Source organism: Pseudomonas sp. FW305-20 (assembly GCF_058788075.1).
Window position 1 is genome coordinate 27,330 of the sequence record NZ_JBYTAJ010000029.1, and the last position, 46,218, is coordinate 73,547.

The following is a 46,218-nucleotide window of genomic DNA, read 5'->3' on the forward strand; positions in this document are numbered from 1 at the left end:
GTCCCCTAGGGGACTCGAACCCCTGTTACCGCCGTGAAAGGGCGGTGTCCTAGGCCACTAGACGAAGGGGACGCAAAACCTTCTATACAACTGATCAGTGCTGAGAGCTGATCGATTCAAGGCCGGTGTGGCCAGACCTTGAACTGTAAAATTGGTGGAGCTAAGCGGGATCGAACCGCTGACCTCCTGCATGCCATGCAGGCGCTCTCCCAGCTGAGCTATAGCCCCGGATTTTTCGCCTCGCGGCGGAGCGACATCTTGCAACATCGCTTCTGTAAAACTGGCGTCCCCTAGGGGACTCGAACCCCTGTTACCGCCGTGAAAGGGCGGTGTCCTAGGCCACTAGACGAAGGGGACGCAAACCCTTCTATACAACAGATCACCGCTGAGTGGTGATCGCTTCAAGGCCGGTGTGGCCAGACCTTGAAGTGTAAATTGGTGGAGCTAGACGGGATCGAACCGTCGACCTCTTGCATGCCATGCAAGCGCTCTCCCAGCTGAGCTATAGCCCCTCATCGCTGAGGACGGGGCGAATCTTAATGGCGCATCGGAAGGCTGTCAAACTTATTTTTAAAATATTTCAAAGTTTTTTGCCGACATAACAATCACTTACCGCCCTCCCCCGTAAATCCGGGGGTGTTTCCATCCGTGTAGCGGCTGCCGCAGGCTGCGTTCGAGAGCGTAGCGCTCGCAATCCGGGTGCCCCGCCCTTCCGGGAAGATTGCGCGGCGGCCATTGGGGCCGCTACGCAGCCCAACGCAGCCTTCGGCAGCTGCTACGCGGGAACGGAGTGGATCAGGCGATGTTGCCCAAGAGTTTTTCCCACTCCTTGTTTTCCTTCTTCGACACGCCGCCCAGCAAGTCGATCGCCTGGCGCAGACGGAAACGGGTCAGGTCCGGACCCAAGATCTCCATCGCATCGAGCACCGACACCGAACTGGCCTGGCCAGTGATCGAGGCAAACATCAGCGGCATGGCGTCACGCAATTTCAGTTCCAGGGATTCGACCACCGCCTGAATCGTTGCGGTGATGCTGTCCTTCTCCCACTGACGCAGGCTTTCCAGCTTCCACAAAATCAACTGCATCAACTGACGAACCTGATCGCCCGACAGCTTCTTGGATTCGAACAGCTTGGCGTCCGGGTTCACGCCACCGGCGAAGAAGAAACCGGCCAGCGGTGCAACCTGGCTGAAGGTTTCGACGCGGCCCTGCACGTGCGGCGCGATCTTCATCATGTATTCCGGGTTCAGCGCCCATTTTTGCAGGCGCGAAGCGAACTCTTCCACCGGCAGGTCGCGCAGCCACTGACCGTTGAGCCACGACAGTTTCTCGATGTCGAAAATCGGCCCGCCGAGGGAGACGCGGCTCAGGTCGAAGTGATCGACCATTTCCTGCAGCGAGAACTTCTCGCGCTCGTCCGGCATCGACCAGCCCATGCGACCGAGGTAGTTGAGCATCGCTTCCGGCATGAAGCCCATGCGCTCGTAGAACGTCACCGAGGTCGGGTTCTTGCGTTTGGACAGCTTGCTCTTGTCCGGGTTACGCAACAGCGGCATGTAGCACAGCTCGGGTTGTTCCCAGCCGAAGTACTCGTACAACAGAATCAGTTTCGGTGCCGAGGGCAGCCATTCTTCGCCGCGCAGGACGTGGGTGATGCCCATCAGGTGGTCATCGACGACGTTGGCCAGGAAGTACGTTGGCAGACCGTCGGTCTTCATCAGCACTTGCATGTCCATGCGATCCCACGGGATCTCGACGTCGCCACGCAGCATGTCCGGCACCACGCAAACGCCTTCGCTCGGCACTTTCATGCGGATCACGTGCGGCTCGCCAGCGGCCAGGCGACGCGCGACTTCTTCCTTGGACAGCAACAACGCACGGCCGTCGTAACGCGGGGTTTCGCCGCGGGCCATTTGTTCGGCGCGCATCTGGTCGAGTTCTTCAGCGGTGCAGAAGCACGGGAAAGCGTGGCCCATTTCGACCAACTGCTGGCAGTACTTCTGATAGATGTCGCCACGCTCGCTCTGACGGTAAGGACCGTGCGGGCCGCCAACATCCGGGCCTTCGCTCCAGTCGATACCCAACCAGCGCAAGGCGTCGAAAATCTGTTGTTCGGACTCGCGAGTCGAACGCAATTGGTCGGTGTCTTCGATCCGCAGGATGAACTCACCGCCGTGCTGCTTGGCAAAGCAGTAGTTGAACAAAGCGATGTAAGCGGTTCCTACGTGGGGGTCCCCGGTAGGCGATGGCGCGATGCGAGTGCGGACGGTGGTCATGGCAAGTCTCGAAATGAAGATAAAACAAAGGGCGAATGGTAACAGGCGTTGCCCGCCCGGCTCCAGTGAGCAGGGCATTTAAGCCAAGGTTTGCACCATTGACCCTGTGGAGCTTGCCCGCGAAGAGGCCAGTACGAGCGCAGCAAATCAGACGGTGATCAACCGCTCACGCAACTTGCCAATTTCATCGCGCATCTGCGCTGCCGCTTCGAATTCAAGATCCCGCGCCAATGCGTACATCTTCTCTTCCAAGGCTTTGATGCGCTTGGCGACTTCCCCCGGAGAACGCAATTCGGCTTCGTACTTGGCGCTTTCCTCGGCGGCTTTGGCCATGCCTTTGCGCTTCTTGCTGCGCGAACCCGGCACGGTGGCGCCTTCCATGATGTCGGCAACGTCCTTGAACACGCCCTTGGGCGTGATGCCATTGGCCAGGTTGAAGGCAATCTGCTTGTCGCGACGACGCTCGGTCTCGCCGATCGCCCGCTCCATGGAACCGGTGATGCGATCCGCATAAAGAATCGCCCGACCATTGAGGTTGCGCGCCGCCCGGCCAATGGTCTGGATCAGCGAGCGCTCGGAACGCAGGAAGCCTTCCTTGTCCGCATCAAGGATCGCCACCAGCGACACTTCCGGCATGTCCAGGCCTTCACGCAGCAGGTTGATCCCCACCAGCACATCGAAGGTGCCCAGACGCAAGTCGCGGATGATTTCGACCCGCTCCACCGTGTCGATGTCCGAGTGCAGATAACGCACCCGCACGCCGTGGTCGGCCAGGTAATCGGTCAAGTCTTCAGACATGCGCTTGGTCAACGTGGTGACCAGCACCCGCTCTTCCAGCGCCACGCGCTTGCCGATTTCCGAAAGCAAATCGTCGACCTGGGTCAACGCCGGACGGATTTCGATTTGCGGGTCCACCAGGCCAGTCGGGCGGACCAGTTGCTCGACCACGCGACCGGCGTGCTCTGCCTCGTAATTGCCCGGCGTGGCCGAAACAAAGATCGTCTGCGGGCTGATGCTTTCGAACTCATCGAAGCGCATCGGCCGGTTATCCAGCGCGGACGGCAGGCGGAAACCGTATTCCACCAGCGTCTCTTTACGCGAACGGTCGCCCTTATACATGGCGCCAACCTGCGGCACGCTGACATGGGATTCGTCGATCACCAGCAAGGCATCGGCCGGCAGATAGTCAAACAAAGTGGGCGGCGCCTGGCCGGATTCGCGACCGGACAGGTAGCGCGAGTAGTTTTCGATGCCGTTGCAGTAACCCAGCTCGAGGATCATCTCCAGGTCGAAACGGGTGCGCTGCTCGAGGCGCTGGGCCTCAACGAGTTTATTGTTGGAGCGCAAGTATTCCAGGCGCTCCTGCAACTCGACCTTGATCCCTTCGACGGCATCCAGCAGGGTTTCTCGCGGGGTGACGTAGTGGCTTTTCGGATAGAACGTGAACCGCGGCAGCTTGCGGATCACTTCACCGGTCAGCGGATCGAAGGCGGACAGGCTCTCGACTTCGTCATCGAACAGCTCGATGCGGATCGCTTCGAAATCGGATTCCGCCGGGTGGATATCGATCACATCGCCGCGGACCCGGAAGGTCGCACGGGCAAACTCCATGTCGTTGCGGGTGTATTGCAGGTCTGCCAGGCGACGCAGCAACGCACGCTGATCGAGTTTGTCGCCGCGATCCACGTGCAGCACCATCTTCAGATAGGTTTCCGGACTGCCCAGACCGTAGATGCACGACACCGTGGTGACGATGATCGCGTCTTTGCGCTCCAGCAACGCCTTGGTCGCGGACAATCGCATCTGTTCGATGTGATCGTTGATCGAGGCGTCTTTCTCGATGAACGTATCCGATGACGGCACGTAGGCTTCGGGCTGGTAGTAGTCGTAGTACGAAACGAAGTATTCGACGGCATTGTTCGGGAAGAATGCCTTGAACTCACCGTACAACTGCGCGGCCAGGGTCTTGTTCGGCGCCAGGACCAGGGTCGGACGCTGAATCTGGGCGATCACATTGGCGATGCTGAAGGTCTTGCCCGAGCCGGTCACACCGAGCAACGTCTGGTGCGCCAGCCCGGCTTCGATGCCCTCGACCATCAGGCGGATGGCTTCCGGCTGATCGCCGGCGGGCTCGAAACGGGTGACTAGCTGGAATTCAGACATGAAAAACCTCTGGGTTCGCGCCTGTCCGGGTGAGCCGGGCAGCAACGGAAAGACCGCAAACGACCGATGTCGCCCGAGGAAAAAACTGGATTGTGCTCAATGTGGAGCCGATTGCCCTCGCTTTCAAGGCAATCGTCCTACATCAGGTAAAACCTTTGACGGTGCCAATCGACTAACGGTCGAGAAATAATCGGAAAAACTTACCGCAAAAGCCGAATCGTCTGTCGCCATCAATCGCAGATGGCCTCTATACTAGCTCCCCGTTTGTGCACCGCTCTAGTGCATTCGGCTGGAGCGCGACACGTCCCTCCATTTTCCATTCAGAGCCGCCGCAAAATGAGCCTGTTCTCCGCTGTCGAAATGGCACCACGCGATCCAATCCTGGGCCTCAACGAAGCATTCAACGCCGATACCCGCACCAACAAGGTCAACCTGGGGGTCGGTGTTTACTGCAACGAGGAGGGGCGAATTCCACTCCTGCGCGCCGTTGTCGAAGCCGAGACGATTCGCGTCGCTCAACACGCATCCCGTGGCTACCTGCCAATCGACGGTATTGCCGCCTATGACCAGGCCGTGCAAAAACTGCTGTTCGGCAATGACTCGCCGCTGATCGCCGCTGGCCGCGTCATCACCACCCAGGCCGTTGGCGGTACTGGCGCCCTGAAAATTGGTGCCGACTTCCTCAAGCAACTGCTGCCGAACGCCGTCGTGGCGATCAGCGACCCGAGCTGGGAAAACCACCGCGCGCTGTTCGAAACGGCCGGTTTCCCGGTGCAGAACTATCGCTACTACGACGCCGCGACCCACGACGTGAACCGTGCTGGCTTGCTGGAAGACTTGAACGCCCTGCCGTCCGGCTCCATCGTCGTCCTGCATGCTTGCTGCCATAACCCGACCGGTGTGGACCTGAGCCCGGCGGACTGGAAAAACGTGCTGGAAGTCGTCAAAGCGAAAGGTCACGTACCGTTCCTCGACATGGCCTACCAGGGCTTTGGCGATGGCATCGACGAAGACGCCGCTGCCGTGCGCCTGTTCGCTGAATCGGGTCTGACCTTCTTCGTCTCCAGCTCGTTCTCCAAATCGTTCTCGCTGTACGGCGAGCGCGTGGGCGCCCTGTCGATCGTCAGCGAATCGAAAGAAGAAAGCGCGCGCGTGCTGTCGCAAGTCAAACGCGTGATCCGCACCAACTACTCCAACCCGCCGACCCACGGTGCAAGCATCGTCGCCGCTGTACTGAACAGCCCGGAACTGCGTGCCCAGTGGGAAGAAGAACTGGCTGAGATGCGTCTACGGATTCGCGGCATGCGCATCCAGATGGTCGACCTGCTGGCGAAAAACGCGCCACACCGCGACTTCAGCTTCGTCGGCCGTCAGCGCGGCATGTTCTCCTACTCCGGCCTGACGGTTGAGCAAGTGACCCGCCTGCGCAGCGAGTTCGGCATCTACGCCCTGGACACCGGTCGCATCTGCGTGGCTGCACTGAACCAGAGCAACATCGACGTCGTGACCAAGGCCATCGTTGCGGTGATCTGAATCGCCCGGTGATACGAAAAACGGGAAGCCAAAATGGCTTCCCGTTTTTATTGGCCGCAGATAAATCTCAAAGCGGCAGCTGCGCCCTTTAAACTCCACACAAATTAAATGTGGGAGTGAGCCTGCTCGCGATAGCGGTCTTTCTGTCATATAGATACAAGATGTGCCGCCGCCATCGCGAGCAGGCTCGCCCCCACAGGTTTTATGTACACCCGAGAATTCTTGAGAACCCACATGAAAAACGATGACCTACGCGCCGACCGCGATGAGCTGGACCACTTTGTGCCCCGCACCCCGGCCAAACGCGGTAATAACCTGGTGATGCAAGTCGCTGCCGGCGTGTTTCTCGGCGGCCTGGCCTTGTGGCTGGTGCAGCTGGCCGCAACGATGCTATACGCCAAACTGGCGCTCGCTACAGTGACTTTCGGCGGTTAAGCCAGTTCGGTTGCCCGCTGGCTGGCTGCGTCGTCATAGGCGACGTAGAGCGACTCGGCGACCTGGCTTTTGATGGCCTTGGTGCTTTCCAGGCCCAGGACAAACCCTTCGGCCTTGCCACCGGCACGATTCAATTCATCAGCGGTGCTGGCCTGAGTGATTGCGTCGAACAGTTTTTCGGCGTGCGGGCCGACGCCTTTGGGCAGGCTGATCTGAGCGATGCTCATGCGAACACCCCGTTGTGGCGAGGTGTGGTGGTTGGGTGATTCATGGCGCGTACCTTTTCGGCGAATGGCCGGCAGCGCGTGTAACCACTTCCGGGCCGCCATGGTAGACCTCTGAAGCGGTTCTGGTAACCGCCCGCGGTCGATAAACCACCGCCCGTCCCCATGAACCCGTCAAATTGCCAACAGGTGCTTGACTTCTCTTTTTGAATCAGTAACATACACGCCATTCCGCGATAGCTCAGTTGGTAGAGCAAGTGACTGTTAATCACTGGGTCCCTGGTTCGAGTCCAGGTCGTGGAGCCAGACAGCAAAATCAAAAAGCCCCTGAATCGAAAGGTTCGGGGGCTTTTTTGTGTCTGACGGAAAAGCAAAAAAACCGATCTGTCTCTTCAACAGATCGGCCTTTTTCAGCGAGTGCCGGCGTCAGACATGCTCACTGCTTTTCGCATGCATCGTCCGCGGCTCTGCATGCTCATGCTCCGCCTCCACCACCGGAATCTCATTCCCGTCGCAGTCACGCAGCTTGCCGTCGCTGAAATAATCCCCTTCGCGCAACGCTGCCAGATCCTGATAACGCAGGACGCGCTCAGTGCCCGCCGCGAACACCGACTGCTGATCGGAGTTACCGGCAGTGAGGTGGTTGAAGGTCAGGTTCAGCACGATGGCCATGATCGCCGACGAGCTGATGCCCGAGTGGAAGATCGTGGCGAACCAGCTTGGGAAGTGGTCGTAGAAAGTCGGTGCAGCGATGGGGATCATGCCAAAGCCGATGGAGGTGGCAACGATGATCAGGTTGACGTTGTTGCGGTAGTCGACCTTGGACAGCGTACGAATACCGCTGGCGGCCACGGTGCCGAACAGCACGATACCGGCGCCGCCAAGGACAGAAGTCGGTACAGCGGCGATGACGCGGCCCATAAACGGCAGCAAGCCGAGGATCACCAGAAACAAACCGCCGGTAGCCACCACGAAGCGGCTCTTGATCCCGGTCACTGCCACCAGTCCGACGTTCTGGGCGAAGGCACTTTGAGTGAAGGAACCGAAGATCGGCGCGAACATGCTCGACAGCATGTCGGCACGCAGACCGTTGCCCAGGCGTTTGGAGTCGACTTTGGTGCCGATGATTTCACCCACCGCCAGAATGTCGGCCGAGGTTTCCACCAGCGTCACCATCACCACGATGCACATCGACAGGATCGCGGCGAAGTGGAAGGTCGGCATGCCAAAGTGGAACGGCGTCGGGAAGCCAAACATCGGGCCTTGAGTGACGGACGAGAAGTCAGCCATGCCAAGGAACACCGCAATCACCGTACCGATGACCATCGCCAGCAGGATCGACAAGCGGGAGATGGTCGCGCTGCCGATCTTGCTCAACAGCAGCACCAGCACCAGCGTCACCGCTGCCAGACCGATGTTCGCCATGCTGCCGAAGTCCGGGGCATGGCTGTTGCCACCCATGGCCCAGCGTGCGGCCACCGGCATCAGCGTCAGGCCGATGGTGGTGATCACAATGCCGGTGACCAGCGGTGGGAAAAACTTGGTGATTCGCGAGAACACCGGCGTGATCAGCAAGCCGATCAACGACGCGGCAATCACCGCCCCGAGAATCGATTGAAACCCGCCCTCCCCGCCACTGCTGACAATTGCCACCATCGTCGCGACACCAGAGAACGACACGCCCTGTACCAGCGGCAATTGGCAACCGAAAAACGGTAAACCCAGCGTTTGCAGTAATGTCGCCAAGCCCCCCGCAAACAGTGAAGCAGCAATCAACAAACCGATGTCCGCCGGCGAGAGCCCGGCTGCCTGGCCGATGATCAAAGGCACCGCGACGATGCCGCCGTACATGGTCAGAACGTGTTGCAGGCCGTAAGCCATATTCGCGCCGATCCCGAGATTTTCGTCCTCGGGCCGTTGGTGTGAAACATGGGGCGTTTTCATGGTTGGGGGGTTTCCTGGTTTTTGTTATGCGCACACTGTATGCAAGACTCAGGACAAATGTCTATAGAGTTGTATACAACTAATCAGTCAGATTATGGACACATGGCCATTCCATACCAGAGACTTGCCCTGCCACTCCCCCGATAAACCCTGCCGTTGCGCAGCCCTGGCGAACAATTACGGACATGGAAGCCGCCACCTGGAAGCCAAAACCTCCCGACAACATGACGCAAGGCAAGACGTGCACTACCTTGATAGGGGTACGCTCTTTTTGAGACCACGATAGGAAATCGATATGAGCAAGGCTGACCAACTCGCCGCGAAACTGAAGCAAACGCAGCACTCCAGCGACGACGCGACACATTGCGCCGACCAGCAGATCGACAGCTGGCCTGCACAGGTTTACGAGCTGTACCACCTCGTCGAAGCCTGGCTGGCACCGCTCAGCGAAGCCGGCCTGAACATTCGGCGAGTGCCCACGCACGTCTTCGAGCGTCATCCCGACGGTGAGACCTATGACTACGCGATCGACCAGTTACTGATTGAAGGCAATCACCACAGCATCACTTTCGACCCTGTCGCTCGTTTCACCGAGGATGGTGCCGGGCGGATCGAGATCCACACTCAAGGAAAAGCGCTCTCGATGCTGCGAACCGTGAACGAACACGGCGAGACACAGTGGTGGCTGCAGGCGATCGATCAATCCGGGCAACAACCGGATGCGATCGCCATGACCGAAGACACCCTGCTGTCGGTGATGCAGGAGGGGCTTGAGCTGTGAGGATCAGGGTTGTTGAATCAGCCTCTCAATAACCCGACGCAACGTCACCTCCCGCGGTACCCGAATGTCGAATTCGTTGCGCAACAAATCCATCAATTCGTCCACATCAGCCACCTGCCGCCGCTCAGTCTCACGGCCGATCCGATGAATTGCAAAACTGCCGTTGTTCAGCGTGCGGCGCCACCCTTCGCCGGTGCGCGCCACCATCAGCTGCCTGGCGAACGGCGATTCCGGATGGGTCGAGACATACCAGTTGCCAACGGCGTAATCGATGTCTTCCTGGCGCTGCAAATCGAAAATGTACATCGCCCGCCATTCTCCGGCGACGTTGGCGCGCAGGGTGTAGCCATCCTCATGCTGCTCGATGCGATACGGTTCGTGAGGTGTGAACTGTTCAACCGGGGTATCGAGCATCAGCGGTGCGGTGGGCACCATGCCGCCGAAGCCGACGTCGGTGATGTATCGCACGCCGTCCAGCGTCACCAGGCTCAAGCGATGTGTGCGGGCGGTCCATGCGCCTTCGGGTTGGCCCATGACCACTCGGCCGGAGATGCCGCGAGCATCGAAGCCCAACGTCTGGAGCAAGGCCAGGAACAGATTGTTGAGTTCGTAGCAGTACCCGCTACGACCATCGTGCAGGACCTTTTGCTCGATGGACGGCAGGTCGATGAGCACCGGTTGCCCCGACAACGTGTTGAGGTTTTCGAACGGGAACGCGCCGGTGTGGCGCAGTTGAAGCTGGCACAGGGTTTCCAGGGTCGGCGCGGGAGGCGCGTCGAAGCCCAGGCGCTGGAGGTACAACGCAAGATTGCCCAGATGTGGCTCACTCATTGCTCAGTCCTTATCCTTATGCAGGGGGGCCGGATCTCTCCGCTGACAGGCGCCATGTATAAGGGAAAAAGCGGTTCGACCGACAATTGATTTAGCCAATCGCCACACACTTCAAACTCAACGCCGCTTACGCGGACTCAGTCGAATCCACGCCGGTGCGTGATCACTCGCGTGGGGCTCGTTGCGAACCCAGGCATCCACTCCGCCCTCCTGCAAATAAGGGCTCAGCACCGGATTAAGCAACAGATGATCGATGCGCAGCCCCGAGTTCTTTTGCCAGTGCTGGCGAAAATAATCCCAGAAGGTATAGAGCCGATCCTGCGGATACAGATGGCGCAAGGAATCGGTCCAGCCCTGGGCCAGCAGGCGCTGATAACACTCGCGGCTTTCAGGTTGCAGCAACGCATCCTTCAGCCAGGATCGCGGGTTGTAAATGTCGAGGTCGGTGGGCACCACGTTGTAGTCACCGGCCAGGACCACAGGATGCTCGCTGGCCTGAAGCGTCTGCGCGTAGTGGATCAGCCGTTCGAACCACGCCAGCTTGTAATCGAACTTCGGCCCCGGCTGCGGGTTGCCATTGGGCAGGTACAGGCAGCCCACCAGAACCCCATGCACGGCGGCCTCCAGATACCGACTATGGGTGTCGCTATCATCGCCCGGCAGGCCTCGACGACTCTCCAGCGGCTGCGCGTCCCGCGCCAGAATCGCCACGCCGTTCCACGACGACTGTCCTTGCCAGAGCGCGCCGTAACCCGCGGCCTCAAGCTCGGCGGCGGGGAACGCACTGTCGACTGATTTGAGCTCTTGCAAACAGGCGATGTCTGGCTGCTCTCGCTCAAGCCAGGCCAGCAAGTTCGGCAGTCGGGCGCGCATGCCGTTGACGTTGAATGTCGCGATTTTCAGGTTTTTCATGGGCCAACGCTCACAACGCAGGGTCGATATCCAGTTGTGACCGAAGGTGCGTGCTGGCAGTTGCCTCTACGGGCGAGTCAGGCGACTAAAGGCGCGGCCCTACACGGGAAACTCGTCATGCGATGCCTTCAGCAATGGCAGCAACGCCTGCTTTTCCATAGGTCGACTCAAATAGAAGCCCTGCACCTCATGGCACTGGTCCGAGATCAGGAAGTCCAGTTGCTCGAGGGTCTCGACGCCTTCTGCGGTCACGGTCAGGCCCATGGCTTTGCCCAGGTTGATGATCGCCTGCACCACGGCGCGGTCATTGCCGCCGCCGCTCATGGACGAGATGAAACGCTTGTCGATCTTGATCCCGTCGAACGGGTACGTGCGCAGGTAACCCAGGGACGAATAGCCGGTACCGAAATCGTCCATGTTCAACCGCACGCCCAGCTCCTTGAGCGCATTCATGGTCGTCAACGCGCCCTCCACATCGATGAGCATCACGTTTTCGGTGATCTCCAGCTCCAGACGACTGGCCGGTAAACGGCTCTGGATCAAGGCCTCCCTGACGTCCTCCACCACATCGCTGCGGGCAAATTGAACAGGCGACAAATTGACCGACACCATCAACGCACCAGGCCAGGTCAGGGCCGTTTCACAGGCTTCGCGCAACACCCAGCGCCCCAAAGGCACGATCAGGTCAGTCTGCTCGGCCAAAGGAATAAACTCGTCGGGGCTCAGCAGCCCCTGCTCCGGATGCTGCCAGCGCAGCAACGCTTCCACCGAGACCACCTGCTTGCCGTCCATGTTGTAGCGCGGCTGGTAGTGCATCAGGAACTCGTTGTTCTTGATCGCCCGGCGCAGGTCGTTTTCCAGTTGCCGACGGTGCTGGATCTGATCGTTCATGTGCGGCGCAAAGTAGCACCAGGTCCTCTTGCCGTCGGATTTAGCCTGATACAGCGCAATGTCGGCACACCGGATCAGTTCATTGGGAATGTGCCCCTGACGCCGACTCAAGGCCACACCGATGCTCGCGCCGATGTGCAGCGTGTGATGCTCGTAATGAATCGGCTGCTGCAGGCTTTCGAGCAAACGCTCGCAGAACCGGTCGATTTCAGCGTGGCTGTCCATGCCGTTGAGCACCAGCACAAACTCATCACCACCGAGCCGCGCGACCAGATCGATGTCCCGCGTGCACTCGCGCAATCGGGTGGCCACTTCCAGCAATACCGCGTCGCCTGCCGGGTGACCGAGGGAATCGTTGATCGGCTTGAAGTTATCCAGATCGATCATCAACAGCACCAGCGCTGCCGAATGCTCTTTAAGCGCCAGGGCCTCGTCGAGGAAACGCGCCAGTTTGTTGCGATTCGGCAGCCCCGTCAGGGCATCGTGCAACGACAGATGCTGGATCTGGGCATGGGCGGCGACTTCATCGGTGATGTCGCTGGCCGTCCCGCGATAGCCCACTACCGCGCCCTTGCGATGGATCGGTCGTGCCGAAACCCGGCAGATACGCTGTTGCCCCGACTGATCGCGATAGGAGCAGCGCAGATGGCTGACGGGCTGTTCTTCATTGAGCTTATGCAGCCACCGCGACAAGGGCAGCGTGTCGCAATTGAGCAGTTGCCCGATGTCCCGCCCTATCCATTGCCGATCGGAAAAACCGGTGACGGTGGCGAAACGTCCTGACAGATAAGAGATGCAATGTTTGTCATCGATTTCCCAGATCCAGTCGGAAGCAGCCTCAGCCACTGCACGAAAACGTTCTTCACTGGCCTCCAGCGCCTGGTTCGATAAATCGAGGCTGGTGTAGCTCGCATCCACGTGCCCGGACGTGCGCAAGACATACCGGAAGAAATAAGCCGTTAACAACGCCAGCACCAACAGCGCGCTGCCCAATGGCGGCAGCAACGACCAGAGCAACTGATGACCCGGTTGCTCAAGTCGGGAAACCAGGCTGTAGCCAGTGTCCGCCAGCGCCACGGCCGGGCTGCCGGGCGCGATGGCGTTATCCGGCGTCAGGTTTAAATCATGCAAACCGTAATCGGTGCTCAGGGTGCTGAGCTTGTCAGGGCTTAGTTGGTCGACAAACACCAGCACCGAGGTGCTTTGCGGATCGACCGCCGGCCTATCGTCATTGGGAACGATTGCAGCAGCCGTCAGCAATGCCGGCTTGCCCTCGAACAGCGTGAACTGGCTGATCGGGTCAATGAGGCTTTCCTGACGCTGGACTGCTTCTATCAGTGTCGCCATGGATGCCGAAAGATAGGTGGTCGCCGCCTCCTGGACTTGAAGCCCGCGCACCAAGGCGTATTTGGTTTGCTGACGATCGACCACGAAGACACCATCGTAGTGATCGATGCTGAACAGGGTTTTGCCCAGGTTCTGCTCGACGTAAGCCCATTGCACATCAACCTTGCCGTCCAAATGGTCGTAGGCGCTCGTCCAGTTTGCATAACTGGCGATGTAGTTTTTCGAGGCGGTGATGCGATTTTCCAGCGCACGCTGGGTGTAGAAAGTGGTCTTGGCCAGGTCCTGGGCGTCCAGCCGTCCGGCAATGTTGAACAAGGCCAACAAAGCGATCAGCACCCCCAGAACAAACAGCAGGCCGACGACAAACACCAGGTTACGGGTTATCGGCGTATGACGGGGAGCGGTGACGGGGGTTACGGCGGTCATATCCATGCACTGGGTCCTGTGAATCGATTGCCTGATCGGGATGCGACGCTCGCAATGCTTTTTTACCAACGCACTCGCCGAACGTTCACTGAACATAGCAGCCATGCTGGGCCCTGGCGCCTGGATAACGCAACCCATTGCAGCAATTGAAGAACCGTTGACACAACCATCGCCAATCGACGGCTGCTGCCCTGTAATTGCACACCAGCCACTCGTCAACCAGCCGGCACCCACCGCCCTGCCCTTCATACCATCATCAGGTAACGACTCATCTTTGGAGGCGCATCCTGATGACCATCAAAATGACTTCGCTGTTACTGGCTGGAGTGCTGTGCGCCCTGTCCGTCGGTATTTTTGCTGCCCCAGGCGATGGCGCTGATGCGAAGGGTAGCCAATCGGGCTCATTCGGCGGCTCGACCATGGCGCCCAACAATAACCCTGGCCAACCCTCGAACGATCAAAACACTAATCGCGGCAATAGCGGATCGGGCTCGTCGGATAGCGGAAACGGTGGCAATGCCGGGAACAGCGGTTCTGGCGCGGGAGGTGGCACGGGCGCGGCAGGCGGTGGAACAGGCGGTGCCGGCGGTGGGACGGGCAGCTGGACGCGTAAAAACAGCCGATGATCGTCGGCTGCTTTTAGGCCTGAAACGCGCAACTAGGTTGGCTTGACCGGTGGCGGATTCCACTTGCCGTTCAAAACCTCGGGCTTGGGCCCATACAAACGCATGGTCAGGTTGAAACCGCCCTTCGGTGCCGGCAGCCAATTGGCTTCAAGGTCCTTGCCGGGGTTTTCGTGCTGGAGGTAGATGTCCAGCGAACCGTCGGCATTAGTCTTGAACGGCATCCAGCTACTGACTGCAAAGCGGTTGAGCGCATTGCCGACCTGGAAACCCTCGGGGTCGTACAAGGTGATCGACCAAAAAGCGTTTACCGGTGGCGTTTCACCCTTTTCGAAATGCAGCACGTATTTGTTCGAGCCATCGAGTGGCTTGCCTTCGACATCGCCGATGTTCAGCGGATAAATCGCATCCTCGGGCAAGTTGGCACCGAGCCCGATCTGCGCAACGATCGCGCGCTTGAGGTAGTAGTTGCCATAGACGCCCATGGTGTCGGTGTTCATCGACCAGCCGTTGACCACACGAGCGAGGGTTGGAACCTTCCACGTCATCAGCGCCTGCGCGTCCTTGGGCACGGTCTGCAACGCTGCTTGGATTTCAGGGTCCAGCGCCTTCATGTCGAAGGATTTTCCGGGCTCGATACCGATACGCTTCATCTGCGCCAGGATCGGTTGATCGCTGATGTGCGCAGGATGCACCTTGAGCAATTCGGCGGCGTAGGCGAAGTAGTCCGCCGCCGACATTGAGTCGACCTGGATCTTGGGCGGGGTCTTCATATCCACGGCCGGGTCAATGTTCACGCTGACCGGCTCGGCGCTTTTACCCAGCCGGGACAACGGTGTCACCGTATAGCCAGCCTGAATTTTGTGTACCGCCGCGTAGTCCGCGGCGCCGTCGGTCTTGGTGCGGCCAATGACCCAGACAATGGGCGTGGGCGCCGGCAGATGGTTCAGTCCGGCTGGCACCGTCCCGGTCCAGCCCGGCGGTGTCACCAGGAACTGCCCCGCCTGGGTGCCCGTGGTGCGCCAGCCCGGTGAGGCGAACACATCGGTCCACATGTCGAGCATCGGCAGCAAGTAAAAACGTCCGGCCGTATCGGGCGCTGCGATCACCAGCGGCTCTTCGGTCAAATCCAGCCAGGCAATGGAATACAAGGTGTCGAAGTTCGAACGCACCACCCCTTTGAAATCCGCAGGCGGATACTGCGGAACGCTGACAAACATATTCATCGGACCTTTGCCGAATTCCTTGCCAGGTTCGATATTGGTGAATTGCTTGCGGGTAATGTCCATGGTCAACAGCGGGTACAAATAAAGGTAGGCATCCACGCCGATGGCGTGTGCTTCTTCGGCTGTGACTTTCGATTGAGCCTGGCTGGCGAGCGGAAAGACGACGCTGGCTGCTACGGTTAGAGCAACGGCTGTCAATGCTTGAGTAATCAACATTCTGAGATCATCCGTGCGGTGGGAAGACCTGCCGGGATCGACAGGGTTACCGCAACTCTAGACGATCAATCGAAGGGGATCTGACAGGCAGACAGCCGGCTGGCCGCGGTGTTGCGCGGGTGAAACACCCTCGATAGACAGCTCAACGATCCGAACGCAGCAGTGCCTCGACACCGCCCTCCATCGACAGCACCGCCGAGCGGTTTCGCCCCGAATGCTTGGCTTGATACAGCGCTGCGTCCGCGCGTTCGATAAACACTTCCATGCTGTCCCGCCCCGTCGGCACAAACGAGTAACAACCCAGGCTGACCGTCACGAAGCCCGAGGGCGAACCGCTGTGGAGGATGTTCTTGTCCATGACGCTGCGGCGGATCTGCTCGGCAATCACCATCGCGCCGTGAATGTCGGTGTCGGGCAGCAATACCGCAAACTCTTCACCGCCATAGCGCACGGCCAAATCGGCCTTTCGATGGCAGCAGCCTTTCACCGCCCGCGCCACTTCAGCCAGGCAATGGTCTCCCGCCACGTGGCCATAAGTGTCGTTGTAGCGCTTGAAGTAATCGATATCGAGCATGATCAGGCTTAGCGAACTCGACTGCCGGGCACCTCGGCTGAATTCGATGTCCAGCGCGCCCTCGAACAGCCGGCGATTGCCCAGGCCGGTCAGGCTGTCGTGGGTCGCGATCAGCTTCAGCGCTTCCTTTGCCTTGCGCAAATCCGCCTCGACCTGTTCGCCGACACGCACCTGATAAAGGAACATCCAACCGAACAGCCCTACGCCCACCACCACCAGGGCAACGATGACTGTGGAGCGAAATGCCGTGTCGTACCAATCCTTGAGAATCGCCTCCCTGGACGAGGCGGCAGACACGACCAACGGATAAGCGTCGAGCTCACGGTAGCCATGCAACCGCACAACACCATCGAGCAGCGAGCTGAACATCGCGTTCCCGGCAGGCGCGTTGGGCAGCAACTTCTCGAAGATCTCGCCCTTGGCCAGTGATGTGCCAATCAGCGACTCCACAAACGGTCGGCGCGCCAGCAGCGTTCCGTCGGTCAATGCCAAAAACATCGAACCGTTGCCATCAATGCTGAAGCTTTTGAAGAACTGATCGAAGTACGCCATCTTGATGCCGGCCAACAAGACGCCCTGGAAATTGCCATTCCTGTCGTTCACCCGTTTTGATACCGGAATGATCCATTCGCCGTTTCCTCGACTGCGAATCGCCGGCCCGATGTGCGCCAGGGAGGAGACGTTCTGCTGGTGGAACTTGAAATAATCGCGATCCCCCACACCGGCTCCGCGTGGCAGCTCGTCGAAAGAGGTAACGATCCACTGTCCCTTTTGGTCGAACAGAAATATCCCGTGCAATTGATGCAGTGCCTGCACTCGCCGGGCGAATGTTTTCTGCAAGCGTGCCTTTTGCGGCGCACCGAAACCGTCAACCTGAATCCAGTCGGCCAGACTGGTCAGCACCAGTTCGGCTTGCATGAAGGTGTCTTCAGCTTGTTGCGCCATGGCCCGTGTCAGGTTTGTAGACGCCACTTGCGCCAAGGCCAGGTCATGCCGGCGCGACTGCTCCAGTTGCAGGTACAGCAAACCGCACAGGCTCAGGCACACGACTGCGATAAACAGTACCGCTGCTTTGCGCAAAGGTAACCGTTTCAGCGTGACGCCAGTGGCGTTGTGCGGATCGTGAAGAGGGATAGACAAAAGCTCGTCCTGTAAGGGTAAGGCATGGGTATCACCCCAAAACCCTTATTTTTTGTGAGCTTAGTCTACGAGGGGATGGCGGGCAAATGCCGTTTGGCTAGCCGTTGCATCGCACTGCGCAAATGCGCCCGAGCTGGCGCATTTGCCGGTATGCCCGCGGGGCAACCTCCCAGACATAATCACCCAACAAAAAAACAGGCGCCTCGCGGGCGCCCATTAAGTACGAATTACCTTCAGATCAACTTGTCGATCTCATCCAGCGTCACTCGGGGAATGAGTTCGCCGGGAATCCGTGAGGAACTGGACAGGTTGTAGACCCGAAAATCTTCACTCACGACGTACTTCGACAAGATCTCGAACGACGGCAGGATTCGCGTATAAAAATGCTGATCGAGCAGGCATGGCGAGGCGACCGTGTCGGCCCCTTCATAAAACCGGCTTACAGACTGATTCAAATCGACGCCTACCAGAAACACCTTGGTAAACCCCACGTGATAGGCAATCTGTAACGCCAGATAAGCCACCGTACGAGCATCAAAAAAACCGCGTTTAAGGTTCTTGCTGAAACCAAGGGTTCTGTTACGGCCATTTCCAAGTTTGCGACTTCTGACGAGTTCTTTATCGGCCCTGAAAACCAGGTCCGTCCAGGAGAGCTTGGGGGCTCGGCCGAGTAAATACAGTTCGCCTTCAGGCGGGACCGTCGTATGCCAGATGTGCTCTTGCCACAGCGCCACCCGCTGGCTGATGCGCATGGCCTCTGAAAACAGTTCGGGTTGTTGCCTGGAAAAGCCTTGATCCGTACAGGCATAAAAGAAAGGCTTGATACCTGTCCCGGAGAACATGGAAATGGCGCCGTTCATTGTGATCATCGGAACGTTCGCAAACTTTTCCAGCGGAAAATCCTTGGCGGACGCCCCCGAAGCAATGATAAACACGGCACCTTTCTGGATGTTGCGGCACTCATCGAGGTCATGCCCATTAAGCATGCCTGTATTGAGTGACGGTTTTTTTTGCGCAACATCCATCTTCAATTCCCTATCCCTTCACATCAATGATCGGCGGACTTTTTTTGCATTGTGATAGTTTTCAACAGGCGAGCCAACCTTTTGGCTTCCCCATTCCCTGAATCTGCGACGGAGCGCAAAGGTTGATGCAGAGCGCTTGCAACGTCAGTGCATCGATGACCTGCCGGTTACCTACGGATAGCACACCTCGCCTGTTTCAGGATCATTACCGGTTTTGCCCCGTCGCGACCGCGGAAGTTCCTGCTCGTCGCACATCCAGGACGGGCAGTTCCGAAGGCTGATTGAGCCCCCGCAGTACCGCGGAGTCATAGCCGTATACATCAGGTTTAAACATCACTCGACCATCACTACTCAGATCCACCGTCCAGTAAGCCAACAGCACCGGCACTTTGACGGGAAGCCTGATGTTTTCGGTCTTGCCGTTAGCCAGCTGGGCCCGTATTGCGGCGCTGCTCCAACGAACCGGGTCATTGAACAGTAGCTCTACCAACTGCAGTGGATTCTCCACTCGTATGCAGCCTGAACTGGTGGCACGGCGCGATTGCGCAAACAGCTCACGATGCGGCGTGTCGTGGAGATAAATCGAATATTCATTGGGAAACCGAATGACCACTTGCCCCAGTGAGTTATCCGGCCCCGCATCCTGTCGCAGCGTGATACCGCGTGCGTTATCCCAGTCGACGGTCGACGGATCGAGCACATTCCCCTCTCGATCAAGGGCTCTTATTCGGTTGGCGGCCAGGTAGCCGGGATCTCTTCGTATCTTCGGCAGCATGTCTTTGACGAGGATGGTCGGTGGTACGGTCCAGGTGGGGTTGAACGTTACGTAAGTGATCTCGGATTGAAACACCGGCGTACTGCGAAACGGCTTACCGACCTGAACCCGGGAACGCCATATCGCCTTCCCGTCGCGATAAAGCGCCACCTTGTAACCCGCAATATCAACGATGACAAAAGTGCCCTGAAGTTTGTACAGCAACCAGCGCGCGCGCTCCATGTTCACCCGGACCTGGTCTATCCGTGCTTCTACGGGCACATTCAACGCCGCCAGTGTCGCTGCGCCCGCCACGCCATCCGCCCCCAGGTATTGCTCGGCCTGATACTTTTTCACTGCTGCGGTGACGCTGTCGTCGTAGTCAGTGCGTGGGCTCTTCGATGGGGCCAGATAACCACCCGCCACCAAGCGTGCGCGCAACTGCGCGACAGCGGCGTCATCCATGCCTGGCTTGAGCGATTGGCCTTCGGCAACCTTCGGCCAGCCGCCAGTGTCCCGAACCTTGCGCAGTTGCGCCAGGCCCACGCGCAGGCTGCGGTAAACCGCCTCTTGTGGCGGTGCTTCGGCGAAAGCGCGCGCCACGTCATGCGCATCGAGCGCGGCGAACAATTTATGCATGTCTCCACGGGGATCGGCACCCACAGGGTCGAAATTCCAATGAATGTCCAGACGCGAAGGGTCAACCTTGCCGCGCCGCAATTGCAGCAACGCCGTGACAAAGGTACGGGTGGCTGCGATATCGAACGCCGCCCGTTGCGCCACTGTTGGCGCTGCTGCCTGCATCGACGCCCGGGCATTCGCCAATTCCTCGATATGAAAGTCGGCAGGGTCCAACCCATCGGCCTGGGTCTCGCTCAGGCTTTTCAATAACTGGATGACATCGCGGTCGTTGGCCCAGGCCGAGCGGTAACCCCGATGCATGTAAAAATCCATGACCACACGACTCGGGTCCATCCGTTGATGGCCACGGGAAGTGAGCAAGGGAGGAAACGATGAGCTCAAGGGCTCAAGTGCCGCCTGAATCGTTTGAGCGACGTAATCGTCAGGTGCTGCGCCATTTCTGCGGATAGCAGCAGATACCCCCTCAATCGGCGAGGTTTCTGCAATCGCTGCGCCGCTGATCAGAAAGCCCATAAAAAACATGCGGCTTATGACGAATAACCTTGTTAACTGCCCCATGGATAATCCTTAATCGCCCCGTATTCAACGGCTAGCATCCTGCACACTGCTAGACTCGAAACATTAATGTGAGATTTACATATGGCGCTAGACCGCTTTTGTTTCCTGTTCTCGGCCCTGCTGCTGACGTCAGTTTCAGTACCGGCAGCCTACGCCGATTCGCTTGAAGCCGCGCTGCTCAAAGCAGCACCTGGCGCCAACGCCAAAGTCATCGGGCTGGCCGTACGCGCGACTCAATGCAGCTTGGCCCAAGGTAAAGCGCCTGTCCAAAGACTTGCTGTCATCGACTACTCACTGCCTTCGACCGAACAACGGTTGTGGGTGTTCGATCTGAAGAAACGTAAATTACTGTTCCACGAACTGGTCGCCCACGGTCGCAACAGCGGCGAGAACATGGCGGTCAAGTTCTCCAACCAGAATGAAAGCTTTGCCACCAGCCTGGGTTTGTATCGGACCCAATCGAGCTACGTCGGCCAGAACGGGTATTCCTTGCGCATGGAAGGCCTGGAGCCGGGGTTCAATGACAAAGCGTTCGAGCGAGCGATCGTTATTCACGGGGCGCCCTATGTCAGTCCGATTCTTGCCCGAACCAATGGCCGGATTGGTAGAAGCCTGGGGTGTCCGGCGGTGCGGCCAGCAATTGCGCATAAGTTGATTGATTCAATGAAAGATGGGCAGTTGTTGTTTTCTTACTATCCGGATCAGCGCTGGTTGAAGTCGTCTTCGTATATCAATTGCGGGGGCGGCACCGTGGCCACAACATCAACGCCCGGTACACGCCAATAAATACGGCATGAAACTGTCAAAAATGTAATCTGCGCCTCAGCCTGCTGAAAGGCGCCGCCCATTAGCCTTGTCACCAAGCACTCTCCACGCTGACGGACCAGGAAAACGGCATGCATTCCAACACAACAAGACGCACCTTCGTGAAGGGCCTGGCCGCAGGCGGGCTCCTTGGCGGCCTCGGGTTATGGCGCACACCTGTCTGGGCGGTCACCAGTCCCGGCGAGCCTCAGGTGCTGGCAGGCACCGATTTCGACCTGTTCATCGGCGAAACCCCGGTCAACATCACCGGTAATCCGCGCACCGCGATGACCATCAACGGCGGTATTCCCGGCCCCCTGCTGCGCTGGCGCGAAGGTGACACGGTGACGCTGCGGGTAAAGAACAAACTCAACGCCGACACCTCCATTCACTGGCACGGCATCTTGCTGCCGGCCAACATGGACGGCGTGCCGGGGCTGAGCTTTCACGGCATCGAGCCGAATGGCACGTACGTCTACCAGTTCAAGGTCCGGCAGAATGGCACTTACTGGTACCACAGCCATTCCGGTTTTCAGGAACAGTCCGGCGTTTACGGGCCACTGGTGATCGATGCAAAGGAGCCGGAGCCTTTCCAGTACGACCGCGATTACGTGGTGATGCTGACCGACTGGACCGATGAAGATCCGGTCGGCCTGATGAAGACGCTGAAAAAGCAATCCGATTACTACAACCACAACAAGCCCACCGTGGGTGATTTCATCCACGACGTCAGCGAGAAAGGTTGGGGTTCCACGGTCGCCGATCGAAAAATGTGGGCCGAGATGAAGATGAACCCCACCGACCTGGCCGACGTCAGCGGCGCAACTTACACCTACTTGATGAACGGCCAGGCGCCGAACTCGAACTGGACGGGTGTGTTCCGGCCGGGCGAAAAGCTGCGCCTGCGCTTCATCAATGGCTCCGCCATGACGTATTTCGACGTGCGCATTCCCGGGCTGAAAATGACGGTGGTCGCTGCGGATGGCCTGCACGTCAAACCGGTGAGTGTCGATGAGTTTCGCATTGCGGTGGCAGAGACCTTCGATGTGATTGTCGAGCCCACCGAAGCGGCTTACACCTTGTTCGCCCAGTCGATGGATCGGACTGGCTTTGCACGCGGCACGCTCGCAGCGAAGGCGGGGTTATCCGCGCCGGTACCGCCGCTGGACCCTCGGCCGCTGGTGACCATGGATGACATGGGCATGGGCGGCATGGATCACAGCAGCATGGCGGGCATGGATCACAGCGCCATGGCCATGCCCGGCATGCAGTCCCATCCCGAGACGGAAAAAGACAACCCACTGGTGGACATGCAAGCCATGACCACCGCCCCCAAACTCGACGACCCCGGCCTTGGCCTGCGCAACAACGGGCGGCGTGTCCTGACCTATTCCGACCTGCGCAGCACCTTCGAAGACCCGGACGGTCGCGACCCGAGCCGTACCATCGAGCTGCACCTCACCGGCCACATGGAAAAATTCGCCTGGTCGTTCAACGGAGTGAAGTTCTCCGACGCCGAACCTGTGCGCCTCAAATACGGCGAGCGGGTTCGGGTGGTGCTGGTCAACGATACGATGATGACCCACCCGATCCATCTGCATGGCATGTGGAGCGACCTCGAAGACGAGAACGGCGAATTCATGGTGCGCAAACACACCATCGACATGCCACCCGGTTCCCGACGCAGCTATCGTGTCACCGCCGATGCGCTCGGACGCTGGGCCTATCACTGCCATCTCCTGTACCACATGGAAATGGGCATGTTCCGTGAAGTTCGGGTGGAAGAATGAGGCGCCTATCGATGACCAGACTCACTTCCCTCTCTTTGGCACTCGTGACCGCGAGCCTGACACTCTCTTCGGCGATGGCCGCCACCGACGACATGCAGAACATGGATCACAGCCAGATGCCGGGCATGGACCATAGCCAAATGCAAAGCATGGACGACGGCCAAATGCAGCCCGCCGCACCGACCGAAAGCCGCACGCCGATCCCGGCGCTGACCGATGCCGACCGGGCCGCCGTGTATGCCAGTCCGTCCGGCCACATGGTGCATGACACCGCGCTCAACTATTACTTCCTCGCCGACGAACTCGAATGGCAAGACGCTGACGACGGCAGCACCCTGGCCTGGGACATGTCCGGCTGGATCGGCGGCGACATCGATCGCCTGTGGCTGCGCTCCGAAGGCGAACGCACCAATGGCAAAACCGAAGACGCCGAAATCCAGGCCCTGTGGGGCCACGCCATCTCCCCGTGGTGGGACGTGGTGACCGGCATTCGCCAGGATTTCAAACCTGGCGACCCGCAAACCTGGGCCGCGTTCGGCGTGCAAGGGATGGCGCTGTACAACTTCGAAACCGAGGCCACCGCCTTCATCGGCGAAGGCGGCCAAACCGCTGCACGACTGGAAGGCGACTACGACATCCTGCTGACCAACCGATTGATTCTGCAGCCAACCGCCGAACTCAACTTCTACGGCAAAAACGATCCGCAACGGGGGATCGGTTCCGGGTTATCCAACACCGAAGCCGGCCTGCGGCTGCGCTATGAAATCCGCCGGGAAATCGCGCCCTATATCGGCGTGACCTGGAACCGCACCTACGGCAAAACCGCCGACTACGCCAACGATGAAGGTGAGGACCGCAGCGAAGCACGCCTGGTCCTCGGTGTTCGCCTGTGGTTTTAAACGCATTAACTCAACAACCAAAAAAACAACCGCTTAAAGCGGTAAGAGGCCTTGCATGCGCATGATTAAAACGACCGCTGTTGCCATTGGACTGCTCATGAGCGCGCTCGCTCAAGCGCACCCGAAACTGCTGTCCTCCACCCCGGCCGAAGGCGCGGACGGTGCGACGCCGAGCAAGATCGAACTGCACTTCTCGGAGAACCTCATGACCCAGTTCTCCGGCGCAAAACTGGTCATGACCGAAATGCCTGGCATGGCGCACTCCCCCATGCCGATGAAAGCCAAGGTCTCCGGCGGCAGCGATCCGAAAACCATGGTCATCACCCCGCTTTCGCCATTACCCGTCGGCACCTACAAAGTCGAATGGCGCGCGGTGTCATCGGACACCCACCCGATCACCGGCAACGTCACGTTCAAAGTGAAGTGATTGATGAGCGACTCGGTCAGTATTGCACTGCGCTTTGGGTTGTATGTGGATTTGATGCTGCTGTTTGGCCTGGCGCTGTTTGGGCTCTATAGCCTTAAAGGACAGGAACGGATTTCCGGCGCGGTGTTGCCGTTTCGGTCGATGTTGGTGGGCACGACGGTGCTGGGTGTGCTGTTTTCCATCGCCAGCATGGTGGTGATGGCAAGCGCCATGAGCGGTGAGACGGACTTTGCCGAGTTGCGCCCGCATATCCAAATGATGGTGCTTGAGACGGACGTGGGATTGGCCTGGATCGTGCGCCTCATCGCGCTGGTGGTCGGCGGTTTGGCGGTCGTATTCAACCGGCGAGCACCAGGATCCAGCCTGCTGATCGCGTCTATTGCCAGCGCTAGCGCCCTCGCCAGCCTGGCCTGGAACGGTCATGGAGCGATGGATGAAGGTGACCTTCGTTATTGGCATTTCATCACTGACATCGGGCATCTGCTGGCTTCGGGCGCCTGGTTCGGTGCGCTGGTGGCGCTTGCCTTGATGGCAAAGATCAACGCGCTGCAAACCGAGGAGCGCATCAGATTGCTGGCTCGGGCTGTCCGCCGATTTGAATGGGTAGGCGCGGTGATCGTGGCCGTCATCACGGTCACAGGCGTTGTGAATTACCTGTTCATCGTGGGCCCGACGCTCGACGATCTATTGCTCAGCACCTACGGGATTTTACTGTCGATCAAAATCGCGCTGTTTGCCGGGATGCTGGTGCTCGCCGCGTTGAACCGGTTTCACCTGGGGCCGTTTTTGGAGCGGTCGTTGCGTGACGGTCAGTATCGGGTGGCGGCGAATACATTGCGGCGCAGCGTGGTGGTTGAATTGGCAGCGGCGGTGCTGATAGTGGGGCTGGTGGCGTGGTTGGGGACGTTGAGTCCAGGGATGGAAATGGGCGCGGAGTAACGGAAAGAGGCACCACTTGATATGGATCAATCACGGCCTCTTCCCCGGGACTAAGCTCAAGGTAACCCCTCGGATCGGGTACACACTATGCTCTGGTTCCGCACGCACCTACCGCTGCTGATCCGCCAAGTGCTCGCACTGTGGCTGCCAGCACGCCTGCGCTTCGTTCGCTTCAACAATTAAAACAGTCCTCCGAGCGTCTGGAACTCCGGACGCCCCTTTGGCTTCACCTCTTTAGCGCTGCTCCATTCCCGTACGTCCCTGACTCACTGGAGATTGCCATGCAAATGCACTTCAAAGCACTCGTCGCCGCTCTGCTCATCAGTAGCCCATTGGTTGCCCTCGCTGTCGAGGAACATCACCCAGACACACCGCCAACCGCACCGACCACCGCAGCTACCGCCCCCGCCCCCGCTACCGCGCAAGACAAAGCCATGAGCGAACAGATGGAAAAAATGCAGGCCGCTCACGAAAAAATGATCGCCGCCAAAACCCCGGCCGAACGCCAGGCCGCCATGCAAGAAGGCATGGCCACGATGAAGGACAGCATGGGCATGATGCACAACCATTGCCAAGGCATGGGCATGGGCAAAGGCATGTCCGGCGGCATGGCTCATTCAGACCAGATGATGGACATGATGATGAAAATGATGGATCAGCAGTCGAACATGATGAAAAAGCCGATGAGCAACTAACGCCCTTTAAAAAGCGCTTGACCTTGCCATCGCGGCAAGGTCAACCATCGATCTCATCCATCCCCCCCTGCCACTCACGGTAAAAGAGGTTTACGTAATGAACAGCACTGAACTGCAAGTCGATGGCATGAGTTGCGGGAGTTGCGTCAAACACATCAACGCCGCATTGCAACCACTCGCAGGAGTGGGTGAAGTGACAGTCGATCTGACGGCCGGTCGGGTCAAGGTGACTGGAGATGCCGAGAGCGATGTTCTGTTATCGGCACTGAAAGAGGCCGGGTATCCAGCAAGCGTACTGACATAAGACAAACATGAAGGCGTAAAGAAGAAGTCTGGCTGCGGCGGTTCAAGTTGCTGCTGTCACTGAGTCCGGCCCGGCGAGGATGATGTTGAGCAGAGCAGCAGAAAGTCAGTACTCTCAGCACCCACTCCATCATGGAAGCCGGATAACAATGAACAACCTGAAAAGCACAATGCTGCTCGGTGGCCTGCTCGCTCTATCGTTTGCCGCTCAGGCAGAGCCATCGCATCTGGACAGCGTCATCCAACAGGGCCAACTGCGCGTGTGCACAACAGGCGACTACAAACCCTATACCGTCAAAGCCGAAGACGGCGAATACTCGGGCATCGACATCGCCATGGCCCGCTCGCTGGCCGACAGCCTGGGCGTCAAGGTCGAGTGGGTGCAGACCACCTGGAAAACCCTGATGCCCGACATGCTCGCGGGCAAATGCGACATCGGCGTCGGCGGCATATCGGTCACGCTGGAGCGCCAGAAAAAAGCCTTCTTCAGCACCACGCTGGACGTCGACGGCAAAATCCCGCTGGTGCGCTGCGAAGATCAGGCGCTGTACCAGACCGTCGAGCAAATCAACCAGCCTTCGGTTCGTTTAGTCGAACCGGCCGGCGGCACCAACGAAGCCTTTGTTCACGCCTTCCTGCCCAAGGCGCAATTGCGCCTTCACGACAACGTGACCATCTTCCAGGAACTGCTGGACAAGAAGGCTGACGTAATGATCACCGATGCTTCGGAAGCGCTCTATCAGCAGAAACTCAAACCTGGTTTGTGCGCGGTGAACCCGAAGCAATTCATGCAATACGGCGAAAAGGCTTACTTGCTGCCACGTGATGACATGACCTGGAAGCTGTACGTCGATCAGTGGCTACACCTGGCCAAAGTCACGGGCAACTACCAAAAAATTCTGGGCCAGTGGATAGCAACACCCGAACCCAAATAACCGCCACCTACTCGATCCATGTAGCAGCCGGCGAAGCCTGCGTCCGGCTGCGCAGCAGTCGCCAACTCAGCACTCACCATGTCTCAGGCAAACCACGCAACGGCAAAAACACTTCGGCCGTTGCGTCCGCCCTTAGTCGTGCAGCACCCCCACTGTACTCAATGAAGCTGCTACCGATCGCGCTCCCGCCTAAGTTCAACATGTTGGGGTCGAGGCAGTGATTGCAGGTGCGAATCACGAAGAGAAGGAAGGGCCGGCCGTACGGATGTTTCAGGAGATGATCTGGAAGCGGCTGCAGCGATCCGCGAAATAGAACTCTAGAAGAAAGATCTAAGTCCCCAGCAACTCACCGCCCAACTGGGGTTGAGAACAAATAGGTGCAAGGCCGCTGCATTTATGAGGTGCGGCCTGACCCCTAAGGAAATTCTGTAGGTGAAAACAGAGCCAACGGGAGTCAGGTACGATTGATTCTTTTACCTGATTGTCGCTCGCTACATTTTGCTGTTTCTAGGGTCGTCCGCCGGGTTGAGGTAGGTGATCCCCCAAGGCCCCGTGCCGTGGAGTTGGAGCACGGTTTCCTGCTCTCGACTGGCGCCGTACATCGGCATGCCGACGGGAATGATCAGGGTATCACCCGGTTGATAGGCCTTGGCCCGTGCCGAATCGAATGTGTCTCCGGTGGCGAAGTAGAAAATGCCTGAGATAACGGTTACGCGTTCGGTCACGGGATGGGTATGCACGCCGATTTTCGTATTTGCCGGCAGCTTCAAGCGCAGAGTGAAAGGCTCGGCGGCTTTCAAGTCACCTTCAATCACTGCAATCATCGCACCGGGCCCCACCGACGGCGCGGCTGTCCACTTGAGTTCGGATGGGGTGGAGGCAATCAAACCCGCTCCCTCGGCCAGGGCGGCAGATGTGAAGAAGGCTGCGCTGAGCAAGGCCAGCGAAACAGCGACAGCTTTGTGGGAGTTCATCATGGTTTCCTCGTGTTTGGGAGCTGTGGGTGTATCGCAGCAGAGGCAAATAAATATAGCTTCAACGCACAGGAGCAGAGCCTGCGCAATCAAGTCATATACGATGACGGTAGCCGAATGTTGAAGCGTGGATATACCCATTATGAACAGCGCTATAACGCACAGGTATGGACTGTGGCCTCCTACAGCAGGCGCTGTGCTGTTCGCTGTCAGGTCAGCCATTGGCGGTGCCAAGGATGACGGCCGCAGATCAGCAGTAGCAAGACTCACCAACGCTCCGCCAGCCCAATCCTGATAAACTCCCCACCTTCCAGCCTCACCGATCCAGATTCCTAATGTCCATAACCAACGCAACACCCGCCCCGCTCTCCCGCCGCTTCAGCGTTGCGCCCATGATGGATTGGACTGATAGGCATTGCCGTTTTTTCCTACGCCTACTCTCCAAGCACGCCCTCCTCTACACAGAAATGGTCACCACCGGCGCGCTCCTAAACGGCGATCACGACCGCTTCCTGCGTCACAACGAAGCCGAACACCCGCTCGCGCTGCAACTCGGCGGCAGCGTCCCGCTGGACCTGGCGATGTGCGCGCGCATGGCGCAGGAGCACGGTTACGACGAGGTGAATCTGAATGTCGGCTGCCCGAGTGATCGGGTGCAGAACAATATGATTGGTGCGTGCCTGATGGGGCATCCGCAGTTGGTGGCGGATTGTGTGAAGGCAATGCGTGATGCGGTGTCGATTCCTGTGACGGTGAAGCACCGCATCGGGATTAATGGGCGGGACAGTTACGAGGAGTTGTGTGATTTCGTCGGTACGGTTCGGGATGCCGGGTGCACGAGTTTTACGGTGCATGCGCGGATTGCGATTCTGGAGGGGTTGTCGCCGAAGGAGAATCGCGACATTCCACCTCTGCGTTATGACGTGGCGGCGCGGTTGAAGACGGATTTTCCGGAGTTGGAGATTATTCTCAACGGCGGGATCAAGACGCTGGAAGCCTGTCACGAGCATTTGCAGACGTTCGACGGCGTGATGTTGGGCCGTGAGGCTTATCACAACCCTTATGTGATGGCTGAGGTGGATCAGCAACTGTTCGGCAGCACGGCGCCGGTGATCAGCCGGGCGGAGACGCTGGCGCAGTTGCGGCCTTATATAGCCGCGCACATTGATGCGGGCGGCTCGATGCACCACATCACTCGGCATGTGCTGGGGCTGGGTACCGGGTTTCCCGGGGCGCGCAAGTTTCGGCAGTTGTTGTCGGTGGATATTCACAAGGCTAAAGAGCCTTTAGTGTTGCTGGATCAGGCGGCGGAGTTGCTTGAAGGGCGTTAACGGTCGCTTGGGTTGAACCTGTGGTCTGATTTGGCATCGTATTTACCGATACCGCGCCCCGCCATTCAAACAGCCGTTTTCCGGTTGTTGCCGCTGGGGCCCTCGATACGTACACGCACCCTTGAGTGGCTGTCAGCGCTCGGGTAATGTCATTAGACCCATAGGACAGAGCACGCCCATGACTTCCAAGCTGGAACAACTCAAACAAATGACCACCGTGGTTGCCGACACCGGCGACTTCGAAGCTATCGCTCGCGTTAAACCCGTGGACGCTACCACCAACCCTTCCCTGCTGCTCAAAGCGGCGGCCATTCCCGGTTATGCCGAGTTGCTGAACGCTTGCGTCAGCGACTGCAAGAGCGATGTGGGCCTGGCCAGCGACCGTTTTGGCGTTGCGGTAGGGCAAGAAATTCTGAAAGTGATCCCCGGCCGTATTTCCACCGAAGTGGATGCGCGCCTGTCGTTCGACACTGACGCCGTATTGAAGCGTGCGCACCGTCTGATCGACTTGTACGACAAGGCCGGCATTGGCCGTGACCGCGTGCTGATCAAGATCGCTTCCACCTGGGAAGGTATCCGCGCTGCCGAGATTCTGGAAAAAGAAGGCATTCAGACCAACCTGACGTTGCTGTTTTCGTTTGCTCAGGCTGCGGCGTGTGCTGACGCCGGGGTGTTCCTGATTTCGCCGTTCGTGGGTCGCATCTACGACTGGTACAAGAAGGCCAACGGCAACGACTACACCGGCGCGGATGATCCGGGCGTGCAGTCGGTGACGCGCATCTACAACTACTACAAGGCCAATGACTACAAGACTGTGGTCATGGGTGCGAGCTTCCGTAACCTGAATCAGATCGAGCAGCTGGCCGGTTGCGACCGTCTGACCATCAGCCCGGATCTGATTGATAAGCTGGCGGCGGACACTGGCAAGCTGGAACGCAAATTGGCGCTGGGTCATGCTGGTGAAGCGCGTTTGAGCTTGAATGAAGCGCAGTTCCGTTGGTTGTCCAACGAGGACGCGATGGCGACCGAGAAACTGGCGGAAGGTATTCGTCAGTTCGCTCGGGATCAGGAAAAGCTTGAGGCGTTGCTGCAAGCCAAGCTGTGATCCAGTAAGAAAACGCAAAAAGGGCGAACCTTTACGGGTTCGCCCTTTTTTATATGTCGATTTTGGGGCTGCTTCGCAACCCAGCGGGAGCAAGCTCCCTCGCCACAGGTATGCGGTGAATCAGTGACGCTCGAGGGCGTTCACCAGATCATGGAACGCTTCACGATTGGAGTCGTTCAGGCCCATGAGGATCTTGTGCGCTTCGAGCACTTTGATCCGTACCACTTCTTCGGACTGATCCTGGTCTGGCAGGTCGGTCAGGCACTCAGGGCACGGGATCGGGCGGTCAACAATGTTGAACACTTGCTCGAAGCCCATGGACTGCAGCAGACGGGTGATGTCTTCGTGGGTGGTGACGACGGTCGGCAGCAAGCCGACCTTTTGCCGCGACAGGATCGACAGCTTGGCCAGCAGGCCCAACGTCGTGCTGTCGATGCTGCGGGTTTCGGTCAGGTCGATCACGATTGTGTTGAAGTTCAACGCCGTGAAGATCCGCTCGATAGTCGCATCCAACGCCGAACACAGGGTCAGGCGAACTTCACCGACGAACTTCAGGACGAAGGTGCCATCCTGCTCGGCGAACTGGATTCTACCGGTACTCATTAAAGATTCCTGCTCAACACCAACAGGGCGATATCATCCGGCATCTCCCCTAGCGTGGCCAATCCAAAAACCTGCCGCAGACCATCCAGGCTGCCGCCCGCTGCCTTGACCCGCTGGGGCAAAGCCGCCTCTTTTTCTTTGAGTGTAGGTTCTGGCAAAAGGTCCAGAATGCCATCGGACATCAGCGTCAGGCTGAACGTCGGCGGCAGTTCCAGTACGTGATCTTCGTAGGTGGCTTCATTGAAGAGGCCCACCGGCAGACCACGCCCTTCCAGGTAACGAACACTGTCTGGCGTGTACAACACAGGCAACGGTAAATGACCACCGATGCTATAGGTCAACAAACCTGTCTCCTCGTCGATGACTCCACCGACCATTGTGACGTGTTTACCCAGCTTACAACTGATCAGGCCTCGGTTGATATGACCAAGGACCTCTGAAGGCTTGAATTCCGGCAAGGTACCGCTGCGCTTGGATTCGAACAACAAGCGCGTGGTCATGAACTTCAGCAGCACGGTAACGAAGGCTGAAGAGGCGCCATGACCGGAAACGTCCGCCAGGTAGAACGCTACCCGACGCTCGTCGACCCGAAAGTAGTCGACGAAATCACCCGACAGGTACAGCGACGGGATGATCTGGTGAGCAAACTGGAACTCGTCGATGGTCCAGGGGCTGACCGGCAGCATGTTCATCTGCACCTGGCGACCGGCGTTCTGGTCTTCCTGGAGCAGGTTCAGGCTGGCGGCGAGTTCGCGGTTGGCCTTTTCCAGCTTCTCGCGGTAGCGCTGGTTTTCCAGCAGCAGGCGCGCACGATCCAGGGCCCGGCGCACAGAGTGCTCGAGCACAGCCAGATCTTCGAGAGGCTTGATCAGGTAATCCGCCGCGCCCAGGCGCAGGGCCTCGACCGCGTCGTTCATCACGCCGGCGCCCGAAACCACGATCACCGGGGTTTGTGGTGACAGCTCGGTGACCTGGCGAATGAGTTCGAGCCCGCCCATCTGTGGCATGCGCAAATCGCAGATGACCAAGTCGGGCTTGTCTTGCTCGAATACCTGAAGACCCTGCTGGCCATTGCTGGCCTGCAAGACGCTGAAACCACTGTCTTCCAAATAGGCGGCGAGGCTCGCGCGCACTACTTCGTCATCATCGATTATCAGCAGCGTGGCACTGGTTTTTGGCATGTGGGCAAACGGCGCCAGAATTAGGTTGGCGTAGCAGGCAGGGGCTTTGTCCCGGCTCATACTACTGGATTCGCTTTCTAGCCTCTCTAGCGCACTGTTTTCGAGCATTTGCCCTACACACAGGTACACCAGAGGTGCCCTTCTAAGGCGCAGACGGTACTCCCATCCGCGGGTCGTTTCAAGCTCACGCCGATGGTCGCTTGACGTCTTTCAATTTCAAATCACCGGGAGTTATAAGAACCGGCAAAACCGTAACGTAATGGAAGGTTCAAACCATCGCTGAAACTGGCCAAAAAGCCAAACGAAAGAAGGCGGCCTACTGGCCGCCTTCTTCACGTTTTACCGGTCGAGATCAAAAATCGTCTTCAACCTGGCCGTCCTTTACTTTGAATTCGCGGTTCTGCAAGTACGCATTACGGATGAATATGTATTTGTCGCCGCTGATCAGCTTCTCGCTCGACAGCAGGCTGGCGCGGGTGTCAACGATGTTCAGGCCGAAGATGGAGTTACGCACAGGCACGTCGTGGATGTAAGGGTACGGGCCGGTGTAGCCGTCGACATACTTGGATGGCGCGTCACGCAAGGTGCTAGGGCCCAGAAACGGCAGCATCACGTACGGGCCGCTGCCTACGCCCCAGTAGCCAAGGGTCTGACCGAAGTCTTCGTCATTGCGTTGAAGGCCCATCTTGGTGCCGACGTCGATAAAGCCCAACAGGCCAAACGTAGTGTTGAAGATCAAGCGCGCGGTGTCGACGCCAGCGGCGGCCGGTTTGGCCTGCAAGATATCGTTGGCAAGGTTGGTGACATCGCCGACGTTGCGGAACATATTGTGGATGCCGTCCTCAAGAAATTGCGGCGTCACGAACTGATAGCCCTGGGCCAAAGGCTTCAGCGCATAGGTGTCGAGCACATCGTTGAACTTGTAGATCGGGCGGTTGATGCTTTCCCAAGGGTCGTCTTCCGAGGCTGCCTGGGCAACGACCGGAACCAGCAATACGCTGGCAAACACACAAAGCTGAGCTAGATGATTGCTCCAGCGCATAGAAAAACTCCTTGGATTGTACTGACGCGTGGGCTTGGCCCAAGCGTAAAGCTGGCTAGTATAAGACGGAAAAGCCGCTTAAGGCAGCACCGTGCGAGTCAGCCTGCGGATCATTCGTGATGATTGTGAGCGATTCACATCAGTGTCACTCAACTGTCACCGTCGCCCCCTAGCCTTGAGGCTATTTCAGGGACGTTGATATGCCCCATGCCGAAACCTTGCCCCACATTGCGCCCAGCCTGACCGCCGTCCTGTTTGGCCTCAGTGGTTGCCTGGTGGATTTCGGTGCCCGCACACGCGCACAGGGAATCCCCTCTTCCATCTATGCCGAGGCCACGCCCGGCGCCCTGGATAGCTTGCGCAGCTTGCAGCATCAGCAGATTCCCTGTGCCTGGCTCGATGACCTCCCCGCTGCCCTCAGCCACTCCCTGGCCTCTGCCTTGCCTTCATGGATCAAACCCTCGCAACACCCCGAAACAAACAATCCATGGCCGGCACCGCACGCCTGCTGGCAAGCCCTGATGACGTTGAATGTTGAACGACTGGAAGGTTGCGTGCTGGTCAGCGGCGAACCACGATTGCTGCAAGCGGGGCTCAACGCTGGATTGTGGACGATTGGGCTGGCGTCCTGCGGCTCACTCTGCGGCCTGGCGCCCAACGAATGGCAGGCGCTGACGCAGCAGGAACGTGAATTCAAACGCGGCAAGGCAACAGTGCAACTGTTCGGTCTGGGCGTGCATTCGGTGATCGATCACCTTGGTGAACTCGATACCTGCCTGGCCGACATCAGCCTGCGCCGGCTCAAGGGCGAAAAGCCCTGATCGAGATCATGCAGGTTACGCGCGAGTGGATTAATCTAAAGATCAAGCCATAGACCTTTGGCGTGCTGCTGCGGTCTATGCCAGTGCCTATCGATAAAAGGAAGAACGCCATGCCTGCCCGCGAACTGCAACAACAGCTCAATACTCTGCGCGAGCAATTGGAACAGAATCCACCGCTGACCGAAGCCGAGCGCGACGACCTGCACGCGCTGATGCAACAGATCGAACTGGAACTGGAGCTCGAAACCAAAACCCAGGACTCCAGCCTTGCCGACAATGTGAACCTGGCCGTCGAGCGCTTTGAAATCGAACACCCGACCCTTGCTGGCACCTTGCGCAATATCGTGCAAGCCCTGGCTAACATGGGGATCTGAACCCGCCGAATACAAAAAGCCCCGCTAGTGATAGCGGGGCTTTTTAGTTTCTGCGATTTGCAATGCAATCCCTTGTGGGAGCGAGCCTGCTCGCGATGGCTGAGTGTCAGTTAACATCAATGTTGAATGTGCTGGACTCATCGCGAGCAGGCTCGCTCCCACCGTAGATCTTTATTGGCGGACCAGCCGGTGGTTCGGCAGTTGAACGGTTTCAGTACTGCGATACGGGTTGATGTCCAACCCACCGCGTCGCACATAGCGCGCATACACCGTCAATTTTTCTGGTTTCAACAACCGCTGCAGGTCGAGAAAGATCCGCTCCACGCACTGCTCATGAAAGTCCGAGTGCTGACGGAAGCTCACGATGTATTCCAGCAAACTCGCGTGATCCAGCGCCGCGCCACGGTATTCCACCGCCACACTGCCCCAGTCCGGCTGGCTGGTGACCGGGCAGTTGGATTTGAGCAAATGGCTGTGCACGCTCTCCTCCACGATGCGCGATTCATCGCAACGCAGCAGTTCCGGACGCGGATGCTCATAGTTGCTGACGCTGATATCCAGATCATCAATGCACACGCCCGGCAACGCCACGACGCCTTCGGCCTCGACGTCCTTCAGGCTGCGAATCCGCACGCCCACCGGTTTACCGGCAGCAGCCGACAGGTCTTTGATCAATGTCGCTTCAAGGCTCGCGGTGTCGGCAAACGGTGTCTGGTTCAAGGAGTTGAGGTACAGCTTGAACGACTTCGATTCGATGATATTCGGCGAATCCGCCGGGATACTGAACTCGCCAATCGCCACCACTGGCTTGCCGGACGGCAACAGCCACGACAGTTCGAAGCAGTTCCAGAAATCCACGCCCTTGTACGGCAGGGTTTCAGCCGTCAGGCCCAGCTCGGCCCATTTCGCGGTGCGCGGGATCGGAAACAGCAAGGACGGCGTGTAGGTGGCGATGTATTCGCTGGATTTGCCCAGCGGCGAGTGTTCGGCTGCGGGATGCATGGCGGAAACCTGACTGAAGAATCAGCGGATTCTACCAGCCTTTGCTCCCGCCTTTGAGTGCTTACTGACTGACAGTCACCTTGCCGACCATGCCGGCCTGGTAATGACCGGGGATGTTGCAGGCGAATTCCAGGTTGGTGGCCTTGGTGAAGGTCCAGGTCAACTCAGCGGTTTTGCCCGGCTCGACGAGCACACTGTTGGGGTCGTCGTGTTTCATTCCATGCTCCATACCGGCCATACCGGCCATGGCGCCGTGGTCCATTTCCTTCATGCCTGCAGGCATGAGCATGCCGCTCTGCTGCATCTTCATCATTTCCTTTTGATGTTTGGCATGCATTGCCGCGTTACCGAGGTTGAATTCATGCAACAACTGACCTTTATTCACCAACACGAAACGAACCGTCTCACCGGCCTTGATATCAATCGCCTTGGGGGTGAACGACATGTCGCCCATGATGAACTCTACGCTGCGAGTCGCCTTGGTCGCCGAGGCCGGATGGCCGAAGTCGTAGGTATGCGCCGGGGCAGCCCACGCCGGCGAGCTCAGCGCCAGCAGACACGCGACGCACAGCAGTGATTTGCGCAAAAACATAGTCGTACTCCAACAAGTTAAGGTTCAGCCTGTGGAAAACTCTAAACTGCTACGACTGCCCGCAACCTGACAGGCAAATTACAACTTTGTCAGGTTGACCTGCATTAACGCCGCCCACGGTATAAAGCGTTCGTTCCATTTGCCTCGAGTCGCCCATGAAACTGCTGATCGTCGAAGACCAACCAAAAACTGGCCACTACTTGCGCCAAGGCCTGACCGAGGCCGGTTTCAATACTGAACTGGTGGCGGACGGCAGCACCGGCCAGCAACTGGCGCTGACCGGCGATTACGCGCTGTTGATTCTTGATGTGATGCTGCCCGGCCGCGATGGTTGGCAGATCCTGCAAGCGGTGCGCGGTGCCGGCCTCGACACGCCGGTACTGTTTCTGACAGCGCGCGACGCGGTGGAGGACAGGGTCTACGGCCTCGAACTGGGCGCCGACGACTACCTGGTCAAACCGTTCGCCTTCTCCGAACTGCTGGCCCGGGTCCGCAGCCTGTTGCGCCGTGGCAACGCCACAGCTCAGGAAACCAGCCTGCAACTGGCGGACTTGCGCCTTGACCTGATCCGCCGTCGGGTCGAACGCAATGGTCAGCGCATCGACCTGACGGCCAAGGAGTTCGCCCTGCTGGAAATGCTTCTGCGCAGGCAAGGCGAAGTCCTGCCCAAGTCGTTGATCGCTTCCCAGGTATGGGACATGAACTTCGACAGTGACACCAACGTCATCGAAGTGGCGATCCGTCGTTTGCGCCTGAAGATCGACGATGATTTCCCCAACAAGTTGATTCACACCGTGCGCGGCATGGGTTACGTCCTTGAAGAGCGTCCCGCCTGATGCGTCGACTTTCGTTAAGCAGTCGCCTGGCGCTACTGTTTGCGGCGTGCACCGCCGTGGTGTCGCTGTTCGCCGGGGTGTTGTTCAGCCGGGCCAGTGAAGCGCATTTCGTTGAACTCGACCAACAGTTGCTGAACGGCAAGTTGATTGGGCTGCGTCGGGCACTTCATGACATTCAGTCGAGTGAAAGCGAAGTCAAACTGGCCGATGAATTGAGCCGACAGGCTGATCTGTCGCTGCGGATCACCGGCAGCGACGGCAAGCGCTGGTATGACAGTTCGACGCACCTACCCCAGGAACTACCGACCCAGGCGGGCTTGTCCACGGTGAGCAGCGAAGGCACCGACTACCGCGTCCTCAACGCTCCGTTGTACCTCGACAAACCTGACTCACCGCAGTTGACCTTGCTGCTGGACATCACTCATCACCAGCACTTTCTGCAGCGCATGCAACACCTGATCTGGTTGACAGTCGGCTTGTCGGCACTGGCCACCGCCCTGCTCGGGGCCTGGGCTGCGCGCAGTGGGTTGCGGCCGTTGCGGCGCATGAGTGCGGTTGCCAGCGGCGTTTCAGCGCAGTCGCTCAATGCACGCCTGCCTGAAGAAAACATGCCACCAGAACTCGCGGAAATGGCCCACAACTTCAACGCCATGTTCGGACGCCTCGACGACTCTTTTCAGCGGCTCTCGGCCTTCTCCGCCGACATCGCCCATGAATTGCGCACACCGTTGTCGAATCTGTTGACCCACACCCAGGTCACCCTCACCCGCCCACGCCCCATTGAAGATTACCGCGAAGCACTGCACAGCAATCTCGAAGAACTGCAATGGATGGCGCAACTGGTCAACGACATGTTGTACCTGGCCAAGGCTGACCACGGGTTGTTGATGCCCAGGCGCGAACCGCTGGAGCTGGCGGAAGAAGCGGATCTGTTGCTGGAGTTTTTTGCGCCGTTGGCGGAGGACGCTCAAGTCAGGTTGAGTCGTGAAGGCAATGCGCGCATGGAAGGTGATCGCAGCATGTTGCGGCGGGCGCTCTCCAATTTGCTGGACAATGCGTTGCGGTTTACGCCGGTCGAAGGCGAGGTTCGGGTGCGGATTGTTGATCAGCCAAAGGGATTGCGACTGACGGTCGAGAACAGCGGCGACGGAATTGATCGGGCGTTGCTGCCGCGAGTGTTTGATCGGTTCTACCGGGCTGATCCGGCGCGCCAGGAAGGCAGTAGTGAGCATGCGGGATTGGGGTTGGCGATCACTCAGTCGATCATCCGCGCCCATGGCGGGCAGATTCATTGCGAATCGGATAACGGGTGGACGCGGTTTGTGATTGAGTTGCCCAGGGGGGATTGAGGCCAGCAGGGCCGGCCCCTTCGCGAGCAAGCCCGCTCCCACAGTGACCGAGTTAAATCACAATGGTGTGAACGACTCGAAACCCTGTGGGAGCGGGCTTGCTCGCGATAGCGATCTACAGGCTTACGAATACCGCAACGCAGTAGCCGGTTCGACTTTCGCCGCACGCCATGCCGGGTAAACGGTGGCGAGGAAGCTCAGAATGAACCCGGCGGAGCAGATCAACAGCACATCCGCACCCTGCAATTCGGACGGCAGGTTACTGACGAAGTACACGTCGGAACTGAAGATGTGCTGCCCGCTGACCCGCTCCATCCAGCCCACCAGTTCACTGACGTTCAGGGCCGCGATCACGCCAAGCACACCACCGATCAACGTACCGACGACCCCGATCACGGTGCCCTGCACCATGAAGATCGCCATGATCTGTCGCGGCGTGGCGCCGATGGTGCGCAGGATCGCGATGTCCGCGCCCTTGTCGTTCACCACCATGATCAGGGTTGCGATGATGTTGAACGCTGCCACGGCGACGATCATCAGCAACAGCAAGCCGATCATGGTTTTTTCCATCTTCATCGCACTGAACAGACTGCCCTGGGTGTGAGTCCAGTCATCAGCCTTGTAAGCGCTGCCCAGTCCGCCAGCAATATCGCTGGAAACCTTCGGCGCATCGTACAAATCCTTTACCGCCAGGCGCACGCTCTGGACCTGATTGGGCGCCCAGTGCTGCATCTGCGCCGCATCGGCCACGTGGATCAGTGCCATCGAACCGTCCAGTTCGGCGCCAACCTTGAACACGCCGACCACGTTCAACCGCTGCATGCGCGGGGTGATGCCGCCCGGTGCAGTGCTGATTTCCGGCACGATCAGGGTGATCTTGTCGCCAACGTTCAAGCGGAAGCGGCGCGCCGTGATCTCGCCGATCACCACGCCGAACTCACCCGGCTTCAAGGCATCGAGACGCCCCTGGACAATGTGCTGGGCAACGATCGACACCTTGCCTTCGAGCGCCGGATCAACGCCGCTGACCTGGATCGGCTGCATCGTCCCCTTATAGGACAGCATGCCTTCCATCTCGGTGAACGGCACGGCGGCCGTCACTTCCGGGTTCTTCATGGCCGCCGCAGCGACGGGTTGCCAATCGTCGATCGGATTGACGCCGACGATCGTCGCGTGAGGCACCATGCCGAGGATGCGCGAGCTCATTTCGCGCTGGAAGCCGTTCATCACCGACAGCACCACGATCATCGCCAGCACGCCCAGGGCGAGACCGATCATCGAGGTCATCGAGATGAAGGAAACAAAGCGATTGCGGCGCTTGGCGCGGGTATAGCGCGCGCCGATAAAGATCGATAACGGTCTGAACATTCGCTGGGGCACCGTATAAAAATAAGAGACCCGGCGTACTTTTCAGTCACGCCGGGTTTCGGCCAGTCAGATGGGCGTCAGGTAACCTTCCTGCAGATGCAGGACGCGATCCATCTGGCGAGCCAGGTTCATGTCGTGAGTCACCACCAGGAACGCCGTGCGCATCGAGGTGCTAAGTTCCAGCATCAAATCCTGAATGCCCTGGGCGGTGTGGGAATCGAGGTTGCCGGTCGGCTCGTCGAGCATCACCAGGCCTGGCTTGTTCACCAGGGCGCGGGCGATGGCCACACGCTGACGTTCGCCACCGGACAACTCGGCCGGTTTGTGTTCCAGGCGATGGCCCAGCCCTACCCGCTCCAGCAATGCCGTCGCACGCTGACGCGCTTCAGGAATAGCCGTCTTGCCGATCAGCAGCGGCATGCAGACGTTTTCCAGCGCGGTGAACTCAGGCAGCAAGTGGTGGAACTGGTAAACGAAACCCAGCGACCGATTGCGCAGCAAACCGCGAGACTTTTCGTTCAGCGCCGACAGCTCTTCACCGGCCAGCCAGACGCTGCCCTTGGTCGGTGTATCGAGGCCGCCGAGCAGGTTGAGCAAGGTACTTTTGCCCGACCCCGACGTACCGACAATCGCCACGCGCTCACCCGGATGCAGCTCCAGTTGCAGACCGGCCAGAACCTCTACCGACTCAGGGCCTTCCTCGTAGGATTTGCCCAGGTTGCGGCAGCTCAAGATTGCTTTATCACTCATGCCCGACTCACTCATAACGTAGCGCCTCCGCAGGCTGGGTGCGCGCGGCACGCCAGGCTGGATACAGGGTGGCGAGGAAACTCAGGACCAACGCGGCGGCGCAGACCATCAACACATCCTGGCTCTGCACTTGCGACGGCAGGTAATCGATGAAGTACACGTCGGCGTTGAGGAATTTGTGCCCGATCAGCCCTTCGAGGGCCGAGATCGCGGCGCTGACGTTCAGCGCGGCGAAGATCCCGACCACAGCGCCGATCAGCGTACCAATCACGCCAATGACCGTGCCCTGGACCATGAAGATCGCCATGATCTGCCCCGGCGTGGAACCCAGGGTGCGCAGAATCGCGATGTCGCCCTTCTTGTCGTTCACCACCATCACCAGCGTGGAGATGATGTTGAAGGCCGCGACCGCAACGATCAGCAGCAACAGCAAACCGATCATGGCTTTTTCCATGCGGATCGCCTGGTACAGATTGCCGTGGGTGCGCGTCCAGTCGCGGGCATAGAAATGATCTTCGCCGAGCTGCTGGGCGATGGTCCACGCCACGCGTGGCGCCTGGAACAGATCGTCGAACTTCAGGCGGATGCCCTGGACCTGATCCGGTTTCCAGCGGTGCAGCTTGGACAGATCCTGCAGATTGGTGATGCCCAGGTAGCCATCCAGCTCACCGGCGCCGACATGGAAGATGCCGACCACGGTAAAGCGCTTCATGCGCGGGAACATCCCGGCCGGGGTCACGGTGACTTCCGGCGCCACGAATGTCAGCTTGTCGCCGATCGCCGCACCCAACTTGGCCGCGGCCTTGTCACCGATGACGATGCCGAAACTGCCCGGCGCCAGGTCATCGAGTTTGCCCTGCTGCATGAAGTTATCAATGATCGAGACCTGCCGTTCCAGCGCAGGGTCGATGGCATTGAGCAGGACTTTGGACACCTTGCCGTTATTGGTCAGCAACCCCTGCATCTGGGTAAACGGCGCCACGGCCGTCACCTGCGGGTTCTGCTTGACCTTGGCGGCCAGGCTTTGCCAATCGCTGATCGGCTCACCGGACTCGATGGTCGCGTGGGGCACCATGCCCAGCACGCGGGTGCGCATCTCATGATCGAAGCCGTTCATGACCGACAGCACCACGATCATCACGACCACGCCGAGGGCGAGTCCGATCATCGAGGTCAGGGAAATGAATGACACAAAATGATTGCGACGCTTTGCACGGGTATAACGCGTGCCAATAAATACGAAGAGAGGTCTGAACATGTCGGGGCTTGTTCGGAGGGAAAAGGAACGTCCTTGTGGCGGGGGTCGATAACCAGCTTTACACTCAGACCACCGCCGCTACCATGGGTTCGCCATGTCGACATTAGATGAAGAAGATCGCCGCGAATACTACCGTATCGAGGACACGATCGCACTGGAAATTCGGCCCCTGTCCGCTCCCGAAGCCGCAGGCCAGGAAGTGTTGCAGGATGCTTCCCCTCTGTTCAACTTGCTCAGCGAACTGCACCTGAGCGAATTCGAGTCACAGCACCTGTTGCGTCAGATCAGTGAGCGCGACCGGAATCTCGCGGCGTTCCTGAAATCCCAGAATAAACGCATCGATTTGCTGAGCCAGGTGATCGCCATCACCGTGCTCGGGCAGATCGGCGAACCGCAGCCGGTGATCATTTCCGAAGGCGGGATCGACTTTCAACATCCGACCCCCATTGCCGAGGGCGCGCACCTGTCGATCAAACTGGTGCTGATGCCGCAAGCCCTCGGGCTTTTGTTGCGGGCTCGCGTCACCCATTGCGATCGCAAAGGCGACGGCTATGACGTCGGCACCGAGTTCGAATACCCGAGCGATGCCCAGCGCCAATTGCTGGCCCGCTACATTTTGCAGAAGCAGGCCCAGGAACGACGTCTGGCCCGCGAACAAAACGAATCAGGCATTTAATTTAAGGAAGAACCGTGACCCTCATCTACGGCCATCGCGGCGCCAAGGGCGAAGCACCGGAAAATACGCTGACCAGTTTTCAGCAATGCCTCAAGCACGGCGTGCGCCGTTGCGAACTGGACCTGCACCTGTCCATGGACGGCGAGTTGATGGTCATCCACGACCCGACACTCAAGCGCACCACCGACCGTCGCGGCAAAGTCGTCGAACACACAGCGGCCGAGTTGGTGACCTACGACGCGCGCACTGGCGGCCCGGGCTGGATCAAACCGTGCCCGATTCCAACACTGGAAGAACTGTTCGAGAAATGCGACTTCGAGCACTGGCAACTGGAGGTCAAAAGCGCGTCACGCACCCGCGCCGCGACTACCGTACTGGCGATTCGCGAAATGGCTCAGCGTTTCGGCTTGCTCGACAAGGTCACGATCACCTCGAGTTCGCGGGAAGTATTGAAAGCTGCGCTGGACCTGGTGCCGGATGTGTCCCGCGGATTGGTGGCCGAGTACGCCTGGCTCGATCCGTTGAAGGTCGCGCAAAGCTATGGCTGCGAGATTCTGGCGCTGAACTGGACCCTGTGTACGCCGGAACGCCTGCAGAAGGCGCAGCGCCAAGGGCTGCATGTGTCGGTATGGACAGTCAACGAGCCCGCGCTAATGCGCAGACTCGCCGACTTCGGCGTTGACAGCCTGATTACAGACTTTCCCGGTTTGGCCATCGCCACGCTCGAGAATTGCTGAAATCGGTCTCCCCGGCCGGCTCAGGCCACCGGCCGGAGCCGCTCAAAAAAGCCGGTTGAGGCCATCGTACGCCGCTACCCGATAGGCTTCGGCCATGGTCGGGTAGTTGAACGTCGTGTTGACGAAGTACTTCAGCGTGTTCTGTTCGCCCGGCTGGTTCATGATCGCCTGACCGATGTGAACGATCTCCGACGCCTGATAACCGAAGCAGTGAACGCCCAGCACTTCCAGGGTATCGCGGTGGAACAGGATCTTCAGCATGCCTTGCGGTTCGCCGGCAATCTGCGCACGCGCCATGCCCTTGAAGAACGCCTTGCCCACTTCATACGGCACCTTGGCCTGAGTCAGCTCCTGCTCGTTCTTGCCGATCGAGCTGATCTCCGGAATGGTGTAGATGCCGGTCGGCACGTCGTTGACGAAGCGCCAGCTTTGATTATCAACGATGCTGCCAGCGGCCGAACGACCCTGGTCGTGAGCAGCACTGGCCAGGCTCGGCCAACCAATCACGTCGCCGGCGCCGTAGATGTTCGGCTTGCAGGTACGGTAGGCCTCGTCCACTTCGATCTGGCCACGGCTGTTGACCTTCACGCCGATGTTTTCCAGACCCAACTGATCAGTGTTGCCGGTACGGCCGTTGCACCAGAGCAAGGCGTCGGCCTTGATTTTCTTGCCGGACTTGAGGTGCAGGATCACGCCGTTGTCCACGCCTTCGACGCGGTCGTAGTCTTCGTTGTGGCGAACCGTGATGTTGTTGTTGCTGAAGTGATAGCTCAGGGCCTGGGAAATTTCCGAGTCGAGGAAGCTCAGCAACTGACCGCGGTTGTCCACCAGTTCAACCAGTACACCCAGTCCGCTGAAGATCGACGCGTACTCGCAACCGATCACGCCGGCGCCGTAAACAATGAGTTTGCGCGGGGTGTGGCCGAGGCTGAGGATGGTGTCGCTATCGTAGATACGCGGGTGGTGGAAATCGATGTCCGCCGGACGATAAGGGCGCGAGCCGGTGGCGATGATGATGTGCTTGGCCACCAGCTTTTCGACCACGCCGTTGGCGCAGACCACTTCGATGGTTTGCTCGTCGGCGAAGCTGCCGGTGCCGAAGAACACGTCGACGCGGTTACGGGCGTAGTAGCCGGTGCGCGAGGCGACTTGTTTGGAGATGACTTTTTCAGCGCTTTTCAACACGTCCGGGAACGAGAACCAGCGTGGCTCACCAATGGCCCGGAACATCGGGTTGGTGTTGAACTGCATGATCTGCCGGACCGAGTGACGCAGTGCCTTGGACGGGATGGTGCCCAGGTGGGTGCAGTTGCCGCCGACCTGGCGACGGCTATCGACCATCGCCACCTTGCGCCCTGCTTTGGCGGCGTTCATTGCCGCGCCTTCTCCCGCCGGGCCGGAACCCAGCACCACCACGTCGTAGTTGTAGACAGCCATGCATACTCCTCAGAACAGGCCGCGGCGCCCTCGGCACCTGCGGCTAAATCACGCCGATCTGTGGCGTGAAGGAACAATTTGGGGCCAGTGCAGAACCCGGACACAGTCTATATAAGCGTCAACGCCGCGCACATTAACCCTTGGTCGCGTCGTAGGCTAGTTTTGCCTGCACTACAACGCCAGTCTTTGCTGCTTGAATCGCCGTGATCACTCGGTTATGCCGCCACTCAGGCGCTCAAAGGCCTGCGTGGTTCGTGTGACGAATCCTGTATCGGCACGAATCACAAAGAATGCACCGATGTCATGCGTTTCGGCATAGTCCCAACCCCTTTCGGGCCCCAGAATCAGCAACAGCGTCGATAAGCCATCGGCCATCAACGCTGAAGGATGAATCACCGTGACTGACGCCAGGGTGTGTAGGACCGGCGCCCCGGTGCGGGCATCGAAGGTGTGGGAATAACGCCGACCGTCCCGCTCGAAATAGTTGCGGTAATCGCCGGAAGTGGAAACGCCGTAGCCGTCTACGGCGATGATGCGCTCGGCCACTCGCTGGTCGTCGCGGGGTTCTTCCAGGGCGACGCGCCACGGCGATCCGTCGAGTTTTTTGCCCGCCGCCTTGAGCTCACCCGTGGCTTCGGCGAGGTAGTTGTGGATGCCCATTGCTTCGAGTTTTGCGGCAATTGCATCGACCGCGTAACCGGCGGCAATGCTGTTGAAGTCGACCTCTACCGCGGCGTCCTTGCACAGCTGATCGCCGTCGATGCGCAGGTGTGCGTGACCGACGCGCTGCCTGACTTCGGCGAGCACTTCGGCAGTCGGGATTTTTTCCTCACGGCCCTGCGGGCCAAATCCCCAGAGATTGAGCAGCGGTTCCACGGTCAGGTCGTAGGAGCCTTCGCTTTGCGAAGACAGTTGCTCGCCCACACGGATCAATTCGAGCACCGGGCCAGGCATGACCTGACAGCGGCCGGCCGGCAGTGCGTTGAAGCGTTCGATAACCGAGTCGCTGCGATAGGTCGAGAATTGTCGATCCACTTCAGCGAGGATATTTTCTACTTCAGCCTGCACCGTTTTCAGCCCGGGCGTGGAGGAATGCCTTACGTATTGAATGGAATAACGACTGCCCATGGTCGGGCCGTCGAAGCGTTCCAGGCTGTCGCCGTTGCCACAACCGGACAAAACACCGGCCAGCATCACAACCCCAGTCCACCGTCCAGTTAACAAATCTTCATCCCCCCCTCAAAACCGCGCCCGCCATTATGGGCTTCAGAGCGCACGAGAGCGAGGTCTGCCAGCGCCTGCCAGTCAAACGCAAAACCTGTGGGAGCTGAGTTGCGGACAGCGTAGGCCGCTGTGGTTGGCGGCGCCTGATCGATCACTCTCGTCGACAAGATCGTTCCCACGCTCTGCGTGGGAATGCCTCAATGGACGCTCCGCGTCCGCTTCGGCAGGGACGCGGAGCGTCCCG

The 46,218-nt window shown here is 58.8% G+C and carries 41 protein-coding genes, 5 tRNA genes and 1 pseudogene; 21 read left to right on the forward strand and 26 right to left on the reverse strand.

From position 1 onward, the window contains the following. The 6 genes from AC3WP4_RS21750 to uvrB form a co-directional block, all read right to left on the reverse strand. Positions 1-72 (reverse strand) — tRNA-Glu (locus AC3WP4_RS21750). 80 nt (positions 73-152) lie between these two features. After that, positions 153-228: transfer RNA gene (locus AC3WP4_RS21755), tRNA-Ala, on the reverse strand. Between the two features lie 53 nt (positions 229-281). Further along, positions 282-357: transfer RNA gene (locus tag AC3WP4_RS21760), tRNA-Glu, on the reverse strand. A 79-nt stretch (positions 358-436) separates the two neighbouring features. Then, positions 437-512, reverse strand: a tRNA-Ala gene (locus AC3WP4_RS21765). A gap of 283 nt (positions 513-795) precedes the next feature. Next, complete coding sequence (gene gltX, locus AC3WP4_RS21770; RefSeq protein WP_074875216.1) at positions 796-2,277, reverse strand: glutamate--tRNA ligase; 1,482 nt, start codon at positions 2,275-2,277, stop codon at positions 796-798. Between the two features lie 147 nt (positions 2,278-2,424). After that, positions 2,425-4,440: an excinuclease ABC subunit UvrB gene (gene uvrB / locus AC3WP4_RS21775; protein WP_074875214.1), complete on the reverse strand. Its 2,016-nt coding sequence runs from the start codon at positions 4,438-4,440 to the stop codon at positions 2,425-2,427. A 336-nt stretch (positions 4,441-4,776) separates the two neighbouring features. On the opposite strand from uvrB, the gene AC3WP4_RS21780 reads away from it, so the two are divergent. Further along, positions 4,777-5,973 (forward strand): amino acid aminotransferase, encoded by a 1,197-nt coding sequence (locus tag AC3WP4_RS21780; RefSeq protein ID WP_102615227.1) that lies wholly within the window; start codon positions 4,777-4,779, stop codon positions 5,971-5,973. Between the two features lie 234 nt (positions 5,974-6,207). Further along, complete coding sequence (locus AC3WP4_RS21785; protein WP_074875210.1) at positions 6,208-6,408, forward strand: hypothetical protein; 201 nt, start codon at positions 6,208-6,210, stop codon at positions 6,406-6,408. On the opposite strand, the gene AC3WP4_RS21790 is transcribed toward AC3WP4_RS21785, so the two are convergent. Beyond that, positions 6,405-6,635 (reverse strand): hypothetical protein, encoded by a 231-nt coding sequence (locus AC3WP4_RS21790; RefSeq protein ID WP_008007186.1) that lies wholly within the window; start codon positions 6,633-6,635, stop codon positions 6,405-6,407. The two genes, AC3WP4_RS21785 and AC3WP4_RS21790, sit on opposite strands and share 4 nt — an antisense overlap. Before the next feature lie 227 nt (positions 6,636-6,862). On the opposite strand from AC3WP4_RS21790, the gene AC3WP4_RS21795 reads away from it, so the two are divergent. Continuing rightward, positions 6,863-6,938, forward strand: a tRNA-Asn gene (locus AC3WP4_RS21795). 120 nt (positions 6,939-7,058) lie between these two features. On the opposite strand, the gene AC3WP4_RS21800 is transcribed toward AC3WP4_RS21795, so the two are convergent. Further along, positions 7,059-8,576, reverse strand: coding sequence for a nucleobase:cation symporter-2 family protein (locus AC3WP4_RS21800; RefSeq protein ID WP_102615228.1), 1,518 nt, complete (start codon positions 8,574-8,576; stop codon positions 7,059-7,061). A 295-nt stretch (positions 8,577-8,871) separates the two neighbouring features. On the opposite strand from AC3WP4_RS21800, the gene AC3WP4_RS21805 reads away from it, so the two are divergent. Then, a complete protein-coding gene (locus AC3WP4_RS21805) occupies positions 8,872-9,357 on the forward strand; it encodes a hypothetical protein (RefSeq protein ID WP_102615229.1) in 486 nt (161 codons plus the stop codon). A 3-nt stretch (positions 9,358-9,360) separates the two neighbouring features. On the opposite strand, the gene AC3WP4_RS21810 is transcribed toward AC3WP4_RS21805, so the two are convergent. The 3 genes from AC3WP4_RS21810 to AC3WP4_RS21820 all read right to left on the reverse strand — a co-directional run bounded on the left by AC3WP4_RS21810 (position 9,361) and on the right by AC3WP4_RS21820 (position 13,770). Beyond that, positions 9,361-10,188, reverse strand: a complete 828-nt coding sequence (locus AC3WP4_RS21810; protein WP_102615230.1) for an arylamine N-acetyltransferase family protein — start codon at positions 10,186-10,188, stop codon at positions 9,361-9,363. Between the two features lie 117 nt (positions 10,189-10,305). Next, complete coding sequence (locus tag AC3WP4_RS21815; RefSeq protein ID WP_102615231.1) at positions 10,306-11,100, reverse strand: exodeoxyribonuclease III; 795 nt, start codon at positions 11,098-11,100, stop codon at positions 10,306-10,308. Between the two features lie 99 nt (positions 11,101-11,199). Beyond that, the gene (locus tag AC3WP4_RS21820; RefSeq protein WP_102615232.1) at positions 11,200-13,770 is read right to left on the reverse strand and encodes a bifunctional diguanylate cyclase/phosphodiesterase; all 2,571 of its coding nucleotides are present in this window, start codon (positions 13,768-13,770) and stop codon (positions 11,200-11,202) included. Between the two features lie 281 nt (positions 13,771-14,051). Here AC3WP4_RS21820 and AC3WP4_RS21825 point away from each other — a divergent pair, with 281 nt between their 5' ends. Continuing rightward, positions 14,052-14,390 carry a hypothetical protein gene (locus tag AC3WP4_RS21825; RefSeq protein ID WP_102615252.1) on the forward strand — a complete coding sequence of 113 codons (339 nt, stop codon included), beginning with the start codon at positions 14,052-14,054 and terminating at the stop codon, positions 14,388-14,390. Positions 14,391-14,422: 32 nt separating this feature from the next. Here AC3WP4_RS21825 and AC3WP4_RS21830 read toward each other — a convergent pair whose 3' ends face one another. The 4 genes from AC3WP4_RS21830 to AC3WP4_RS21845 all read right to left on the reverse strand — a co-directional run bounded on the left by AC3WP4_RS21830 (position 14,423) and on the right by AC3WP4_RS21845 (position 20,522). Beyond that, a complete protein-coding gene (locus AC3WP4_RS21830; protein ID WP_102615233.1) occupies positions 14,423-15,829 on the reverse strand; it encodes a DUF1254 domain-containing protein in 1,407 nt (468 codons plus the stop codon). Between the two features lie 142 nt (positions 15,830-15,971). After that, positions 15,972-17,543, reverse strand: a complete 1,572-nt coding sequence (locus AC3WP4_RS21835) for a sensor domain-containing diguanylate cyclase (RefSeq protein ID WP_102615234.1) — start codon at positions 17,541-17,543, stop codon at positions 15,972-15,974. Between the two features lie 233 nt (positions 17,544-17,776). After that, entirely contained in the window at positions 17,777-18,568 is a 792-nt protein-coding gene (locus tag AC3WP4_RS21840) for a WaaZ-like lipopolysaccharide core biosynthesis protein (protein WP_074875195.1), read from the reverse strand. Positions 18,569-18,773: 205 nt separating this feature from the next. Beyond that, the gene (locus AC3WP4_RS21845; protein ID WP_102615235.1) at positions 18,774-20,522 is read right to left on the reverse strand and encodes a L,D-transpeptidase family protein; all 1,749 of its coding nucleotides are present in this window, start codon (positions 20,520-20,522) and stop codon (positions 18,774-18,776) included. An 81-nt stretch (positions 20,523-20,603) separates the two neighbouring features. On the opposite strand from AC3WP4_RS21845, the gene AC3WP4_RS21850 reads away from it, so the two are divergent. From AC3WP4_RS21850 to AC3WP4_RS21885, 8 genes and pseudogenes are all read left to right on the forward strand, one after another. Beyond that, positions 20,604-21,308, forward strand: a complete 705-nt coding sequence (locus AC3WP4_RS21850; RefSeq protein ID WP_102615236.1) for a murein L,D-transpeptidase catalytic domain family protein — start codon at positions 20,604-20,606, stop codon at positions 21,306-21,308. Positions 21,309-21,418: 110 nt separating this feature from the next. Continuing rightward, on the forward strand, positions 21,419-23,116 hold the full coding sequence (locus AC3WP4_RS21855) for a copper resistance system multicopper oxidase (protein ID WP_102615237.1): 1,698 nt from the start codon (positions 21,419-21,421) through the stop codon (positions 23,114-23,116). 11 nt (positions 23,117-23,127) lie between these two features. Continuing rightward, positions 23,128-24,015: a copper resistance protein B gene (locus AC3WP4_RS21860; RefSeq protein ID WP_102615238.1), complete on the forward strand. Its 888-nt coding sequence runs from the start codon at positions 23,128-23,130 to the stop codon at positions 24,013-24,015. 55 nt (positions 24,016-24,070) lie between these two features. Then, the gene (gene copC, locus AC3WP4_RS21865; protein WP_076030400.1) at positions 24,071-24,442 is read left to right on the forward strand and encodes a copper homeostasis periplasmic binding protein CopC; all 372 of its coding nucleotides are present in this window, start codon (positions 24,071-24,073) and stop codon (positions 24,440-24,442) included. A gap of 3 nt (positions 24,443-24,445) precedes the next feature. Next, complete coding sequence (gene copD / locus AC3WP4_RS21870) at positions 24,446-25,381, forward strand: copper homeostasis membrane protein CopD (protein WP_102615239.1); 936 nt, start codon at positions 24,446-24,448, stop codon at positions 25,379-25,381. Positions 25,382-25,662: 281 nt separating this feature from the next. Next, on the forward strand, positions 25,663-26,076 hold the full coding sequence (locus tag AC3WP4_RS21875; protein WP_102615240.1) for a hypothetical protein: 414 nt from the start codon (positions 25,663-25,665) through the stop codon (positions 26,074-26,076). A gap of 97 nt (positions 26,077-26,173) precedes the next feature. After that, positions 26,174-26,377, forward strand: a pseudogene (locus AC3WP4_RS21880) (heavy-metal-associated domain-containing protein); the annotation flags it as partial. Between the two features lie 151 nt (positions 26,378-26,528). After that, on the forward strand, positions 26,529-27,314 hold the full coding sequence (locus AC3WP4_RS21885) for a transporter substrate-binding domain-containing protein (protein WP_102615242.1): 786 nt from the start codon (positions 26,529-26,531) through the stop codon (positions 27,312-27,314). A 491-nt stretch (positions 27,315-27,805) separates the two neighbouring features. On the opposite strand, the gene AC3WP4_RS21890 is transcribed toward AC3WP4_RS21885, so the two are convergent. Continuing rightward, positions 27,806-28,288, reverse strand: coding sequence for a cupin domain-containing protein (locus AC3WP4_RS21890; RefSeq protein WP_074875173.1), 483 nt, complete (start codon positions 28,286-28,288; stop codon positions 27,806-27,808). A gap of 335 nt (positions 28,289-28,623) precedes the next feature. Between AC3WP4_RS21890 and dusA the strand changes: the two genes are divergently transcribed. Both dusA and tal read left to right on the forward strand, forming a co-directional pair. Then, on the forward strand, positions 28,624-29,619 hold the full coding sequence (dusA, locus tag AC3WP4_RS21895; RefSeq protein WP_102615243.1) for a tRNA dihydrouridine(20/20a) synthase DusA: 996 nt from the start codon (positions 28,624-28,626) through the stop codon (positions 29,617-29,619). A gap of 178 nt (positions 29,620-29,797) precedes the next feature. Continuing rightward, a complete protein-coding gene (gene tal, locus AC3WP4_RS21900; RefSeq protein WP_102615244.1) occupies positions 29,798-30,724 on the forward strand; it encodes a transaldolase in 927 nt (308 codons plus the stop codon). A 120-nt stretch (positions 30,725-30,844) separates the two neighbouring features. On the opposite strand, the gene rssC is transcribed toward tal, so the two are convergent. The 3 genes from rssC to AC3WP4_RS21915 all read right to left on the reverse strand — a co-directional run bounded on the left by rssC (position 30,845) and on the right by AC3WP4_RS21915 (position 33,550). After that, entirely contained in the window at positions 30,845-31,327 is a 483-nt protein-coding gene (gene rssC, locus AC3WP4_RS21905) for an anti-sigma factor antagonist RssC (RefSeq protein ID WP_074875167.1), read from the reverse strand. Then, complete coding sequence (gene rssB / locus AC3WP4_RS21910) at positions 31,327-32,508, reverse strand: two-component system response regulator RssB (RefSeq protein WP_010456296.1); 1,182 nt, start codon at positions 32,506-32,508, stop codon at positions 31,327-31,329. Before rssB ends, rssC begins: the two co-directional genes overlap by 1 nt. 352 nt (positions 32,509-32,860) lie before the next feature. Then, positions 32,861-33,550: an MlaA family lipoprotein gene (locus AC3WP4_RS21915; protein WP_074875165.1), complete on the reverse strand. Its 690-nt coding sequence runs from the start codon at positions 33,548-33,550 to the stop codon at positions 32,861-32,863. 200 nt (positions 33,551-33,750) lie between these two features. Between AC3WP4_RS21915 and pcrP the strand changes: the two genes are divergently transcribed. Next, positions 33,751-34,371 carry an HAD superfamily inactivated hydrolase PcrP gene (pcrP, locus tag AC3WP4_RS21920; RefSeq protein WP_102615245.1) on the forward strand — a complete coding sequence of 207 codons (621 nt, stop codon included), beginning with the start codon at positions 33,751-33,753 and terminating at the stop codon, positions 34,369-34,371. 110 nt (positions 34,372-34,481) lie between these two features. After that, entirely contained in the window at positions 34,482-34,745 is a 264-nt protein-coding gene (locus AC3WP4_RS21925; protein ID WP_074875161.1) for a DUF4404 family protein, read from the forward strand. Positions 34,746-34,916: 171 nt separating this feature from the next. Here AC3WP4_RS21925 and queF read toward each other — a convergent pair whose 3' ends face one another. Together queF and copI are read right to left on the reverse strand one after the other, a co-directional pair. Continuing rightward, positions 34,917-35,747: an NADPH-dependent 7-cyano-7-deazaguanine reductase QueF gene (queF, locus tag AC3WP4_RS21930; protein WP_076030391.1), complete on the reverse strand. Its 831-nt coding sequence runs from the start codon at positions 35,745-35,747 to the stop codon at positions 34,917-34,919. A 61-nt stretch (positions 35,748-35,808) separates the two neighbouring features. Further along, positions 35,809-36,339 (reverse strand): copper-resistant cuproprotein CopI, encoded by a 531-nt coding sequence (gene copI / locus AC3WP4_RS21935; RefSeq protein WP_102615246.1) that lies wholly within the window; start codon positions 36,337-36,339, stop codon positions 35,809-35,811. Positions 36,340-36,494: 155 nt separating this feature from the next. Between copI and AC3WP4_RS21940 the strand changes: the two genes are divergently transcribed. Together AC3WP4_RS21940 and AC3WP4_RS21945 are read left to right on the forward strand one after the other, a co-directional pair. After that, positions 36,495-37,175, forward strand: coding sequence for a heavy metal response regulator transcription factor (locus AC3WP4_RS21940; RefSeq protein ID WP_074875155.1), 681 nt, complete (start codon positions 36,495-36,497; stop codon positions 37,173-37,175). Then, positions 37,175-38,524 (forward strand): heavy metal sensor histidine kinase, encoded by a 1,350-nt coding sequence (locus AC3WP4_RS21945; RefSeq protein WP_102615247.1) that lies wholly within the window; start codon positions 37,175-37,177, stop codon positions 38,522-38,524. Before AC3WP4_RS21940 ends, AC3WP4_RS21945 begins: the two co-directional genes overlap by 1 nt. Before the next feature lie 123 nt (positions 38,525-38,647). Here the strand turns inward: AC3WP4_RS21945 and AC3WP4_RS21950 are convergent, their stop codons facing one another. From AC3WP4_RS21950 to AC3WP4_RS21960, 3 genes are all read right to left on the reverse strand, one after another. Continuing rightward, positions 38,648-39,892, reverse strand: coding sequence for a lipoprotein-releasing ABC transporter permease subunit (locus AC3WP4_RS21950; protein WP_074875150.1), 1,245 nt, complete (start codon positions 39,890-39,892; stop codon positions 38,648-38,650). Between the two features lie 66 nt (positions 39,893-39,958). Continuing rightward, entirely contained in the window at positions 39,959-40,642 is a 684-nt protein-coding gene (gene lolD, locus AC3WP4_RS21955) for a lipoprotein-releasing ABC transporter ATP-binding protein LolD (protein WP_162842853.1), read from the reverse strand. Positions 40,643-40,649: 7 nt separating this feature from the next. Beyond that, on the reverse strand, positions 40,650-41,900 hold the full coding sequence (locus AC3WP4_RS21960; RefSeq protein WP_102615248.1) for a lipoprotein-releasing ABC transporter permease subunit: 1,251 nt from the start codon (positions 41,898-41,900) through the stop codon (positions 40,650-40,652). A gap of 94 nt (positions 41,901-41,994) precedes the next feature. Between AC3WP4_RS21960 and AC3WP4_RS21965 the strand changes: the two genes are divergently transcribed. Continuing rightward, positions 41,995-42,576 carry a PilZ domain-containing protein gene (locus tag AC3WP4_RS21965; protein WP_074875144.1) on the forward strand — a complete coding sequence of 194 codons (582 nt, stop codon included), beginning with the start codon at positions 41,995-41,997 and terminating at the stop codon, positions 42,574-42,576. A gap of 14 nt (positions 42,577-42,590) precedes the next feature. Beyond that, positions 42,591-43,313 (forward strand): glycerophosphodiester phosphodiesterase, encoded by a 723-nt coding sequence (locus AC3WP4_RS21970; RefSeq protein WP_102615249.1) that lies wholly within the window; start codon positions 42,591-42,593, stop codon positions 43,311-43,313. A 42-nt stretch (positions 43,314-43,355) separates the two neighbouring features. On the opposite strand, the gene sthA is transcribed toward AC3WP4_RS21970, so the two are convergent. Together sthA and AC3WP4_RS21980 are read right to left on the reverse strand one after the other, a co-directional pair. Further along, entirely contained in the window at positions 43,356-44,750 is a 1,395-nt protein-coding gene (gene sthA, locus AC3WP4_RS21975) for a Si-specific NAD(P)(+) transhydrogenase (protein WP_074875140.1), read from the reverse strand. Positions 44,751-44,957: 207 nt separating this feature from the next. Next, positions 44,958-45,944, reverse strand: a complete 987-nt coding sequence (locus AC3WP4_RS21980) for an FAD:protein FMN transferase (RefSeq protein WP_102615250.1) — start codon at positions 45,942-45,944, stop codon at positions 44,958-44,960. Between the last annotated feature and the right edge of the window lie 274 nt (positions 45,945-46,218).

Excerpts from the sequence above, each read along its gene's own strand:
- gltX (WP_074875216.1), bottom strand. The coding sequence starts at position 2,277 with ATGACCACCGTCCGCACTCGCATCGCGCCATCGCCTACCGGGGACCCC.
- uvrB (WP_074875214.1), bottom strand. The coding sequence starts at position 4,440 with ATGTCTGAATTCCAGCTAGTCACCCGTTTCGAGCCCGCCGGCGATCAG.
- AC3WP4_RS21780 (WP_102615227.1), top strand. The coding sequence starts at position 4,777 with ATGAGCCTGTTCTCCGCTGTCGAAATGGCACCACGCGATCCAATCCTG.
- AC3WP4_RS21785 (WP_074875210.1), top strand. The coding sequence starts at position 6,208 with ATGAAAAACGATGACCTACGCGCCGACCGCGATGAGCTGGACCACTTT.
- AC3WP4_RS21790 (WP_008007186.1), bottom strand. The coding sequence starts at position 6,635 with ATGAGCATCGCTCAGATCAGCCTGCCCAAAGGCGTCGGCCCGCACGCC.
- AC3WP4_RS21800 (WP_102615228.1), bottom strand. The coding sequence starts at position 8,576 with ATGAAAACGCCCCATGTTTCACACCAACGGCCCGAGGACGAAAATCTC.
- AC3WP4_RS21805 (WP_102615229.1), top strand. The coding sequence starts at position 8,872 with ATGAGCAAGGCTGACCAACTCGCCGCGAAACTGAAGCAAACGCAGCAC.
- AC3WP4_RS21810 (WP_102615230.1), bottom strand. The coding sequence starts at position 10,188 with ATGAGTGAGCCACATCTGGGCAATCTTGCGTTGTACCTCCAGCGCCTG.
- AC3WP4_RS21815 (WP_102615231.1), bottom strand. The coding sequence starts at position 11,100 with ATGAAAAACCTGAAAATCGCGACATTCAACGTCAACGGCATGCGCGCC.
- AC3WP4_RS21820 (WP_102615232.1), bottom strand. The coding sequence starts at position 13,770 with ATGGATATGACCGCCGTAACCCCCGTCACCGCTCCCCGTCATACGCCG.
- AC3WP4_RS21830 (WP_102615233.1), bottom strand. The coding sequence starts at position 15,829 with ATGTTGATTACTCAAGCATTGACAGCCGTTGCTCTAACCGTAGCAGCC.
- AC3WP4_RS21840 (WP_074875195.1), bottom strand. The coding sequence starts at position 18,568 with ATGGATGTTGCGCAAAAAAAACCGTCACTCAATACAGGCATGCTTAAT.
- AC3WP4_RS21845 (WP_102615235.1), bottom strand. The coding sequence starts at position 20,522 with ATGGGGCAGTTAACAAGGTTATTCGTCATAAGCCGCATGTTTTTTATG.
- AC3WP4_RS21850 (WP_102615236.1), top strand. The coding sequence starts at position 20,604 with ATGGCGCTAGACCGCTTTTGTTTCCTGTTCTCGGCCCTGCTGCTGACG.
- AC3WP4_RS21855 (WP_102615237.1), top strand. The coding sequence starts at position 21,419 with ATGCATTCCAACACAACAAGACGCACCTTCGTGAAGGGCCTGGCCGCA.
- AC3WP4_RS21860 (WP_102615238.1), top strand. The coding sequence starts at position 23,128 with ATGACCAGACTCACTTCCCTCTCTTTGGCACTCGTGACCGCGAGCCTG.
- copC (WP_076030400.1), top strand. The coding sequence starts at position 24,071 with ATGCGCATGATTAAAACGACCGCTGTTGCCATTGGACTGCTCATGAGC.
- copD (WP_102615239.1), top strand. The coding sequence starts at position 24,446 with ATGAGCGACTCGGTCAGTATTGCACTGCGCTTTGGGTTGTATGTGGAT.
- AC3WP4_RS21875 (WP_102615240.1), top strand. The coding sequence starts at position 25,663 with ATGCAAATGCACTTCAAAGCACTCGTCGCCGCTCTGCTCATCAGTAGC.
- AC3WP4_RS21885 (WP_102615242.1), top strand. The coding sequence starts at position 26,529 with ATGAACAACCTGAAAAGCACAATGCTGCTCGGTGGCCTGCTCGCTCTA.
- AC3WP4_RS21890 (WP_074875173.1), bottom strand. The coding sequence starts at position 28,288 with ATGAACTCCCACAAAGCTGTCGCTGTTTCGCTGGCCTTGCTCAGCGCA.
- dusA (WP_102615243.1), top strand. The coding sequence starts at position 28,624 with ATGTCCATAACCAACGCAACACCCGCCCCGCTCTCCCGCCGCTTCAGC.
- tal (WP_102615244.1), top strand. The coding sequence starts at position 29,798 with ATGACTTCCAAGCTGGAACAACTCAAACAAATGACCACCGTGGTTGCC.
- rssC (WP_074875167.1), bottom strand. The coding sequence starts at position 31,327 with ATGAGTACCGGTAGAATCCAGTTCGCCGAGCAGGATGGCACCTTCGTC.
- rssB (WP_010456296.1), bottom strand. The coding sequence starts at position 32,508 with ATGCCAAAAACCAGTGCCACGCTGCTGATAATCGATGATGACGAAGTA.
- AC3WP4_RS21915 (WP_074875165.1), bottom strand. The coding sequence starts at position 33,550 with ATGCGCTGGAGCAATCATCTAGCTCAGCTTTGTGTGTTTGCCAGCGTA.
- pcrP (WP_102615245.1), top strand. The coding sequence starts at position 33,751 with ATGCCCCATGCCGAAACCTTGCCCCACATTGCGCCCAGCCTGACCGCC.
- AC3WP4_RS21925 (WP_074875161.1), top strand. The coding sequence starts at position 34,482 with ATGCCTGCCCGCGAACTGCAACAACAGCTCAATACTCTGCGCGAGCAA.
- queF (WP_076030391.1), bottom strand. The coding sequence starts at position 35,747 with ATGCATCCCGCAGCCGAACACTCGCCGCTGGGCAAATCCAGCGAATAC.
- copI (WP_102615246.1), bottom strand. The coding sequence starts at position 36,339 with ATGTTTTTGCGCAAATCACTGCTGTGCGTCGCGTGTCTGCTGGCGCTG.
- AC3WP4_RS21940 (WP_074875155.1), top strand. The coding sequence starts at position 36,495 with ATGAAACTGCTGATCGTCGAAGACCAACCAAAAACTGGCCACTACTTG.
- AC3WP4_RS21945 (WP_102615247.1), top strand. The coding sequence starts at position 37,175 with ATGCGTCGACTTTCGTTAAGCAGTCGCCTGGCGCTACTGTTTGCGGCG.
- AC3WP4_RS21950 (WP_074875150.1), bottom strand. The coding sequence starts at position 39,892 with ATGTTCAGACCGTTATCGATCTTTATCGGCGCGCGCTATACCCGCGCC.
- lolD (WP_162842853.1), bottom strand. The coding sequence starts at position 40,642 with ATGAGTGATAAAGCAATCTTGAGCTGCCGCAACCTGGGCAAATCCTAC.
- AC3WP4_RS21960 (WP_102615248.1), bottom strand. The coding sequence starts at position 41,900 with ATGTTCAGACCTCTCTTCGTATTTATTGGCACGCGTTATACCCGTGCA.
- AC3WP4_RS21965 (WP_074875144.1), top strand. The coding sequence starts at position 41,995 with ATGTCGACATTAGATGAAGAAGATCGCCGCGAATACTACCGTATCGAG.
- sthA (WP_074875140.1), bottom strand. The coding sequence starts at position 44,750 with ATGGCTGTCTACAACTACGACGTGGTGGTGCTGGGTTCCGGCCCGGCG.
- AC3WP4_RS21980 (WP_102615250.1), bottom strand. The coding sequence starts at position 45,944 with ATGCTGGCCGGTGTTTTGTCCGGTTGTGGCAACGGCGACAGCCTGGAA.